This window comes from Butyrivibrio sp. INlla14, assembly GCF_900102515.1.
Taxonomy (GTDB): Bacteria; Bacillota; Clostridia; order Lachnospirales; family Lachnospiraceae; genus Butyrivibrio.
This window is the reverse complement of the sequence record NZ_FMVS01000026.1, coordinates 1-57,671: the sequence shown is the minus strand read 5'-3', so window position 1 is coordinate 57,671 and position 57,671 is coordinate 1. Positions and strand designations below refer to the sequence as shown.

The 57,671-nt window shown below is 41.8% G+C and carries 41 protein-coding genes and 1 pseudogene (1 of these 42 running past the window's edge); 10 read left to right on the top strand and 32 right to left on the bottom strand.

Annotated elements, in window-relative coordinates; translation table 11 throughout:
* The 19 genes from BLO53_RS15155 to BLO53_RS15065 form a co-directional block, all read right to left on the bottom strand.
* Window positions 1-488: the 5' portion of a vWA domain-containing protein gene (locus tag BLO53_RS15155; RefSeq protein WP_176757309.1), read on the bottom strand. Its footprint begins 475 nt before the window's first position; the window shows 488 of its 963 coding nt (coding positions 1-488); it begins with the start codon at window positions 486-488; the stop codon falls past the left edge of the window.
* Window positions 485-1,603, bottom strand: a complete 1,119-nt coding sequence (locus BLO53_RS15150) for a hypothetical protein (protein ID WP_092063379.1) — start codon at window positions 1,601-1,603, stop codon at window positions 485-487. Before BLO53_RS15150 ends, BLO53_RS15155 begins: the two co-directional genes overlap by 4 nt.
* Window positions 1,594-2,088: a hypothetical protein gene (locus BLO53_RS15145; RefSeq protein ID WP_092063376.1), complete on the bottom strand. Its 495-nt coding sequence runs from the start codon at window positions 2,086-2,088 to the stop codon at window positions 1,594-1,596. Before BLO53_RS15145 ends, BLO53_RS15150 begins: the two co-directional genes overlap by 10 nt.
* A complete protein-coding gene (locus BLO53_RS15140; protein ID WP_092063373.1) occupies window positions 2,054-2,953 on the bottom strand; it encodes a DUF58 domain-containing protein in 900 nt (299 codons plus the stop codon). The genes BLO53_RS15145 and BLO53_RS15140 overlap by 35 nt, the downstream gene beginning before the upstream one ends.
* Before the next feature lie 196 nt (window positions 2,954-3,149).
* Window positions 3,150-4,184 (bottom strand): AAA family ATPase, encoded by a 1,035-nt coding sequence (locus BLO53_RS15135; RefSeq protein WP_092063370.1) that lies wholly within the window; start codon window positions 4,182-4,184, stop codon window positions 3,150-3,152.
* Window positions 4,185-4,343: 159 nt separating this feature from the next.
* Complete coding sequence (gene metF / locus BLO53_RS15130; protein WP_092063367.1) at window positions 4,344-5,207, bottom strand: methylenetetrahydrofolate reductase [NAD(P)H]; 864 nt, start codon at window positions 5,205-5,207, stop codon at window positions 4,344-4,346.
* 444 nt (window positions 5,208-5,651) lie between these two features.
* On the bottom strand, window positions 5,652-7,085 hold the full coding sequence (gene purB / locus BLO53_RS15125; RefSeq protein WP_092063364.1) for an adenylosuccinate lyase: 1,434 nt from the start codon (window positions 7,083-7,085) through the stop codon (window positions 5,652-5,654).
* A 149-nt stretch (window positions 7,086-7,234) separates the two neighbouring features.
* The gene (purF, locus tag BLO53_RS15120) at window positions 7,235-8,677 is read right to left on the bottom strand and encodes an amidophosphoribosyltransferase (protein WP_092063361.1); all 1,443 of its coding nucleotides are present in this window, start codon (window positions 8,675-8,677) and stop codon (window positions 7,235-7,237) included.
* A gap of 172 nt (window positions 8,678-8,849) precedes the next feature.
* The gene (locus BLO53_RS15115; RefSeq protein ID WP_092063358.1) at window positions 8,850-9,512 is read right to left on the bottom strand and encodes a methionine ABC transporter permease; all 663 of its coding nucleotides are present in this window, start codon (window positions 9,510-9,512) and stop codon (window positions 8,850-8,852) included.
* Window positions 9,512-10,483, bottom strand: a complete 972-nt coding sequence (locus tag BLO53_RS15110) for a methionine ABC transporter ATP-binding protein (protein ID WP_092063355.1) — start codon at window positions 10,481-10,483, stop codon at window positions 9,512-9,514. Before BLO53_RS15110 ends, BLO53_RS15115 begins: the two co-directional genes overlap by 1 nt.
* A 136-nt stretch (window positions 10,484-10,619) precedes the next feature.
* Entirely contained in the window at window positions 10,620-11,543 is a 924-nt protein-coding gene (locus BLO53_RS15105) for a MetQ/NlpA family ABC transporter substrate-binding protein (RefSeq protein WP_092063351.1), read from the bottom strand.
* A 147-nt stretch (window positions 11,544-11,690) separates the two neighbouring features.
* Entirely contained in the window at window positions 11,691-12,884 is a 1,194-nt protein-coding gene (locus tag BLO53_RS15100; RefSeq protein ID WP_092063348.1) for a hypothetical protein, read from the bottom strand.
* 45 nt (window positions 12,885-12,929) lie between these two features.
* Window positions 12,930-13,778: a hypothetical protein gene (locus BLO53_RS15095; protein WP_092063346.1), complete on the bottom strand. Its 849-nt coding sequence runs from the start codon at window positions 13,776-13,778 to the stop codon at window positions 12,930-12,932.
* Between the two features lie 60 nt (window positions 13,779-13,838).
* Entirely contained in the window at window positions 13,839-15,140 is a 1,302-nt protein-coding gene (locus BLO53_RS15090; protein WP_092063344.1) for a DUF5716 family protein, read from the bottom strand.
* An 8-nt stretch (window positions 15,141-15,148) separates the two neighbouring features.
* A complete protein-coding gene (locus BLO53_RS15085; protein ID WP_092063342.1) occupies window positions 15,149-18,736 on the bottom strand; it encodes a DUF5717 family protein in 3,588 nt (1,195 codons plus the stop codon).
* Between the two features lie 717 nt (window positions 18,737-19,453).
* The gene (locus tag BLO53_RS15080) at window positions 19,454-20,662 is read right to left on the bottom strand and encodes an ABC transporter permease (protein WP_092063339.1); all 1,209 of its coding nucleotides are present in this window, start codon (window positions 20,660-20,662) and stop codon (window positions 19,454-19,456) included.
* Window positions 20,663-20,735: 73 nt separating this feature from the next.
* On the bottom strand, window positions 20,736-21,944 hold the full coding sequence (locus BLO53_RS15075) for an ABC transporter permease (RefSeq protein WP_176757308.1): 1,209 nt from the start codon (window positions 21,942-21,944) through the stop codon (window positions 20,736-20,738).
* Window positions 21,945-21,955: 11 nt separating this feature from the next.
* Window positions 21,956-23,527 (bottom strand): efflux RND transporter periplasmic adaptor subunit, encoded by a 1,572-nt coding sequence (locus BLO53_RS15070; RefSeq protein ID WP_092063333.1) that lies wholly within the window; start codon window positions 23,525-23,527, stop codon window positions 21,956-21,958.
* A gap of 12 nt (window positions 23,528-23,539) precedes the next feature.
* Window positions 23,540-24,238, bottom strand: coding sequence for an ABC transporter ATP-binding protein (locus BLO53_RS15065; RefSeq protein WP_092063330.1), 699 nt, complete (start codon window positions 24,236-24,238; stop codon window positions 23,540-23,542).
* Between the two features lie 383 nt (window positions 24,239-24,621).
* On the opposite strand from BLO53_RS15065, the gene BLO53_RS15060 reads away from it, so the two are divergent.
* The 3 genes from BLO53_RS15060 to BLO53_RS15050 all read left to right on the top strand — a co-directional run bounded on the left by BLO53_RS15060 (window position 24,622) and on the right by BLO53_RS15050 (window position 29,363).
* The gene (locus BLO53_RS15060) at window positions 24,622-25,404 is read left to right on the top strand and encodes a formate/nitrite transporter family protein (RefSeq protein ID WP_092063327.1); all 783 of its coding nucleotides are present in this window, start codon (window positions 24,622-24,624) and stop codon (window positions 25,402-25,404) included.
* 205 nt (window positions 25,405-25,609) lie between these two features.
* Window positions 25,610-28,549, top strand: a complete 2,940-nt coding sequence (locus tag BLO53_RS15055; RefSeq protein ID WP_092063324.1) for a response regulator — start codon at window positions 25,610-25,612, stop codon at window positions 28,547-28,549.
* Window positions 28,550-28,595: 46 nt separating this feature from the next.
* Window positions 28,596-29,363 carry a response regulator gene (locus BLO53_RS15050; RefSeq protein ID WP_092063321.1) on the top strand — a complete coding sequence of 256 codons (768 nt, stop codon included), beginning with the start codon at window positions 28,596-28,598 and terminating at the stop codon, window positions 29,361-29,363.
* A 123-nt stretch (window positions 29,364-29,486) separates the two neighbouring features.
* On the opposite strand, the gene BLO53_RS15045 is transcribed toward BLO53_RS15050, so the two are convergent.
* From BLO53_RS15045 to BLO53_RS15025, 5 genes are all read right to left on the bottom strand, one after another.
* Complete coding sequence (locus tag BLO53_RS15045; protein WP_176757307.1) at window positions 29,487-31,931, bottom strand: ABC transporter permease; 2,445 nt, start codon at window positions 31,929-31,931, stop codon at window positions 29,487-29,489.
* 196 nt (window positions 31,932-32,127) lie between these two features.
* Window positions 32,128-32,808: an ABC transporter ATP-binding protein gene (locus BLO53_RS15040; protein WP_092063315.1), complete on the bottom strand. Its 681-nt coding sequence runs from the start codon at window positions 32,806-32,808 to the stop codon at window positions 32,128-32,130.
* 130 nt (window positions 32,809-32,938) lie between these two features.
* Entirely contained in the window at window positions 32,939-33,838 is a 900-nt protein-coding gene (locus BLO53_RS15035) for a sensor histidine kinase (RefSeq protein WP_092063312.1), read from the bottom strand.
* Window positions 33,831-34,517, bottom strand: coding sequence for a response regulator transcription factor (locus BLO53_RS15030; protein WP_092063309.1), 687 nt, complete (start codon window positions 34,515-34,517; stop codon window positions 33,831-33,833). The genes BLO53_RS15035 and BLO53_RS15030 overlap by 8 nt, the downstream gene beginning before the upstream one ends.
* Before the next feature lie 46 nt (window positions 34,518-34,563).
* Complete coding sequence (locus BLO53_RS15025) at window positions 34,564-35,922, bottom strand: RNA-binding domain-containing protein (RefSeq protein WP_092063306.1); 1,359 nt, start codon at window positions 35,920-35,922, stop codon at window positions 34,564-34,566.
* A 306-nt stretch (window positions 35,923-36,228) separates the two neighbouring features.
* On the opposite strand from BLO53_RS15025, the gene BLO53_RS15020 reads away from it, so the two are divergent.
* From BLO53_RS15020 to BLO53_RS14995, 6 genes are all read left to right on the top strand, one after another.
* A complete protein-coding gene (locus BLO53_RS15020; RefSeq protein WP_092063303.1) occupies window positions 36,229-37,191 on the top strand; it encodes a hypothetical protein in 963 nt (320 codons plus the stop codon).
* A 95-nt stretch (window positions 37,192-37,286) separates the two neighbouring features.
* Window positions 37,287-37,496, top strand: a complete 210-nt coding sequence (locus BLO53_RS15015) for a helix-turn-helix domain-containing protein (RefSeq protein WP_092063300.1) — start codon at window positions 37,287-37,289, stop codon at window positions 37,494-37,496.
* A 141-nt stretch (window positions 37,497-37,637) separates the two neighbouring features.
* Window positions 37,638-38,036, top strand: coding sequence for a plasmid mobilization protein (locus tag BLO53_RS15010; RefSeq protein ID WP_092063297.1), 399 nt, complete (start codon window positions 37,638-37,640; stop codon window positions 38,034-38,036).
* Entirely contained in the window at window positions 38,008-39,558 is a 1,551-nt protein-coding gene (locus BLO53_RS15005) for a relaxase/mobilization nuclease domain-containing protein (protein ID WP_092063294.1), read from the top strand. The genes BLO53_RS15010 and BLO53_RS15005 overlap by 29 nt, the downstream gene beginning before the upstream one ends.
* 39 nt (window positions 39,559-39,597) lie before the next feature.
* Window positions 39,598-40,035, top strand: coding sequence for a hypothetical protein (locus BLO53_RS15000; RefSeq protein ID WP_092063292.1), 438 nt, complete (start codon window positions 39,598-39,600; stop codon window positions 40,033-40,035).
* The gene (locus tag BLO53_RS14995) at window positions 40,013-41,734 is read left to right on the top strand and encodes a recombinase family protein (RefSeq protein ID WP_242875392.1); all 1,722 of its coding nucleotides are present in this window, start codon (window positions 40,013-40,015) and stop codon (window positions 41,732-41,734) included. Before BLO53_RS15000 ends, BLO53_RS14995 begins: the two co-directional genes overlap by 23 nt.
* A gap of 81 nt (window positions 41,735-41,815) precedes the next feature.
* Here the strand turns inward: BLO53_RS14995 and htpG are convergent, their stop codons facing one another.
* The 6 genes from htpG to BLO53_RS14965 all read right to left on the bottom strand — a co-directional run bounded on the left by htpG (window position 41,816) and on the right by BLO53_RS14965 (window position 52,518).
* On the bottom strand, window positions 41,816-43,945 hold the full coding sequence (gene htpG, locus BLO53_RS14990; protein WP_092063289.1) for a molecular chaperone HtpG: 2,130 nt from the start codon (window positions 43,943-43,945) through the stop codon (window positions 41,816-41,818).
* Window positions 43,946-44,188: 243 nt separating this feature from the next.
* Complete coding sequence (locus BLO53_RS14985) at window positions 44,189-45,217, bottom strand: peptidylprolyl isomerase (protein ID WP_242875391.1); 1,029 nt, start codon at window positions 45,215-45,217, stop codon at window positions 44,189-44,191.
* Between the two features lie 166 nt (window positions 45,218-45,383).
* Window positions 45,384-46,784, bottom strand: coding sequence for an NAD(P)/FAD-dependent oxidoreductase (locus BLO53_RS14980; RefSeq protein ID WP_092063283.1), 1,401 nt, complete (start codon window positions 46,782-46,784; stop codon window positions 45,384-45,386).
* 356 nt (window positions 46,785-47,140) lie between these two features.
* A complete protein-coding gene (locus tag BLO53_RS14975) occupies window positions 47,141-49,615 on the bottom strand; it encodes an N-acetylmuramoyl-L-alanine amidase family protein (protein ID WP_092063279.1) in 2,475 nt (824 codons plus the stop codon).
* Between the two features lie 189 nt (window positions 49,616-49,804).
* Window positions 49,805-51,796 (bottom strand): 2-isopropylmalate synthase, encoded by a 1,992-nt coding sequence (locus BLO53_RS14970; protein WP_092063276.1) that lies wholly within the window; start codon window positions 51,794-51,796, stop codon window positions 49,805-49,807.
* 317 nt (window positions 51,797-52,113) lie between these two features.
* Entirely contained in the window at window positions 52,114-52,518 is a 405-nt protein-coding gene (locus tag BLO53_RS14965; protein ID WP_026490440.1) for an amino acid-binding protein, read from the bottom strand.
* A 439-nt stretch (window positions 52,519-52,957) separates the two neighbouring features.
* Here BLO53_RS14965 and BLO53_RS14960 point away from each other — a divergent pair, with 439 nt between their 5' ends.
* Complete coding sequence (locus BLO53_RS14960; RefSeq protein ID WP_092063272.1) at window positions 52,958-54,709, top strand: glycoside hydrolase family 43 protein; 1,752 nt, start codon at window positions 52,958-52,960, stop codon at window positions 54,707-54,709.
* A gap of 445 nt (window positions 54,710-55,154) precedes the next feature.
* Here the strand turns inward: BLO53_RS14960 and BLO53_RS14955 are convergent, their stop codons facing one another.
* Together BLO53_RS14955 and BLO53_RS19490 are read right to left on the bottom strand one after the other, a co-directional pair.
* On the bottom strand, window positions 55,155-57,125 hold the full coding sequence (locus BLO53_RS14955) for a glycoside hydrolase family 31 protein (protein ID WP_092063269.1): 1,971 nt from the start codon (window positions 57,123-57,125) through the stop codon (window positions 55,155-55,157).
* A gap of 238 nt (window positions 57,126-57,363) precedes the next feature.
* Window positions 57,364-57,671, bottom strand: a pseudogene (locus BLO53_RS19490) (hypothetical protein); the annotation flags it as partial.

The window sequence follows — 57,671 nt, the reverse complement described above, 5'->3', positions numbered from 1 at the left end:
TCTCTATAAGGAATACCCATGTTACTTCCTGTTGAGTAGTAACTGTCAGGAGTGATCATAACGTCGAGGAGATTCTCAATATACTGCATATCCTGTGTAAATGGTGAAAGAACTCTTGCGCTGTCGTCAAAGCTCACCAGAGCAAAGTTAGATCCAGCAAGTTCATTCATTATATAGTTGATATCTGCCTTAACGCCGTCCATACGAGGGTTCTTACCATTATAATCAAGAGCCCACATACTGATTGTGTTATCCACAACAAAGAGAACATCAAGGTTCTTGGTCATGAACTCATAGTTGGTATCAACCTTTACAGGTCGCAGGCCTATGACAAATACCAGAATGTAGATAATTGTCATCCTGCAAAGAGATGCAATTTTTTCAAGTGTCTTTACCTTATTTCTTATAATCACAAAGGCTGTGGCACCAAAGAATAAGGCAAATACAATTATCATAAATCCAATTGGAAAAATAGGTTGTATCTTCATTTCTGTAACACCAATCCTGCCGCGCAGGTAAATGCGAGACATATAATAAGGGCTATAAATGGCGGTCTTGGCACATCCTGTGTTTCTCTGGACATGACCATATTGGCCGTGATAACCTCTTTTTTCGTGATATCTTTTACTATAGCTGAAACCGGCAGATCGTCTGTTCTTACGTAAAGCGTGCCACCAGTTGTTGCCATTGCATTTGCAAGTTCCTGTTTGCAAGCGGAATAGCTATACTCCTCCGGATCGTAGAAATCCTCTTCATCAGGGAAAATTCCGTACACAGTAACATCATTGCTCTGGCAGTACTTGGCCGCCGTGTTCACATCCATGATCTGCTTGTATCCCCAGCTCTCATTAAGTTCATTATCAGTACTGAGGATGATAAATCTTGTCCTATCCTTTTCCCCAAGATAAGGAAAAGTATAAAGAGCTGTTCCCAGGCCTTCTCCAATAAGAGATGATCCCTTACTTGAGTTGTGGTGCAGAGTTCCGGCATCGTAGTACTCAAGTTTCTCTCTAAGCGCCATGTATTTCTCATACACATCGTCCGGATAATCTGAGAGGTATGTGCCGTATACATCATAATATTCCTCATACAGCTCTTTTTGCATAACGAAGTAATTGGATAGCTCACCCAGCTTCATTTCTACGTAATCGTAGTCATCCGTCATTGGAACATAAGTAACTGTAGAAGTATTAAAAATGTTAACGCCAATCCTGTCTCCCGCAAGTCCATGAACTACGCCCTTTAGGTAATCCACAAGCTCCATATTAAGGTCATAAAGCGAATAGGAAACATCCATGCAGATGATGATATCTCTTTTCTTGACCCCTGTGTAAACGTCCTGAGTCTTATAGGGCCTTGCCACCAGGAAAAGAGATGACAAAATGCTTCCGACCATTCCAATGGCCAGTGCTGCCCTTAGTACGTTGTACTGCTTGTTCAGCGATTTATAAACCTTAGAAGATTTGATGAGGGAAGTGTTAGAAGCCTTAACTCCGTGTGTGTATTTCTCTTTTCCCTCATATTTGATAAAAAAGGCCAATGCTGCCACTATTGCTGTGATTATAAGTCCCACAACAATGGCCCATACATTCATTAACTCCATGTTCTGATCACTCCTAATGCAATATTACAGGAGTTTACGAAATCCCTGCCACTTGCTCTTTCTTCCTCAGCAAATTCAGGAACATAATACTCCTCCATCAGGTTATCAAGATGCCTGATACCAAAGGCTTTAATCTCGGCCTTGGTGTAGTTTTCCACATTTATGCCTGTGGCCTCCTTGACAAAGCCTCTTATTAGAAGGCTAAGACGCTGGTAGGCAGTTCTTTTGTCCATGGATCTGCTGCCATAGGCAAGGGACAGCTGCTGAAGCTGGCCAATGTAGTCTTCCTTGATCTGATACAGCAATTTGGCAGGCGGCGTCTTTATCTGTGACTTGGGCTTGCTAAAAAGCTTAGAGAAAATGTGGAAATATTTGTTCAGCACATAAAGAACTATCGCTATTGCAGCTGCTGCCAAGATAGCTGCTATTAAGATAACCCACCAGTAATATTCAAAGGGTGGTTGTAATGTAACCGTAGTAACCATGTCTATACCTTTCCAACAAATCTATTGTCGCATCAATAATCTGGCTCTCAGTGCTGATGCTGGTGAGGCCAACCTTGTTCTGCTTGCACAAAAAAGATGCGGCGTTTAGTATTTCTCCGTGAATTCTGACCTCTTCCTCGTGGAGCTTCTTGTTATGGGAAAAGAAAAGCTTCTCATAGAGGCTTACATCTGTATCATAGACGATATCTCCAGTAAGCATGGCATCCTCGATGTTGATGATCATGAGGTCATGATCTGTGGTGATTCCCCTTAGCATGTTTCCGTCAAGATTCTTGAGTCCCTCCATATCTGTGATAAGGAAAATGATCATCTTTTTGTGGACGGTACTCATCACCTCTTTTATAACCTCATTGACACTGATTTCCTGGTCCTGATCCATATTTTTTTCCAGGTCATATATGAGCTTTTCCATGTGCTCAGGACCTGAGCGGAAAAGAGATACCATAGCCTTGTTGCCATTTGGATAAGCCAGAGCATAATCCGCCCCGTTCCTACCTGTGATGTAGGCGATAGTTCCAAAGGTCATAAGAGCCAGTTCCTTCTTGGCATCTCCTCCCGGAGTGTCGCCTCGCATCTTGCGACCGCAGTCGCAGACAAACATTACATTGTGTCTTCTGTCTGTCATGTACCTGCGGACCAGTATATCTCCCATTCTGGAAGAAGATTTCCAGTCAATATCGTGAACATCGTCGCCAAAGCTGTATTCCTTGAGGTCGTCAAATTCCATGCTGCGGCCGCGATGTATAGAGTGGAAGTCACCATCAAGAATGTTGGAGGTTTTCCTATTTGTATAAAGAGCTACTGCTCTTCGTATCCTCGATAAGTATTCATAATCTAGTTTCATTTTTTGTTACCTGAAATGTCAGTCGTGAATATATTATGTTGCTCATAGTTCTAGACATTACGACAAGCCAAATCATTGGATTTGTCTTGTCTCCATAGAACTAAAATCGCTCCATATATATATATATTCACTCCTGACACTATGTATTCAAATATACTAATATATAAATTCATCTAGCTTTTTGAGGGTAGACGCGTTATGGTGTCTTTACTGAGTTTACGATTCCGTCGATAACCTGCTCAACTGAAATATTATCAGCAACTGCTGAGTAGTTAAGACCAATTCTATGACGGAGAACCTGGTGGCTAACAGCCTTAACATCATCAGGAGTAACGTAGGTTCTGCCCTGCATAAGAGCTGCAGCCCTTGCCATCTTAAGGAATGCAATAGAAGCACGAGGCGAGCAGCCAATTCTTACATACTTGCCAACTTCGCAGCCAGGAATCTGGTTTGCTCTTCTAGAAGCAACTACGATTGATGAAATGTACCACTTAACTGACTCATCAACATATACCTTGTCGCAGATATCCTGAACACGGTCAACGTCCTGAATTGTAAGAACAGGAGGTGTTGTCTGTGAAATTGATCCATTCTCAATTCTATTAAGGATCTCAACTTCCTCAGAAGCAAGAGGATATGTGATAACCTCCTTGATGAGGAATCTATCAGTCTGAGCCTCAGAAAGAGGATATGTACCTTCCTGCTCGATAGGGTTCTGTGTAGCAATTACGGTAAAGATATCCTGAGGCATCTTGTAGGTTGTGCCACCAATAGTTACCTGCTTCTCCTGCATGGCTTCCAGCATGGCTGACTGTGTCTTGGCACTTGAACGGTTTACCTCATCCAAAAGTACAAAGTTTGCAAATACAGGTCCAAGGATTGTCTCAAACTTGCCATTAGCCTGATTGTAAATCTGTGTACCAATGATATCTCCAGGAAGAAGGTCTGGTGTGCACTGGATACGTGCGAACTTACCATCTACGGCATCTGAAATAGCCTTGGCTGCTGTTGTCTTAGCAAGTCCAGGAACTGACTCAATAAGGATATGACCATCAGCAATGATAGCTCCAATAAGTGAGAACTTGAGCTGCTGCTGTCCTACAACCTTGGCATCATAGTAATCTGAAAGTCTCTTTATTACTTCCTGCGCGTAGTTGTATTCCTCTTCTGTAATCTTGATATTAGACCCTGGCTGCCCAGGATTCTGATTATTCATGTTCTGCTCGTTCATTTTGTAAACCTCTGTTTCTGCGTTTTATATGTTTTTGCGGAGGGCTTCGCAACTATCTTGTAACCGCGGCCTTCCGCATTTTTAGCACCTTTATATTATATGTACAACTACAACCACCTAATTGTTGCTTGTTAGCAAACTTGCTTGCACCAATCCTATTTATCTAATGATAGTAGCAAGGTTTCTCATGATGCCTGCTGCGATGTCAGGCTTGTTCATTGAGTACACGTGGATGTGGCTGACACCATTGGAAATCAGGTCGATGATCTGGTCGCTGGCATAGATTATTCCTGCTTCCTTCATCTTCTGAGGATCATCTGCAAATCTATCCACCATGATCTTCATCTTCTGGGGAATGGTTGAGCCTGACAGAGCAACGCTTCTTGCAACCTGTCTTGCATTTGTAATAGGCATGATTCCTGGGACTACAGGAACATCAATTCCTTTTTCCCTGATTCTATAGAGAAACTGGTACAAAGTTGAATTATCAAAAAACATCTGTGTAGTCAAAAAGTCACAGCCTGCCTCAACTTTTTCTTTTAAATGCTCTATATCCTCTGACTGACGAGCGCACTCAACATGTCCCTCCGGGTAGCAGGCTCCACCTATGCAGAAAGAGTCATCCTGACTCTTGATATCATAGATGAGCTGAGTTGCATGGTCGTAGTCGTAGCAGATTCTTCCTTCCTTGGGGATATCTCCGCGAAGAGCCATGATGTTCTCGATGCCCTTTTCCTTGTAGACTGTGATCATGTCCTTAACAAATTCTCTTGTGGAGGACACACAGGTAAGATGCGCCAGAACTGGCGTATTGTACTTGTTCTGAAGGTCAGCTGCTATATTAGCTGTATTCTTGCTGGTTCCACCGCCAGCGCCATAGGTAACACTCATGAAGTCAGGCCTTAGTGCTGCAATTTCTGCTGCCGCCTTCTCCACTGCTTCGTACCCATCGTCAGTCTTGGGCGGAAACACTTCAAATGAGAGTGTTACTTCTTTATTCTGAAAGATTTCTTTTATGGTCATATACTTCCCCCTTTTTCCTAATTTGCGGCAGACTATTTTTGCCTGTTATACCTGCCGAAATCTCACTTTTTCCAATTTTCGGCAGTTCCATTTGGCCGATATCGTCTGCCTAATTTCAGTTTTCATAATTTGCGGCAGACTATTTTTGCCCGTTGTATCTGCCGAAATTTCACTTTTTCTGATTTCCGGCAGTTCCATTTGGCCGATATCGTCTGCCTGAATTTCAGTTTTCCTAATTTGCGACAGACTTTTTTTGCCTGTTGTATCTGCCGAAATTTCATTCTATGCAAAAGTAGCAGTATTATTCTTTCAAATCCTACTGCTACTTTCTCCAATTCTGCCAAAAGTAGCAGAACAATTGTAACGCCTATATAATACGCCTATATGATATACGAATTGCTCCGTTTCTTCGAAACTCTCGCAATTCTATATCATAGCATTTTATCACACATTGATTTCAGCTGTAACCCCAAGAAGTGCTGCATTTTCATCAAGGATTGGCTGGACAACTTCAGAAAGGAACTTCTCAACCTGATGAACGCTGCAGCCTACATACTTCTGAGGATCCATAGATGCCTTGAGGTCTTCAAGTGACATATGGAAAGCAGGATCGGCAGCGATAAGTTCGAGAAGGTTGTTCTCCTTGCCCTCTACCTTAACATTCTTGCCAGCCTCCATGGAAAGCTCACGAATTCTCTCGTGAAGTTCCTGTCTGTCTCCACCTGCCTTAACAGCATCCATCATGATATTCTCAGTTGCCATGAATGGAAGCTCAGACATAAGGCGCTTCTCAATAACCTTAGGATAAACAACAAGACCGTCTACTACATTGAGGCACAGATCAAGGACGCCATCTGTAGCAAGGAAGCCTTCTGGAATAGAAAGTCTCTTATTGGCAGAATCATCAAGGGTTCTCTCAAACCACTGTGAAACCTCAGTTATAGCAGGGTTAAGTGTATCCACGATCACATATCTTGAGAGTGAGCAGATTCTCTCACTTCTCATAGGATTTCTCTTATAAGCCATAGCTGAAGATCCGATCTGGCTCTTTTCAAATGGCTCTTCAACCTCTTTAAGGTGCTGAAGAAGTCTGATATCCTGAGCCATCTTGGTTGCTGATGAACAGATTCCTGCAAGTACATTAACAACTTTCATGTCAATCTTACGGCTATAGGTCTGGCCTGAAACTGCCATGCATCCCTTAAAGCCCATCTTCTCAGCAAGCATTGGATCAAGCTTGTCAACCTTGGAAAGATCGCCGTCAAAGAGTTCCAGGAAAGAAGCCTGTGTTCCTGTTGTTCCCTTTGAACCAAGAAGTTTCATATTATCAAGGACATAGTCAAGGTCCTCAAGGTCAATTGTGAAATCCTGAAGCCAGAGGCAAGCTCTTTTACCAACTGTTGTAGGCTGAGCAGGCTGGAAATGTGTAAAGCCAAGAGTTGCCTGAGCCTTGTATTTATCAGCAAATTTTGAGAGTTCTGCAATTACGTTAACAAGTTTCTTACGAACAAGCTTAAGGGCTTCTGTCATTACGATAATGTCTGTGTTATCGCCAACGTAGCAGCTTGTAGCACCCAGATGGATGATTCCCTTAGCCTTGGGGCACTGCTGGCCATAGGCATATACATGGCTCATTACGTCGTGGCGAACTTCCTTCTCACGGGCAATGGCTACTTCGTAGTTAATGTCGTCCTTGTGAGCCTTGAGTTCATCTATCTGCTCCTGTGTGATATTAAGGCCTAACTCGTGTTCTATCTCAGCAAGGGCAATCCAAAGTCTCCTCCAGGTTCTGAACTTCATATCCTGGGAAAAGATATACTGCATTTCCTTACTTGCATAACGCTCTGATAATGAGCTTGTGTAACGATCTGTACTCATAATTGCTCCTCCGGCTAAAAAATTGTTTTCTATAATTCTACTACATACTACTACGCGATAGTTCGTATTTCTTTTTTACTCATGTCCGTTGCATCTTCGAATTCCAGCAAAAATATTTGCAAGCAAATTTTGCTGGAACTCTCATCTGCTTATCGCTCAAAATCTCCTCTGATGTCCTCCTTTGGTGGGTCTACGGGGTAGTTGCCTGTAAAGCAGCCCTTGCAGATTCCAAGGTTTCCGCCAACCATTTCCTCAAGTCTTTCTATATTAAGATATGCAAGGGAGTCTGCTCCGATTATCTTGCATATGTCATCAACATTTCTGTTGTAGGCAATAAGCTGATCTCTTGCTGGTACGTCAGTTCCAAAGTAGCAAGGCCATAAAAATGGCGGTGAGCTGACTCTCATGTGAACTTCCTTGGCGCCAGCATCACGGAGCATCCTAACAATACGGTCTGAGGTAGTTCCTCTTACGATAGAGTCATCTATCATGATGATCCTCTTACCCTCAACAGCGCTTTTTAAAGCGTTGAGCTTGACCTGTACGCTGGATTCTCTATTCTTTTGCTTGGGCTTAATAAAGGTTCTGCCTATGTATGAATTCTTGACAAAGGCCTGTCCATAAGGAATTCCAGATTCAAGTGAATATCCAAGGGCTGCAACATTGCCGGACTCAGGAACGCCAACTACCATGTCGGCTTCTACTGGTGAATCCTTGGCTAAAAATCTTCCTGCAGCAATCCTGGCGTCGTATACACTGATGCCATCAATGTTACTGTCTGGTCTGGAAAAATAGATATATTCAAATATACAACGAGCGTGCTTCTCTTTAGGAATGCACATAGATTTATCTGAACGGATACCGTATTCAGGGGAAATAGTGACAATTTCTCCCGGCTCAACATCTCTTATAAAGGTAGCTCCAATAGTATCAAGAGCGCAGGTCTCGGAAGCCAGAACATAGCAATTCTCTCTTCTTCCTATTACAAGGGGCTTAAAGCCGTAAGGATCTCTTGCACCGATGAGCTTTCTAGGTGACATGATAACAAGAGAATAAGCGCCCTTTATCTTGGTCATAGCCTTGCCAACGGCCTCCTCAACAGAGTTTGTCACAAGCCTCTCTCTAGCAATATGGTATGCAATTACTTCTGAATCAATTGTAGTCTGGAAAATCGCACCTGTATAAGCAAGCTCCTGACGAAGCTCCGGTGCATTGACAAGGTTACCGTTATGGGCCAGAGCCAGGGTACCCTTTACATAATTAAGAACCAGCGGCTGCGCATTTTCTCTTGTGCTGCTCCCCGCTGTAGAATAGCGCACATGTCCAACACCGATATCTCCCTTTAATTTATCAAGGATTTCCGGCGTAAATGCCTCATTGACAAGGCCCATATCCTTGTAACTAAGGACCTTTCCCTTAGGGCCAGCAGTCTCGCTTACAGCTATGCCGCAGCTCTCCTGTCCCCTGTGCTGAAGCGACACAAGACCATAATAAATGGACTCTGCCACATCTCCACCATCAAAATCGTACATGCCAAAAACGCCGCATTCCTCTCCCAGGCGCTTATAGCTCTCTAATCTGCTTTCGGTCATACTCTCTCCCAATTAGATATCAAAAAACTTTTGACACTTCTATCATAGAGATGAAATAATCATCCCTTGGCACAACACCAAAAATATATCATCTGCCAACCTTATTTTCAACATACTTTTTGCATAAAAAAACTACCGCAATCATCAAAAAAAATTGCGGCAGTAAACATCCTTAAGACATCTTTTTATACATATAGTTACCAATCATCTGTATAACCTGAACAAAGATGATCAGTATGATAGAGCAATAGAATAAAATCTCATAATTGCGGGCCTGATAACCGTATCTGATGGCAATATCGCCGACACCGCCTCCTCCAACTGTTCCAGCCATAGCTGAATAGCCGATAAGAGAGATGATAAGAAGGACTATTCCATTAAGCATCCTTGGAATAGACTCTTTTACATATACATGAATAAGAATCTGAAGGTTGGATGCGCCAAAAGATCTGGCAGCTTCTACAACTCCAGGGTTAGTGCCACGAAGGCTAGTTTCAAACACTCTTGCAATAAAAGGAATTGCAGAAATAGTAAGTGGAACGATCATAGCTGTTGTTCCAATGGAAGTTCCCACAATAACTCTTGTAAAAGGAATCAGGATTACAAGAAGTATGATAAACGGAAAGCTTCTAAACACGTTAATTATAAAGCTAAGAACCTCATATATGATCTTGTTTGGCTTAAGTCCGTCAGGAGCTGTGAGAGTAAGCACAATTCCCGGGATAAAGCCTAAGATTACGGAAAATATTGTGGACATAAAAGTCATATATAAAGTTTCTTTAAAAGCTTTTAAAAGTATTTCTGAATAACCTGCAGTAGATAATATTCCTGGCATTAGCGAACTACCTCCCATGTAACATTCTTGGAATCAAGGAAAGCACAGGCCCTCTCAAGATCTTTTTCCTCCATATTAAGGACAAGGCTACCATAAACGTCCTCACGGAAGTCCTCGAGCTTGGCCCAGCAGATGTTAAAGTCTGTATGGAGTTCCTGAGCCATCTGTGTAACTATAGGCCTCTGATTGCCCTCTCCAAAGAAAAAGAGCTTAAGATTGACTCCATTTGTAGGAAGCTTATCACTTTCCTCTCTGAGGAAGTCTCTGATTTCTCTCTCCTCAGGCCAGATAAAGAGTTTCTCAGGTCTTCCAACTGCAAGAACTCTTCCGCCAGATAAAAAGGCCACTCTCTGACAGATCTGCTTAACAACCTCCATCTGATGAGTAACAACCACGATGGTAATTCCAAGTTCTTTATTAATCTTCTGCAAAAGAGCTAGTATTTCCCTTGTAATCTCTGGATCAAGGGCACTTGTTGCCTCATCGCATAGCAAAAATTCAGGATCAAGGACCAGCGCTCTTGCAATAGCTACACGCTGCTTCTGTCCGCCTGATAACTCTCTTGGCTTGGCATGAACCTTATTCTCAAGGCCTACAAGCTTAAGGAGTTTTAATATCTTTTCCTTAGATTCCGCAGACCTAGGATTGATACCCCAGAATTTCATAGGAAGAGCTACGTTCTGATATACGTCAAGTCTCTCTAACAGGTTAAATCCCTGGAAGATCATGCCCATTCTCTTCTGCAGGAGTCTAAGGCTCTGTTTGTCCTTGATATCCACTTTCTGTCCCTCTACAAGGATCTGTCCATCATCATAGGACTCAAGGCCATTTACGCAGCGAAGAAGGGTAGATTTACCTGCTCCTGACTGACCGATAATTCCAAAGATCTCACCTTTTTCAATTTCAATAGAGATATCCTTAAGAACCTCTGTATTCTTGAAGGACTTTTTAACATTTTTAATCTGTATCATATTCTTGTCTTTCTATATAATGTTTCACACTGTCCGAAAAAGTATATCATAAGAAAAGATGCGCCGCAAACTCGCAGCGCACCTCTTCATTGGTAGGATGATTTTTATGACTTACTCGGCTAATTTTATTACTATTTTACTGTGCATCAATAAATGATGTGATAACAGCTCCCTTGTAGGTATCATCGATATACTTCTGAACTTTCTCAGACTGAAGCGCCTTTACAAGAGCCTTTGTCTTTTCTGAATCTTCTGATCCCTGCTTAACAACAAGGAAGTTTGTTCTCTTAACTGTTGTCTCATCGTCAAATGTCTCAATCTCAATAGCTGGATACTGGGCTGGAAGACCTGCCTCAAGAGCATAGTTACCATTTATTGCAGCAGCATCAAGATCAGGAAGTGCAAGTGTAAGCTGTGCAGCCTCAAGTGGAGTGATAACATATCCATGAGGGTTTGCCTCTGTATCTTTTGTCAGAGAGTCCTCTGTGTAGCCCTCTTCTGTGCCATATCCGCCCTTAGAAGCAAGAAGTCCCTTTGAAACAAGAAGATCAATTCCTCTCTCTGCGTTATCAGGATCATTAGGGATACCAATCTTGGCTCCATCAGGAATATCTGAAAGTACTGTGTACTTCTGAGAATAGATGCCCATTGGCTCAATGTGAACGCCTGCAACTGCTGCAAGGTGAAGACCTGCATCTGAGTTCTGCTGGTTCATGTAACCAAGTGTCTGGAAGTAGTTGGCATCAAGCTCGCCCTGTTCAAGGGATGTATTTGGAAGTACATAATCTGTAAATACTACAGTCTCAAGTGTCCAGCCATCCTCTGCAAGAACTTCCTTGACAACGTTATCAAGAATCTCTGCGTGCGGAACTGCAGTTGCGCCTACTCTGATTGTCTTGTCTGCAGAATCCTGCGCTGGAGCTGCCTCTGTATTAGCAGTCTCTGTAGCGTTATTCTCTGTAGCTGTTGTGCTCTCTGGTGCAGAAGCGCCGCAACCTGTAAGAGCTGATACAGCAAGTGTTGCTGCAAGTACTAAAGATGCGAATGATTTCTTTTTCATAAACTTTTCCTCCTCGAATCGCTGAAACAATCCTACCTGCATATCTGAATTGCTCTGCGTTATCTTTAACATGTTCATATAATAGAACAAAAAAGACATCTTGTGAATACACCTATACTTTTATCAACCTATAAGCTTTAGTTATCGTCACATCTCCGGATACTTCTCCTCATAGCGGGATACCATGTCAAGAATTTCCTGAGTATACTCGGGATACTGTCTTGCCATGTCCTCAATTTCTGACTTGGCATTACCTGCAACGATATCCCTGTTGTATTCCATGCGCTTTCTAAGGGACTGCCTCCTGACATTCAGACTGTGCCTTATCTCAACTTCTTCATTGTGATCAAGAAGAGCTTCTGGCTGGTGAATCCAGATTTCAGGATCTCTGACCCTAAAATGCCTTAATATATAGATAAGGTCCTTCTGATTGGTATCAAGACTCTTTTGGGAATCCTCAAACTCTGCTCTCTCCTTGGCCTCCTGAACATAGCGGTCGTACATGCTGATAAGTTCCTTGGCATTTGAAACCCTGTATTTAAGGCATAGATAATCTATCAGATTTGTGTTATTGACATAGCGGATCTTTACCTGATTCTGCAGCATGATAAGCCTTGAGATTGACTTGCGAACAGTCTTAAGCTCAACCACAGAATTGGTACTATTGAAATATAGAAGAGTCACAGATACTGCTGCAAGCAAAACAGCAATCATGTAGCCGTAGACCACGTTAAGCTCTAATGCAAACTGCAAAAACAAAAGAAAAATAATGCAAAGCCCCAATGTAACGGCCACAGTTATAATGAGTTTCTTACAGTTATCCACAGTATTAATTAGTTCTTCTTCTCTGTATAGATACGCCTCATGCTCACCATCGAGGCGTTTTAGATCATTTTTTATCTTCTTTTGATAATTCTCGGCATCCGCAAGCTTTTTGGCACCTTCTCTCGCTTCCGAAGCAAGCCTCTCCATGTGCTCAAACTCTTCATCAGTCATCTTGCTCTTGCGGCGTGAGAATTTATCCTGCTGCTGTTGGGAATCAAGGAGCTTTTGGGCTATCTCATTGACTTCAAGCCGCTGCTCAGGCGGAAGTGCATTTATCTCATCGATATCCCTTAAGTGGCTGGTAACATCATTGTATTCAAACTCAAGAGAATCAAGTTCCCTTGCAGCCTCCTCCATCTGCTGAAGACAGCTTCCTATATACTCTCTTCGCTGAACAGGATCATCCATATCCAGCTCTTTTCTCGAGTAAACAATGTCATTCCAGTTTTCAAGCTCTGACTGAATCTGCCTCTCATCGATTTTTCTTTTACCGAAAATATCCTCAAGAAATCCCATATCATCCCCCATGTATGACTATTTCTCAATACTCATATTCGCAGTTTATTTACTTCCAATCTTATCCTTTATCAGGTTCCTGTACTCTATCTTAAGGCCCTGAGTTGTTTCCCCAATCTTTTCATAATACTCATGCATTTTGCCCTCAGCCTTGTAAACAGCAATTGTTCCCAGAGCATGTTTCTCATCGCTTGCGCTGTAATGATCCTCAGCTTCGTTCATGCGCTTTTCAAGTTCAAGAGAAGCCTCATAGGCATCCTCATTGTCGGCTATAAATGCCACATAGTCCTTGCTGCTCAGCCTCATTCTGACAGCAGCCAGATACTGGATATAGGACTCGTGGTCTCTACCATGCTCGTAGGCCTGCATGAACATCTTCTCAGCTCTCTCAAACAAAAAGAGCCTTGCATACATAACTCCCTCATTGTGCTCTATACGGGCACGGAGCTTTTTATCTATATCCTGATCATTGTTCAAAAGATATTCATATTCCTTAAAAGCCATGCTATAGCGGCCATTTCTCATCAGAAAGTCTGCCCTTGAAAGGCGCTTTTGATAATCGTCCATTCCCGCATTTTCCCTAAGGATTGCCTCTACCTTGTCTATCTCTGCCTTGGTGTTATAGCCCACATAATCAAGAAGTGTTCCTGCAAGAGCAGCCACAGAGCACTTCCTGGCCCGCATCTTCCTAAGGTCATCTGCAAGTCTGTCGAGGCTGCACTCAGTGGCAATCCAATCAAAAAGCTCATCGCCAAAGCTCTCCTCATCCAAAAGAAAAGCGTTCTGGACAAAAAGATAACACAGCTCCTCGATGCAATACACATTGCGGCCAAGTTTATCAATATGATATGGATTTTTACCGTAGGTTCCTACGCATAGAATCGGTCTACCCATACAAACTCCTGTTACTAAAATATTGAAAAAATTGCACAATAACCTGGCAATTTAGCAATTCTACAAATCTATAACCTGCTCCCAGACCTGATTGGTGGCTGGGAAGATTTCCCCAAAACCAAGGTCCTGAACTCTTATATAAACTTCATCCACTGCATTCATAGTCATATTAACCTGAAGCCTTGTGGTTCCCCGAGGTCTCTTTTCCAGGTCCTCAAGATATAGCTGGATTGTCCTGGGCTTGCCCCCTGTAAGTGGTGTTATCTGAAAATCCAGGACTCCCGTCTGGTCAACATAAATATCAAGCTGGGCCTGAGCCTCATACCAGTTGATGCCCGCATCCAAAATGGCATGGTAGGCCTCTTTCCCACACTTTAAAAGATTAATGCCAATATTTGACTTTAATTTATCCTCTCCGAGAAATACATATTTCTGTGCATCCTCACTGGGACGGATTCTCTCCCTTGCTGCGATTGTGGCCCCTTTACTAAAGAGGTTATTACCCTGAAAGACTCTCCTGGTCCTGCAGAGAAACTCAAGAGATCTCTTTGGCCATTTTTCCTTGAAGCCATCCCCCAAAAGGAATACCGTAGATACAATCTTTTCCCCACATATCTTTTGCATTATATTAAGGAACTCATCGTCAAGCCTCTCGCAGGTCTTGTGGAAAAGAGCTGCATCCTTGGGAAATCCATCGCTCCCAACCCTGAGCGCATCGTAGCTTGAAGGAGTAATAGTGGCCACAATAGGCGTAGTGTTGGGATTCAAATTCATATCATACACATGCAAAGTCTCAAGATCATAGTCGCAAGCGATGATCTCATGGTGCATCAGCTCTTCAGGCTGATAGAGCATGTAATTGTAAAAGCTCTCCTCGTGGCTCTGGTAAAAGATATTCGTGGTCTTAAGCTCCAGAGAAGCCGTAACTGCATTGAGCACCTGAACCATTCTGTGGTCCAGACTCTTTGTGGTAAACATAATAGCTTCCACCTTTTCAAGGGCAAGCTCCATCGATAGAAGAGATAAACTTCTTTTTACAAATAAGGTCAAAAGAGCTATGGGATCATACTCAGAATCCCCAACCATCACAGCCTTCCCTTCCCTTGCAGCAGAAACCAGGTTGCAGACAGCATCAGCCTTCCCTTCATCAATCTGACGAAGAGCCTCCTTGCCGTAATACCACTGGTTTGCATCCTTTCTTTTGCAAAGGACTGTTGGAATATTATAAAGTTCAGCTCCCGCCAGTACTGAGAGTGTCTCGGGCATATCCGCATCAGAAGCTAAAAAGCTTATCTGTGACACTTTATCTCCCAGGTCATAGCCCAGTACAAAGCGTTTTTCATCTGAGTTACCAAAAAGCATCTTATTCCTTATCCTTCTGTGTTGTTCTCATAACCTGTAAAAATCATGTTACAGATGTTCTTTTTGTGATAGTACTCCGAAAGGAGCCTGTCAACTGTTTCGTAGTCCTGAAGCGTCTCTCCGATCATGATATCGTTTATCATTCCATATCTGCCACCGGCAATATTCTTGACTATATCGCTCTTTGAAATTGTTCCGCTTCCAGTGGCTGTCTCAGTGCCATCTTTGCCCTCTTCAGTAATGTAGTACTGAAGCTTTTCACCAAAGAAAAGCACAAAGCTTATAACATATATTCCATCAAACATCTCTCGCATAGAGCGGGTCTGATACTCAGTCTCTGAATCTGAATCAATCCTATAGTGGATAACGCAGTGAGTGCCGGGCCTTGTTCTGTGCTCTAGCATTGTCTTGTCGTTAAATTGCACCATGTCAGGGCAAAGGTCTTCAAACTCCTTGTAGAAGGGGAAATGAATATCCTTTTCCATGAGGTACCTGAGGAACTCCCTGGCAACATCTTCATTTATCTCCTCATCCGTGCTCTTTTCTGTAGCATAGTATCTAAGATATGCAAGCTTGCACACATCCTGAAGAGGTACATGGTCAAGAGCTAACTTCTCAATTTCCTCAAAGATAAATCTGTCAGCTATCTTGCCATGGACAAAGCTGTCATAGGCGCTCTGAGTAAGGAAAGCCACCTCAATATCAGTGTTGGCTCCGCTCTTTACATACTGTCTGAAGATTTCTATCTTTTCCCCTACATAAGAGCCAGTATAGAGCATCTGTATCAACATTCTCTCGCAGAGAACGTAGGTATCAAGGCCAAAAGACTCCGCTGCCTTCCACACATTTCTCTGCTCCTTGAGAGTTCCCTCGAAATATTTGACAAGGTATCCCAAAAGCTGCTCATCATATTTGCCATTTGAAAAAGCAAAGTAGGCTATCTCAATTTCCATGGGCGCAGCCTGATACTGCTGCCTGTCTATCATCCTGCCGCAGAGGCGCAGGATTGTCTTTGGATCAACTCCAAAAGTTCCATAGGTCTTTACCCAGTCAAGGGCCTTATCGTAAAGCCCTGCCATTACAACAAGCTCTAGTATCTCAGCTCTCTCTTTTCTAGAAAGTCTGGCTGGATCCACGTCCATAAGGTACTCTGTTAGCTGCCTTGTAAAATCATTGTCATAATAAAATCTGATCAGATTATTTCTGATTTCGTTTCTACACTTCTCCCTTACAAGTTCAGAAGACGCCAGGTCTCTGTATCTGCCAACATTATCCATGGTGATACTATAGGCATTCTTGCCAAGGTCGCACAGGAAAAGATCCAGATTCTCCTTGCCCTTTTGAATGTAAGGAATCGCATAGGCCGCAAGTTTTCCCGGAAGCATCATCTTAATGTTACTGTAAGGAACAGAAGTAGCATATCTGTTGTCGTCCCTATCTGCCAAAAATACGCAGTAATCGCTGCCATAAAGTGGCACGTAAGCGCATCCGTCTGTAAGCGGATACTTCATTTCTCTTTCACACTTGTCATAAACTACAACTACTGTGCAGACTCTTTTGTCTGTGGTCCTGATCTCTGAAGTGTACAGCACGCTAAGAACCTTGGACGCGTTGGCCGCATCCACCATCTGCTTGGTCAAAAGATTCTTGTATAGGTAGCCAAGATCCCTATTTATCCTGCCCTTATCAAGCTGAGCCATGAGATACTTCTCAATCTGGGGCTTGTAGGAATCGTAGAGTTCAGGATACTCTTCCCTGTTCTCATGGATGTATCTGTAGAGAATAGCATTCTTGTCATAGTCAAGGTCACTCTGGTAGGAGAAGTACATAAGTACCATCCTGTTGATCTCGCAGGGAAGAAGGCCGTTCTCATCAGTATAAATGGACATCATGTAGTACTCATAGAGTCTTGTTATACGAAGCTGACTCTCTACGCCCTTGGCATACCACTCAAAGGCTCCCTTGTCGGTACGACCGCCCTTTATCAAAAGAGCTACAATTGCCTCTAAAATCTCATCCCCGCCCTTTATCATGTAGCAGACCTTTAGGATCTTAAAGAGCTTGTCGTTGTAATTTCTGACTCTCACTGCCTGATAAATGATCTGGTCAATAAGATTAAGGCTGATCACTTCCTTTTTAGCTCCGTACTCTAAAATGTAGAGTTCAAACTCATCAAGGCGAGTCAGGATAGATGGAGACTCGTTTAAAAGATTGACCGCCTCCAGGTACAGGATTGGGCTCCTGCAGCCATAGGAAAACTGCTCTTCCAGCATCATCCATTTCCTGGGGCTTGAAGCGCTGTATTCATCAGAAACATACTGTATAAGCCAGGCAATGCGCCAGTTATCAGGATTTCTCCTAAAGATACCCTCAAGTCTCTCTGATATGTCGTTGACAAAGCTGTCCTCTCTACTGCATAGAGTAGAAAGATACAGATAATAGCTATAAAGTGTATCTCCAGGCGCTTCCTCAACTTCTCTTGCCGCCTGATCCAATATCCACTTGCCTTCGTTGACTCTTCCGGCAGTTATATAGTAATGGGCTGTGTACAACCTAAATTCAAGATCTTTTTCATCAAGGGCATTCATCTTGGTAATGACCTTGCCAGTCTCTGAGAGCCAGGCCCTTGGATTTATCTTTTTGCAGCTAAAGCTCTCGTAGGCCTTAACAAGTTCAACCAAAAGCTTTTTCTTTTCCTGGTAACTGGTAGTTGGAAGTCTGTCGTCTACGTTAACAGAAACAGTAACCGGGAGGGAAACCTTGGTGAAGGCGTTCTCATAGGTTACCATGGCAAAATTATTACCTCTGTGGAGTTTATCCACTTTGAGCTTTAACTTGGTGTGACAAATTGAGCCGGTAAAGTCGTCATCTTTAAGTTTTTCTTTTTCCGGGACGATGAAGTCTCCGTCGATATTGACTGAAAGCTCAGAATAGCCCCATCCGCTTCTCGTGATAGAAACTGGTATTTCACGTAAGGTACTGGTATATTCAAGTGTCTCTTCCTTCTCATCCAGGATAAAGGACATGGGCTGTTTCTTGTTGATGGCAATAAGAAATTCCTCGACGTTCTGCTCATTGCCGGGAATTGCGCTAAGGCCCCTGTAAAGGCTCTCGTAGCTATCGTCATTGCCGCTGAATATAGAAATAAACTCACCAGAATAAAAGAGGTCTACAGCCTCTCTCCAGTCAGTCTTGGCCAGATTTGCAAAATGAAACAAATTCTTGATGTCACCAAGACTTGATGCGATATGATCAAGCTTGACAGTGACTACGAAGGGGAGAAAGTATTCTCCCTGATTTGAAATAATGCGGAAGTCCCCCTGGAGAACGTCGCCCTTACCAAGGCCTTCTGCATTGAATCTATAAGATACTTCATATGGTGTTCCAGAGAAATCCCTAGTGATGACCTGCATTCTCATGTCAGTGGAGGAGACTTCCCCTACAAGGAGTCTGTCCTCAGGGCCAAAAATAGTGAATGACCCTTCCACAACTTCCCCTGCGCTAAGTGAAATTTCCACACGGGAAGTAGAGAAATCAAGATTTCTCTCGTAGTAGCTATTTTTCCCTTTAAGCAGCTGATCAACTATCTCTCTCACAATACACCCCAAAGCAAAACATATATACTAGATATTATAGCACAAAAGAGCCCTCAGTGCGCACGCATTCTCAATGTTCCTCCATCCGCTCCATCGCCTGTCACCCTCCACTACATCTCATCCTCCCTCCGCTCCTGGCCACAAGCGCGAGCGATATTCATAGAAATCTTTTTCGCCTGTGTAGGGAGGGATTATTCACAACAAATTAAGAGTTTATCGCTGCTTTTCCTGCTAAAGGCATTTTGAGCAGCGTCTTGAGTGGGGAAAAACACGCAAATCTATGCTTTCGGAAGAATCGCATGTACTTTGTAAAAGAGGAATGTGATGATGAACACGCACAACAGAATATGATGTCAATGCGCATGTAGAAGTTAGTTATAGAGGAGTTCTGAGGAACATGTGTCGAGATACCAAAAGAGTTTTTGCATGTACGGCCATAATTCCGAGGGCATGCAAATACCACAAGAGTAGTAATTTGCGTGTACGATTACAATTCTGAGAACATGCAAATACCACAGGACTAGTAAATTGCGTGTATAACCTCTTGCAAGCGTACACGCCGATCAAAGCTTCCCTTGCGCATACGTGTAACTGGTCCTTTGCACCCAGTAATATGCACATGTGGTCTCAAATGCGCAAAACCAAGCATCAAAAAGAGCAAATATATCATATCCCGATACCGCGGGAGTCTCGTGGCTAGGAGCGGAGGTGCGGCGGTTACTCGGTGCGGAGGGCTTCGATTGGGTCGAGGGCTGCAGCTCTTTTGGCGGGGTAGATACCAAAGAAGAGGCCAATAGCAGTTGAGATCAGGACTACGATGACTACCAGGACCGGATTGACTATGAAAGCAAAGTCAATGATTCTGCAAATAAGGTAGGATATGGCAAGGCCTAGAAGGAGGCCTATAAGACCACCTGTGAAGGTGAGGATTGAAGCCTCTGCCAGGAACTGGGTCAGGATTGAAGAAGTTCTGGCTCCAAGGGACTTTCTGATGCCGATTTCTCTTGTCCTTTCTGTAACTGAAACCGTCATGATGTTCATAACACCAATGCCGCCTACAAGAAGTGAAATAGCAGCAATAATAGCTACTACTGAAGTTATGATATTAAGGATTGTATTTGTGGTTTCGTCAAAGCCATAGCCAGAAGAAATTTTTACAGCATTTTCTCCCCTAAGTCCCATGACGTTTTCCACAACAGACCTTGTTTTTGAAAGGACCTGATCCTTGTACTCACTATCTGTGTAAATTGTAAAGCCATGGACATAGCTCTCCATGTCGATCATATAAAGATCAAGCATAGAGGTATAAGGCATGGTCACAATAAAGGAAGGCTCCTCAAAAAAGCTAGCATAAGCTGTATCAAGGGTATTATCCTTGCGGACTCCCACAACCACATACTCGTCAGTTGCTCCATAGGCACTTACTTCCAGGAAATTACCCACAACGTTCTCATAGCCAAAAAGCTTTGTAGCAGCTGTTTGGCTAATGACAACCACTTTCTTGGCTTCATCCACATCGGATTTAATAAGGAATCTTCCGTGGATCATCTCAACCTGGCCTGACATACCGGAAGCCGGGGTCTCACCATTAACCATTGCATCAAAGGCCTTATCTCCCATCATAAGCTGGCCTCCAAACTGAAGTCCGGGAGATACTCCATCAATATCACTTATATTGTTTTCGATAAGGTCGAGCTGTTCCTTGGTAAAGCCTTTATCTGTTTTGGTGTCGTCAAGGGTTACGGAAATGGTGGTGGCTCCAATAGAGTCCATTTCGCCATTTACGGTGGCCTTCATGCCATCACCAATAATGAGCACAGTAAGTACGGCAGCTATTCCTATGATGATTCCTAGCATCGTAAGGAATGACCTGCCCTTATTACTCTTTATGCTGGATATTGCGCTTTTTACATACTCTAGATACATTTATGCTCCTGTTTTTATACAAGTATCATTCTTCGTGATCATGATCTGTCCCTTGTAGTGCTGATATCTTGCTTTATAGTCTCAATGCATCGATTGGTTTCATCTTGGCAGCTTTTCGTGCTGGATATAGTCCAAAGAAAAGTCCTATAAGTACTGAGAAAAGAGCTGCTCCAATTACGGAAGTTGGTGTGATGATCACATCAAATCCAATAAGGGTGCAGATCACGTAAGCCATGACAATGCCTAGAAGTATCCCCACTATTCCGCCAAGGAGTGTCAGTATTGCGGCCTCGGCAAGGAACTGGGTCATGATGGCTCCAGTCTTGGCTCCAATGGACTTACGTATACCGATTTCTCTGGTTCTTTCTGTTACAGATACCAGCATGATATTCATCACGCCAATACCGCCAACCACAAGAGATATGACAGACACCAAAAGAAGGAACTTGGTAGCATAGCCAAGGATGCTGTCGAGCTGCTCAGAAATATCAGCCATGCTGTAGGCGTTTATAGCCTTTGTTCCATGAAGTCCGTGAGTGTTTGTAAGTATTTCTTTTGCCGTATCTATTCTCTCAGTAAGGATAGACTGATCTGCAAAAAGAACCATTGAATAAAAGTCATCTACATAAATATCAAAATCTGCGCCAAGGGATGTGTATGGAACTTCGATAGTTGCGCTATAATCCTGACCTTCCATGATAAAAGAGTACATTCTGTTCATGTTCTCACGAAGGCCCACAACTGTGTAGGTTGCTGTTTTACCCCATATAGTAATGTCTATATTTAGTCCTACTGCATCTTCTGTTCCGAAGATCTTCTTGGCATCATCAAGGAGCATAACGCATACTCTCTGATTGCTATCAACCTGCTGCCTTGTAAAATATCTGCCCTTAACTATGCCATTGCTGTAGGCATACTCAAGGCTTTCGGTACCGGCAGTTACATAGGCTGAATAGGTCTCTCTCCTTCCTGTGACCTTTCCAGAAACTGAAAAGTCAGGAGAAACGCCCTTTATATCAGGCATAGCTTCTTCCAAAAGATCCATGTCATCCCTGGTAAAGGCTTCTGAAGTCTTGGAGGAATCAATGCTGATAGTTCCGTAGTTACCTGCAATATCATTGAGCTGGCTGGTAACAAAATGGCTCATACCATTTCCAAGGGAAACAACAGCTATGACAGCTGCGATACCGATGACTATTCCCAGCATGGTCATGGCTGTCCTATAGCCATTACTTATTATCTGTTTAATTGCGCTTTTAAAATATTCGCCGAATTTTCCCATAATCCCGATCATTACTGAGGCATAACTGCCACTGCCATTCCATCTGTAAGAGTGTCGTAATTTCCTGTGATAACCATATCTCCAGCATTAAGTCCCTCTACAATCTGAGCCTGGGTACTGGATGCGATACCAATAGTAACGTCCTTGCGGGCAACTACTCCGTTGTCATATACATATACGAAATCGCCCTGGGCATCAGTCTGAACATACTCATAAGGAAGAACCAGTGTGTTTTCTGCCTTCTGGGCATGGATCTTATTGTTAGCCTCTACCCCAAGGATAATGTCAGAGTCAGGATTTTTAACCTTGATAGTTGTAGCTACAACCGCAACTCCGTTGTTATTCTTGGTAGCAGCTCCTGCTATCTTCTCAATCTCACCATTGTATGCCTTGCCGTTTATTGTGATATCTACCTGCTGACCTACTGCTATCTTAGGAAGATCACTCTTTGAAATCTGTACCATAACCTCAACGTCATCAAGGTTTTCAAGAGTAAGGAGCTGAGCCCCATTTGCAGCAGTTGCACCTTCTACAATTGCAACGTTTGTTACTACGCCATTAAAGTCGGCCTTAATTCCCTCTTTTGCCTCGGAAATCTTTTCCTTGCTATCGCCCTGAGCCAGCACTGTAGAATCCTTGGAAGCCTTGGAAGATGTAGCCTGACCAGGGTTTATGTATGCACCCTTGGCAGCATTAAGATTTGTCTGCTCAAGAGTAAGTGCTGCGATCTGATTATTCCAGCTTATGATCTCTGGGTCATTTGTAAGGGCATACTGGATCTCAGCAAGAGAGTTCTGAGTCTGAAGGTACATTTCATTACCATCTTCGTCCTTTCTCTCCATTGGATCATAGCCCTCTTCCTTGTCGGAAATGCCATTTTCATTGTAGTCGTTAAGGAGCTTGTTAAGCTCTGTCTGTGTGCGCTGAAGCCTTGTTGTCTTTTCACTGATCTTGTTCTTAAGATCCTGGATTTCAAGAGTGATGTGATTTAATCTGTCCTGGATCTGATGAAGTGACATGCCCTGTGCATACTCTCTGTCATAAGCATTGGCTGTTGTGTACATGCTGTTGTAAGAGCCTTCAGCCTGAGTGATTGCAAGGTCTGCAGTCTGCTCTGCAAGATTAAGTGCAGATTCATCATAGGAAAGAAGTACATCTCCTGCTGCCACCTTGTCGCCAACCTTGACATTTACGCTTGATACAGGCGCTGTTACCTCGGAAAAATAAGTCTTGGACTCTGCACTCTGCACTGTTCCTGAAATAGAAAGCACGTTCTCGATTGTTCCAAGGCTCGCTTCCTCAACCGGAACATATACAACCATGTTCTTGGCTGCATTTAGGCTGGATACTACATAGAATACGATCAAAAGAGCTACAACTCCCAAAACTATGAATCTTTTCTTGATCCTCTTCTTGGGCTTTTTAGCTATTTCTGTAGTCTCATATTCTTCGTAAACAGGTGCTTCACTAGTATCCGCGCTTTTGCTTACTTCAGCCTTTTCGTTATCTGCATTTACCACTGTCTGAGCCGCAGTATCTGCTGTATCTTTTGTCTTTACCTCAAGTTCCTTATCCTGTGCCATATTGCCTCCCTATCAATCCTTGTAATCTTTGTTCATGATATCTGAAACTATCTGTCCATCAGATATAGTTATTATCCTCTTGGCCTGTGCGGCTATTCCAGGGTCATGAGTGATTATGATCACTGTTCGACCCTCTTTATATAATTTCTTGATGATGCTGATGATTTCCTTACTAGAGCCAGAATCCAGGTTACCAGTTGGCTCATCCGCAAGAAGAATTGGCGGTGCCTGAGCTATTGCCCTTGCAATTGCAACTCTCTGCTGCTGACCACCTGACATTTCATTGGGCCTGTGAGTCATTCGGTTTCCAAGTCCCACGTGATGAAGCGCATCCATGGAGAGCTTGGCTCTTTCCTTCTTGCCCACTCCTCTATATATAAGAGGCAGCTCAACATTCTCAAGTGCTGTCAGAGATGGTATAAGGTTAAATCCCTGGAAGATAAAGCCAATCTCCCTGTTTCTGACATCTGACTGTTCATCATCTGTCATATGGGATACATCCTGTCCATGCAAAAAATATTTGCCGCTGGTTGGCGTATCAAGACACCCCAGCATATTCATAAGAGTGGATTTTCCTGAGCCAGACTGGCCTATGATTGCTACAAACTCACCCTCACCTATTATCAGGTTGACGTGATTAAGAGCTTTTACTTCGTTGACCCCGGGATTGTATATCTTAGATACATCCCTTATTTCTACAAGTTTTTTCATAACTAACCTCTATTGTCATTTCCCATTATCTGCATAAAAATATAGTTTCCGTTGTGTAAAATTTAATCAACATATTTTAGATTATGCTTTTAGATGATATTTGTAAACATAAAGCAACAAAAATACACAGAATCTACACGATTTTTAATGTCTTTTAATCGTTTTCGCTTTTAATTATCCCTTATTTTTGCGAAGAATTCTTGCAAAGATTCTAAATTTTTTATAAAATCATTTAGTTTGCTGCAAAATAATTGCTGCCTTCAAAAAGGCGCCCACAACATATTGTGTTTTTGCATGCAATAATATACTATATTAAGTATATAAAACAATCATAAATCACTCTTATCACATATGAGTAGTTAAGTATTCAGGAGGAACAATCAATGAAATCACCTGCAGAAATCGCAGTAAAATATGAAACAGTAGGAAAGGGCAAGACAGAAACCGGCATATTAAAGACATTCCTACTTAGTATCCTGGCTGGCGCCTTTATAGCTCTTGGAGGTCTTGGAAGCCAGATTGCAAGCTGCTGCGCAGCTGACCCTTCAAGTGCCCGCATGATCAGTAGTGTTGTCTTCCCAATAGGTCTTTTTATGGTCCTTATTGGTGGAGCTGAGCTCTTTACCGGAAACTGCCTTATCTTTATCCCTGTATTATCAGGTAAGGCCAAGGTTTCTGGCATGCTAAAGAACTGGATCATCGTTTATTTTGGAAATATGGTTGGTGGTTTTCTTATCGCCCTTACAGCTACCTATTCTCACATTTATTCCTTTGCCAATAACGCTCTTGCTGAAAATGTAGTAGCAACTGCTGTTACCAAGGCCAATATTTCTTTTAGCGACGGGCTTCTTCGCGGAATTTTGTGTAACGTACTTGTCTGCATGGCTGTATGGTGCTCTTTTTCAGCAGATGAAATTGCAGGTAAGGTCCTTGCTCTCTGGCTCCCTGTTATGCTCTTTATAATCTGTGGTTTTGAGCACTGTGTAGCTAACATGTACTTTATCCCAGCCGGAATGCTTGCAAGCGCAGAATATGGTATCGCAGCCCAGGGCCTTTCACTATTTGGCTTCTTTGTTACTAACCTTATTCCTGTAACAATTGGAAATATCATCGGTGGTGCTGTATGCGTGGGTGCTATGTACTATGCAATCTATCTTAAAAAATAATATGCCTGAAAACTCTGATTTATCCGTAAGTGCCGAGTGTTATAATTGAATGGCCTGATTTTATCATCGTTATATCGTATTTTTGGTTGCAGAATTTTGTATGAAATTCTGCAACTTTTTTGTATAATTATTATAATATAGAAACAAAGCAATTCGTATATCATATATGCACCGCCGTCCATTCTGTTCAAGAGGAAACTGCTCTATGAAAAAAGATAAAGCTAAGATGTTGCAGACAGTTTTGGCATTTGTTATAAATATAGCCGTGTTCCTACTGCTTTCTTTTTATTGTGGTTTTGCCGGGCTCAACGAAGATAACATGAGAATAGCAACAAAAGGCTCCACATATTTTACTTACTTTCTATCACCCTTTCTTTTAATAGGCGGTCTATATGGCTACTTTATTGCTCTCTTTTCCTTTGTATTTTCCTTTATCCTTGCCCTATTATTCAACACTGTCCATGCCTATAACATGGTTGTCCTTCTCATGGCAATGCTGATGTTTTCAGCTTTTTCTCAATATTACTATTTTAAGACCATAAAGAAGACCCTTATAAGCGCAGCTGTAACACTTATAGTCACCTCTTTTTTTGAGCTAGCCTGCTTTTCTCTTATTCCAAACAACGATTTCAGGCTCAATAAATTTCTTGACTATACAACTTATATTAACAGGGATGCTCTTGTAATTTTCGCGACAGCATTTTTTTTCTATCTATACTACACAAAGTGCCCTGATTTCCTAAAGTATCCTTTCCCTCTATCTATCCGCTATACCAAAGAGTTCAGCGGCGAGCATGATTATCTTATAAATCATCGAAAGACCAAGATAAGCATAAAGATCACAGCTATAATCGTGGCCGTAGAAATTATCCTTGGGTTATCTGTTGCTATTTTTATGGGAGTTCTTTTTCCTGATATCAAAAGAATATTCTCTGACTCAGTTAATTCAAGCTTTTTCTTCTCACAACTAGGAACAACCTACCAAAACGATATGCTTGATGAGCTGCAGAATCTCTCCTTTACCTTTGACACAACTGTCCTTGGATATGACCTTAAGATGCTGCTTCTGATGCTGTGCATCGGCATCCCTATGGCCGGCTTTACTAATTTCTATGTAAAGACCTGTATAGGTGTTCCCCTTGGTAACATGTCAGATTTTATGGATAAATATTCAAAGGCTGACGACGAGAAAAAACTTGAAGTCGGAAGGACTGTGGATAATCTGAACGTGAGATCACATGATGAGATCAGGATTGTCAATGATTCCATAAAGGAAACTGTCCACGCTGTTGAGGCCTATATAAACCGCCTGCAGGAGGAACAGGAACTGGAAAAAGAGCTTGAGGTTGCAACAAGAGCTTCCGAAGCCAAATCCTCTTTTCTCTCGAGTATGTCCCATGAGATCAGGACTCCAATAAACGCAGTTCTAGGCCTCAACGAGATGATAATAAGGGAAAGCAGCCAGGAATCAATTGTCGAATATGCAAACAGTATTAAGAGCGCCGGAAACTCCCTTCTTAATATTGTCAATGATATCCTGGATTTTTCAAAGATTGAAGCGGGCAAAATGGATATTATTCCAATGCCATATCATTTGGGCTCAACTATAAATGACCTTATAAATCTGATATCAGCAAGAGCCAATGATAAAGGCCTTGCCCTTGAGCTTAACATTGATCCTACTCTTCCAAGCGGCCTTATAGGTGATGAGATCAGGATAAAGCAATGCGTCAGCAACATTCTCACAAATGCCGTCAAATACACTGAGGAAGGCTCTGTAACATTAAACATTAGCTACAGAAAAAAAGATGAAAGCAGTATTTACTTGAACTTCCAGGTAATTGACACTGGAATTGGCATAAAGGATGAAGACCTCAAAAAGCTCTACTCTCCTTTTGAAAGGATTGAAGAGAGCCGAAACCGCACTATTGAAGGCACAGGTCTTGGTATGAGTATTGTGCAAAAGTTACTAGCTCTTATGGATTCAAGCCTCAAGGTTTCCAGTATTTATGGTGAGGGTTCCTCTTTTTCTTTTGAAATTGTTCAAAATGTTGCTTCCTGGGATGAGCTTGGTGATTTTAAAGAAAAGTATAAAGAATTTGTGCGGTCTCAAGGGAAGTATCATGAGAAGTTCAGAGCTCCCGAGGCTGAAATTCTGGTAGTGGATGATACTCCAATCAATCTCACGGTAGTAAAGGGTCTTTTAAAGGCAACTCAGATCAGGATTGACACCGCAGAAAGTGGAATGGAAACCCTTGAAAAGGTTCAGAAAAAGAAATACGATGTCATCTTTATCGATCACAGAATGCCGGAAATGGACGGAATCGAGACTTTAAAAGCTATGAAGGAGCTTTCCGGAAATCTCTGCAAAGGTGTTCCCTGTATTGCTCTTACAGCCAATGCAGGAGTTGGCGCCAAGGAAGAATACATGGCAGCGGGATTTGATGACTATCTGTCAAAACCTATTGATGCAGCTCTTTTAGAAGATATGTTAAAGAGCTACCTTCCAAAAGAAAAGCTGATAGATGTTTCAAAAGATTCTAAAGACAATGAAAAGACTGATTCTTCAAAAGATGAAGATGTTCTGTCTATGCTAGAGGGAATAGATTTAAGTGAAGCTATCAAAAACTGCGGAAGCCGGGACCTTCTTACAGATGTGGTAAAAGAGTTTTTGACAACCATAGATTCCAAGGCTGATAACATAGAAAACTTTGCAAATAGCGATGACTACAGGAATTATACAATTAGTGTGCATGCTCTAAAGAGCTCTGCAAGGCTTATTGGTGCTATGAAGTTATCAGAAATGGCAGCCTATCTGGAGGATTGCGGCAATAAAGAAGACGCTCCTGAGATAAAAAATAAAACTCCTGAGCTACTTTCTCTTTATAGAAGCTACAAGGACAAGCTGTCAAAGATAAATGGCGATGAATCTGATAAGGAACTGCCCCCTATTGACGAGGAGGCCTTGGAACGGGCCTTTAAAGATATGAGAGAGCTCCTTGAAGCCTATGACTATGATACAGCAGATGGCATCATGAAGATGCTCGCAGAGTACAGTATTCCTGACAAGTATCAGGATAAATATAGTAAGGTAAAGATTCTTTTGTCCAATGTGGACAGAGATGAGCTTTTAAAGCTGTTATAGACATGTGTTAATATCCATCTAAATTCAGATCGTATGAGGATCGATTATGGAAAAAAGAGTGATTTTAGTAGGTGATAAAAAAAGCTTTATGGTGACCTCCATTGCAGGCGAGCTTAAAAACCAAGGGTTTGAAGTCCTGCAGGTGCCTCCTGACGTGACGACAATTGAACATCTAGAGAATAAACCAAATGTCTACCTTGTCTATGTGGATGATATTGAGGAGATGATGGAGTTCTTTGTATATCTACGGGACAAGGCCATAGAAAACACGCTTTCTATAAGCGTAATAGGCTCTCCTGATGAAATAGAAAAAATCTACACAGCAACCACCAAAGATAAGATTGCAGCTGCATTTGTCAGACCTGTCAATGTAAAAGAGCTTGGGGCTAAGATGCTGGAAATAGTTGCCGCGGAAGAAGTAAGACTTCAAAAGAAAAAGATTCTTGTTATCGATGATGATGGAACGATGCTGCGAACCATAAAGAGCTGGCTTTCGGAAAAGTACCAGGTATTCATGGTTAATTCCGGAATGGCAGCCATCACTTTCCTGGCCAAAAACACTGTTGATCTTATCCTCCTTGACTATGAGATGCCTATCGCAAATGGGCCAAAGGTCCTTGAAATGCTAAGAAGCGAAACCACCACCAGCGATATCCCTGTCATGTTCCTGACTGTAAAGGGTGACAAAGAAAGTGTCATGAATGTAGTAGCACTTAAACCCGAAAAATACCTCTTAAAAACCATGCCACCAGCAGAGCTTATTGCAAATATCGATGAATTCTTTGAGAAGCAGAAAGCGAAACTATACAATTAGAAAATAAGCCCGCTCCAAAGGGCAGTGTTCATAAAACAGTAACACAAAATGAGCACTGTCGCGGGCGGATTGGCGCAAAAGACTCCTGACCATAACATAAACTATGGTCAGGAGTCTTCTTATTTATCCGATTTCACGAATTCTTTCCACAACACTTTCCTTAGAGAGTCCCTTGTATGAGATCAGTGGAACCAATATGCCGAGTAATGTCATAATCGGTATAAAAATCAGTACCGGCGTGATAGAAAAATGATTAGAATAAAACCAAAAGATACTGTTCGCTATTCCATTTACTACCGGTATAAAAATCAGAGAAAGAATGAGCGCTAAAAGGCCTGATCCAACCGTATATATCATGCCCTCGATTATAAGCATCTCTTTAACCTGTTTTCCGGTCATTCCTATTGCTTGCAGAACTGCGATTTCATTCTTTCGTGCTATAATACCGGCCATAACAGTATTAAAGAAGTTCAAGACTCCAACAAATCCAATAATCAGGCAAAGCACTCCACCTAAAAGTGTAAACATTTTCTTAAAGTCCTCAAACTCAGCGCGTTTAACTGCTTTACTTTCATAAGTGATGCTGGAATCTTCTTCACTGAATCTATGCAAATAACTTTCTGCCTTTTCTTCTGCATCATGCGATTCTGTATCAAAGGCATAGAATACAGGTACAACATTTTCACCAAAATCTTTTTTCAGATTATCTGTGTTGGCAATAACATTATATCCTAATGAAGCTTTCCTAAGACTGATATCATACGGAACATTAACATAAGCACATACGGTGTATTCATACTCGGTCAACCCGGAATATGTTCCTGCCAAGAACTCCGGGTGTTCATATGTAGAATCTGACGCCATCTCACCGGTTCTTGTATCAAGATACTCTACAGAAGCTGCCTCTGCAATTGAAATCTTATCACCGATTTTCGGTAAGTTTTCATCAAGAGAGTATTCTCCATTTTCACCCTTGTATGCTATCAATGCGATGTATCGGTTGCTTGGATCTTTAAGAAGCGAAGCGTCTCCTTCATATACATCCAGCTTATCTATAAGGTAATCATCCATTCCCTCCATAAAACAATCCATATAAAACATTCCATCTTCGCTACCAACATAAGAAATCGCCCCGGCTTGAGTATCCTGGTATGTTCTATAGCTTTCTTCACTTACTTTCATAAGCGGAATACCATTTACTTCATATGCTATTCCGCCTTTATCAGAATCGGTGTTTTCTTTTATGAGATAGATTTCATCTTCACTAATTGAATTTTGACCGACTCCCTGAAATTTAAAGTACGGATACTTGCCAACAACAAAATCTATAGACATTGATTTTTCAAGCCATTTTTCAGAATCAAAACCTCCTACAAACATATTAACAATATTTAAAATAACTAACGAAAGAGCCAAGGAAGTAAACACAAGTATAGTTTTCTTGCGGTTTCTTTCTGTATTGGCAAAGGCCATCTGCGCAACACGTGCACCTCTTGTATTCTTTTTGAATTTCCTACCATCCATGCCATCATTAAATCTTAATGCCTCTATTGGAGATACTTTTCCAGCCATACTCCCCGGCTTACTTACAGACATTAAGACAGTAATTATTTCGAATAATGCTGCCACAATAAAAATAATTGGGGATGAACTGATTGAAAGCGAATTTTCTGATATGGTCGTAGTTCCCATAACAGTAGGAACAAGTACTGATCCAAGCAAAAATCCCAGAAGCAAGCCTATAGGAATTCCCACAATGCATAGCGCTAATGCTTGTAATCTTATAATTCTCTTAACCTGCTTTTGTGTGGTTCCTATGGTTTTAAGTAATCCATAGAAGCGAATGTCATTAGCCACGGAGATTTGGAAAACATTGTATATTATCAAATAACCCGTAAAAATAACAAGAAGCAAAAATGCACCCAACGGAATTGCTGTTTCCAGTATTTCATCGCCATCCATACTTACCCCAGTATATCCAGGATTTACACCTATTCTTATGCTATCTTCAGAACTTTCTTCTCCATAAGTGAATCCACTGTCTTCAACAGCCTTAATCATCTTATTCCATGCGTTAACAGAAGATGAGAGCATTACATCTAAGTCAGTACTGATGGGTTTAAAACCCATTTTTTCAATAATTTGCGAAAACTCTACGGCATATTCTTTAGATACATTAATATAATGAGCCGGACTAAGGGTATCAAAATCCCAGAAGCCTACTAAGGTAAATGTATCGGTATATTTACTGTCTTCATCTGTATTTCCGATTATATCAAAGGTGAGTTCTATGTTCTCACCTATCACCGGCTTATATCCAAGAAGCCTAAGAGCTTCTTGGTCCATCACCACTTCATTTTTTTTAGTAGGCATATGACCTTCTTCAAGCTCAATGAATGACCACTTGGCTGTGTTGTCATCCATGAAACTGATCTCTGCAGATTGATTTCGAAAAGAATCGTCTGCAATCATACCAAGAACCATTCGTTCGCCATATGCTTTAACATTTTTATGCTTAATCAGTTTTTCTTCCTGGGTAGCTGTGACATCTTTGAAGGTTCCATGCATATATCCCCCAAGCTGTCTAAACCTACTGTTCTCATACGAAGCATTGATTGATAGCATGATAGTAAACAATGAAGTAAACAACACTGCTGTAAGTACAATAGCAAATATTGTTATCAGATTTCTTCGTCTGTTAGAGAAAAGAAGTCTGCTTGCCATTCTGAATATACATTTTCTATTATTGACCTTCATAGACACATCATCTCCTTTCAGATGCAGACACTATATGCCCATCTTCAATTCTGATGATGCGGTCAGCAAGTTGAGCAATTTCGTCATTATGTGTGATCATAACAATAGTTTGCCCATACTTATCCGCAGAAACTTTCAAGAGACTTAATACATCCTGTCCAGTTTTGGAATCAAGATTACCGGTTGGCTCATCAGCAAGTATAATTGATGGTCTAAATGCAAGTGCTCTGGCAATAGCAACGCGCTGTTGCTGTCCACCAGAAAGTTGATTGGGTAATACTTCCTTTTTTGATGACAGCATCAAGGTATCAATTATTTCTTCAACATACTCTTTATCAACCTTTTCGCCATCAAGTTCCAACGGAAGTACAATATTCTCATACACATTTAGCACCGGAACAAGATTGAATGCCTGAAAAACAAAGCCAATTTTTCTTCTTCGGAATATTGTCAATTCATCATCTTTAAGGTTAAAAATAGGAATATTATCTACAATTACCTCCCCAGATGTTGGTCTATCCAAGCCGCCGAGCATATGAAGGAGAGTGGATTTACCACTACCGGATGTCCCAACAATCGCTATAAATTCGCCTTTTTCTACTTCAAGATTTACTCCTGCAAGAGCATGGACACCGTTTTCTCCTTGCCCATATACTTTTACCAAGTCTTTTGCTGCTAAAATACTCATACTTTATCCTCGCCTATAATAAAAAAGTGTGTAGACTTTTCCCTTCTACACACTGATTATCTCACTCAAATCTTTCCAGATTCTTTCATGATTCCGATGAATTCTTACAGTTTTGAAAGATTTGGTTTTCCTATCGTTTCAGGTAAACAAGGAATTCCGATCCTTCACCGGGTGTTGACTTAACTTTAATGTAGCCACCCTCTTTAGAAATAATCTCCCGGACCAAATACAAACCTATGCCAACACCTTCTTTTTCCCGAGAAGACTGGAGCCGTCCAAACCGTGCGAAAATCTTTGGAATATCCTCCTCTGCGATGCCGATACCGGTATCCTTAATACTGATACATGCAAACATTTCTGTAGGTTTGAGCGTTATAGATATGCTGCCTTTCTCAGTATATTTTATGGCATTGTCAACAATATTACTCAGAGCTTCTAACGTCCATTTATAATCAAAAGAGGCAACTACATCCTTTTCGGTAACCACAAAAGATAGTCCCTTTGCCTCTGCCTTCTTGCGCATAGAAGAATCCACTTCCATAATAAGTCTTCTGACATTATCGTTTTTAGCTTCAACAGTTAGGATCCCATTTTCGAGCCTTGAAAGCTTCACAAGTGCATCTATTAGAAATCGAAGTTTTTCCGCTTCGTTACCAATCACTTCTAAGCTTTCCCTCTGATCATCCGATAATTCTGTTTCTCGCAAAAGTTCGCTATGGAGAAGAAGGTTTGTAATCGGTGTTTTCGTCTGATGCGATATGTCTGCGATGAGGGTCTTTATCTTATCCCTGTCTTTACGAACATTTTCTGCAGAAAGAACAGAGGACTGAAGATAATCTGCTAATTTTGATTCTATTTTAGACTCCCTATCTTCTGAAAACTGCTCTTCATGGAATTTTCCCTTGACAGCATCTGCCAGCATTTTTTCGATGTGATCCAAGACTTTTTTATTCTTATGGCTGTTATAAACTGAAAATGCTATAGCAATTACCGTAACGAGACCGGCAAGTGTCAGCAATGATTCATTCATTATTCTTTACCCACATATATCCAAGTCCATAGACTGTTTTGATATAATCCTTAGCATGTAGTTTATCACGAAGCCGCTTTATCGCTACAGAGAGCGCGTTTTCATCAACAAATTCAGCCCCATCCGTCCAAAGTCTATCTATAAGATCATCCCTCGAAAGCGTGACACCCTGATTATATATGAGTAATTTTAAAAGACGTTGTTCTGTCTTGCTCAAAGAGATTTCTTCTCCATTAACCATAAAAATCATACGCTCAAAGTCAAAAGAAAAATCCCCGATGGTAACTTCGTTCTCACCTGAGAGTAGCTCTCTTTTTCGTAGCTGAGTATTAACGCGTGCCCTTAATACGCTTAATGAAAAAGGCTTTGTAACATAATCATCCGCTCCCAATTCAAGCCCCTTTACTACATCAGCATCCGTGTCATTAGCAGATAAGAGGATTATAGGATATGATAACCGCTTATCTCGAATCTCTTTGACAAGATCTAATCCATTTCCGTCCGGGAGATTGATATCCAGCAATATCAACGCCGGACTCGTTAAAAATATCTGTTCCCTGGCACCCTTTAAGTTTTCGCAAGAAACAATGCTTCTAGATTCATCTTTTAATGCCTTGCATAATCCGGCACAAAGATCTTTGTCATCCTCGACAATAACTATTTGAGAATTCTTTTGCATAAAAACATCCTTACATTATTTTTTATAAGCTATAGCTCAACTAATATCATTTTAGGATTTTCCAGCTTCCGGTTTTATCGCTGCCTATTCTCTCAATGTATCCCTTATCACGTAAAGAGTTTAACGTTCTTTGAACTGTCCTTACGGTTTTTGATGTTTTATCAGCGAGTTCATCCCTAGTAAATCCGGGATTGATTGACAGTAACTGGTATACAAGCTTTTCCATTTTATTTAGAGTGACATTTTCCGTGACATTTACAGTGACAGCATCTGCTGTTTGAACCGGCGTTGTTACCTTTTTCCTGTGAACAATAAAAGTGAACCCTGACTCATCAGTCTCATAGCTGAATTTGATTTTGGCATCTTTGCAAAGGCTGTTGATTCTTTTAAATCCACTTCCAAACTGTTCAATAGATTTGCTCAAAAATAACAGCTTGGCTATTTTTTCATTTCGGATAGAAGATTGTAAATTCTTCTTAATGTACTCTTCGGGTTTATGGGAGCTTGCATATGTTCCCGGACTATATATGGTAACCTTGCTTGGATAGATGCAAATCTCATGGTAGGTGGAGCCATTATAAATCGAATGAGCAAAGCTGTTAGCTAAAGCTTCTCGTATTACAGCTACAGGAATCTCCGGTATATCATCGCGATCAAAATCTGTTATTTCTCCTGCCCAATGTATGTTTTTCAGAATATATTGCTCGCCTATATCCAACAGGTTGATGATATTATCCTCAAACATCTGCATATCGATAAAAGTAAGTTTTTCATCAGTTGCGAATATAGCTGCCTTCAAGGTTACTGGATTCTTTTTTCCAAATAAAACATTCCCAGCGTTGGTTAAGTAATCCCCAGATGTCAGCCCAAATTTATCAAGAATTGCCGCCGCTGTATACTTACCGTCAGATAATCGACCAGCAGCAATAGCCTTCTCACAGAACTTTTTTACGGCTGACTTATCCACATCCTTTTTCAAAACTTCTGATTTAGTCTTTTCCCACTTTTCTTTATATTCATTTGCGACAAAGAATTTTTTTAATTCTGCCGGTGAGACTTCTCTGTCTTCGTCAGCAGTTCTGAGATAATAACGTCCATACGCTGAATAAGGTACTTCACTACCTTCAAATTCAACTTTGATTACGTGTCTGTCATCCAGTATTTCTTCAGTTATTACCGGGTATATCTGAGGGCGGATTGATTCATAAACAGCTCTTGATACATCTCTGAGAGACGATTCGGACACATCCTGTCCTGTGGCATCCCCATTAGGTTTTACACCAAAATATAAGGTTCCAACCTTATGCTTGTTTAAGATTGATGATATTGAAACCATTCCTTCTTTGATTTCGCCTGTAGTCTTTTTGAATTCTAATGTTTCTGTTTCTTTTCCGAGATTCTGCATATCTGCCTCCGTTTCTGAAGATAATTATAGCACGTGTCACTCTAAATGTCACTCTAAATGTCACTGTAAATGTCACCCTAAATGTCACCCTAAATATCACTCGAAATATGTAATCATTGCAGCTGGGATAAATCAAAATGTTCTGTCGGTTAGTGATATTTATAGTAGCAAAACGATTGTATATATTGGTAAAATATTAAACGGGAAAAATTTTTTGAGATTTTTTGGAACACATGGAACATTTGACCCTATTTCATGCATATATAAATAGAGGGATGACATTTCAACCGGAAGGAGGTGTGAAGGATGGCAGATGAAACAAAGCCTTTTAATCAAAACGGATATCTTATGCTTAATGGTCCGGATGATACTCTCTGGATACCAAGGTCGTCAAACAAATCATGGCTTACGCTTTTCTATGCACTTCCAAGAGAAATGGTTGAAAAGCAAAAGGAATATCTTTTGTTACCCCGCTGCCCGTATGAAGTACTGCGAACAGAAAAGTATGATGAACTGATAAATAATGATCTCTTCCTTCAGCTTGTCTGGGACTGTTACGCCTGGATGATTTTTCAGCGGATTCCTATTCCATTAAAAGACGGTACATATCGTTTCATCCCCGGTGCAGATCTTCATTACTCCGGCAACTTCCCGTTGTGGCGGATATCCTACTACATGGTCGGTATCATGCGCGATATGTTTGAACAGTTCGGAACAAGCTTTCAGGCTTTATTCAAAGTTAGAAAGGGAGATGAAATCCCATACATCCCTTATGAAAAGTGGGCTGTCTTTATCGGAGACATGACCACCGCTATCATTGTTAAAAGAAACATGCAGCCGATGATCGATAACATTTGGAATACCAGAACCCCGGAAGACTACTCCGAATACTACAGCAGGATCAAAGCAAACTTCGAATCCCAGTGGTTTCATGAACGGACAAATGTTGGAAAGAGAATGCGTTCCATTGAAGAGATGATGGAAGCTTCCGATGAAAACGGAATCCGGTTTGATGTTCCTGATAAAAAAGATTACACCGAAGAAGTAATAAACCGTATGGCATGGGAACGATTCACTTCCACACTTTCTAAGCGTGATAGGGAGATACTTGATCTAAAAGCCAAAGGCTTTACCGATAAAGAAATAGCCGAAAAGGTCGGTTATAAAACTCACAGCGCTGTTGTAAAACGCATTCAGAAGATTGCTTCTCTGCTTGAAGATTTCTCCCGGGACGATTACCGGGAATACCAAAAAACATTCAAAGAATAACATTATCAACATCCCATCTGCTTAAAGCAGCTCTCAGAAATGAGGGCTGTTTTTATTATGCTCAAAAAACAAAAAACACAAAGGAGGAACGAAACATGAGCAAAGAACTATTTCAAAATCTGCCGGATATCATCGATGCAAAGATCCTGGCAGAAGCACTTTCCATCTCAAAGTCAGGAGCCTATGCACTGATGAATGAGAAGGATTTCCCCACACTGCATATTGGCGGTCGCAAGCTTGTAGCCAAACCCGATCTCATCGAATGGATTGCCCGCCACACTGGAAGGGAGCGTGAGAAACCATGATTTTGCCTTTAGCGACAACCCTTGTTTTTAAAGAGCAAGTATCGACCATGGTACCAAATTTCGCATTCGCTCATTTGTCCCATGGTCTGCTACTTGTTGGGGAGTGCCTTCCCCAAACCCTGCGAAAGGAGGTAAAACCCTATGACTAAGAGATATAACACACCTCATCGGACGCATCCCATAAAGGCGATGCTTACCGAGGAAGAATACGCCGGCTTTAGCGAAAGGTGTAAGATTTATGGCTTAAGTCAAGCTGAAATGATCAGGCAGTCCCTCGAGAAAGTTGCAATTCATCCTATCATCAAAGTATCGGTTGTTGACGACAAGCTTCTTTCTGAAATAGGTGGGATGACCGCCGAGTTTGGAAAGGCCGGCAGCAACCTTAATCAGATTGCAAAAGTTTTAAATGAGTTCCATGCTCCGTATCCGGAACTGGCGGATGATGTCAAAACTGCTGTTTCTGATCTTGCAAATCTTAAGTACGAAGTCCTTAAGAAAGTAGGTGATGTGATTGGCAACGATAAAACATATAAGCTCTAAAAATGCCAATTATGGTGACGCCGAAAAGTATCTGACTTACCAGCATGATGAATTTACTAATAAACCGATCCTTGATGAGAAAGGTCGCATGATCCTCAGAGATGATTATCGTATTGAAACCATTCTTTGCGATAACGATGATTTTGCCATTGCCTGCATGAGGACAAATCTTAAATACGGGAAGAACAATCTTAAGGGCGATGTAAAGAGTCACCATTACATTATCAGCTTTGATCCGAGAGACGGAACCGATAACGGTCTTACGGTAGACAGAGCGCAAGAGCTTGGAATGAATTTCTGTAAGGAACACTTTCCCGGTCATCAGGCACTTGTATGTACCCACCCCGATGGGCATAACCACAGCGGCAACATCCATGTTCATATCGTGATCAACAGCATACGGATCGAAGATGTTCCATTCCTGCCTTACATGGACAGGCCATGTGATACGAAAGCCGGGATGAAGCATCGTTGCACTTCTGCAACTCTTCGATATCTTCGTAGTGAAGTGATGGAGATGTGTCACAAAGAAAATCTTTATCAGATTGATCTCTTAAATGGAAGCAAGGAACGCATCACCGATCGTGAGTACCATGCAAAAAGGCGCGGACAATATGAGACCGATAAAGAAATCCTTCGCAAACAAATTCGGGCGGCTCTTCAAAAAGCAAAATCATTTGAAGAGTTTAAAAAGCTTCTTTTGGAAGAAGGCATATCTGTAAAAGAAAGCCGTGGACGCTTCAGCTACATGACAGCAGACAGGACAAAACCTATCACATCAAGAAAGCTTGGGGATGATTTTTCCAAAGAAGCGGTTCTTGCCCAGATAGGACTTAATGCTAAGGATGAACCTGTTACAAATGATATTAATATCTTTGACACAAATGAAGTACCTGCTCCTAAAATCCCTATACAGTATGTTATCAAACATGATGGGCTTGAGAGAATTGTGGATATGGATTATGCAAGGAGCAAAGGCGTCGGATATGTTAACTGGGCCAAAATACACAATGTTAAGACCATATCGTCTACGCTCATAGATTTACATTCTGAAGGAATCAAGGATTACGCGGATTTAAAGAAGATGTTGGATTCAGCTCATGCCGAAACTTCGTCGGCGCGCAAGGAAGTAATAGCTGTTGAGAAAGTTATTGATGATAAGAAGGAACTGCTCCGACGTGTACAGACCATTCGTAGAACCAAATCTATTGTTGATGAATACAAAAGCATTAAGTCGAAATCCAAGCAGCAAGCCTTCTACGCTGAACATGAAGCCGACTTCCGATTGAGAAGTGCTGCATTTGAATACTTAAAGAGTCATGGCATAACGAAATTCCCTTCAGCAAAGCTATTAAACGAAGAGATCCAGAACCTGATTTCCGAAAAGAACGCGCGCTACAACACTTATTATGCCGCGAAGAAAAAAGAAAAGAAGTTACAGAACATGAAAGACAACATCGACAAATTCCTAAATCCCGTGCAGCGTGAACAGCCCAAACGATCTTATCAGATTGAACGTTAATTATTTTAAGCTCTGCAAAGAGCGGAAAGGAAAAACTTTATGAAAAACAAAACACCAAAAGTGATCATCGATATTGATCTGGCTACTGGAAGCCCTATCGCCGAATATGCGGAATATCTATGGAATAGGTATCTGAGTGAAGATAATGACCCATATTCCGAGCAGTATTTTGACGAAAAGAATCTACCACCTGAATACTCCGAGACAGAACCGGATCCATATTTCAAGTTGCCGGGGAAGCATAAGGATACCAAGCGAAATATACGCTTTGATGAAGAAGGAAGTCTTCATGTCAAAAACATCTCTGCCTGGTGGATTCCTCATTTATCCATAACAAGAGAAATAGGCGGCACTGTTTATTCGGTGACCGGGAGCTATGACGGCGAAGAAGATTTCTTAAGAAAGCTTGAGAGAATCTCATTCAAAAAACATGACGAAACGGAGGTGAATTTAAATGACACAGATGATTCCAAGTGATAAAATATCATCAGCCAATCCTGCAAAGGCAGTTGCTCCTTACAAGGAGGTTAATACAGATATGACAGGAGCAACAGATAAAATTACGGCTTTATATTGCAGGCTTTCTCAGGAAGATGAGCGTTCCGGTGAGTCTTTGTCCATTGAAAACCAAAAAGAGATACTCATGCAGTATGCAAGGGAACATCATTTCACGAATCCGGTCTTCTTTGTGGATGACGGTTATTCAGGCACCAACTTTGACCGTCCGGGCTTTCAGCAGATGATATCCGAAATGGAAGCAGGTCATGTGAATGTGGCTCTTACTAAAGACTTATCCAGATTGGGAAGAAATTCTTCTTTGGTAGGTCTTTACACCAGCATGACATTCCCTAAATACGGAGTCCGTTACATTGCCATAAATGACAATTATGATTCCGATGATCCCAACAGCATCAACAATGATTTTGCCGGTATCAAGAACTGGTTTAACGAGTTTTATGCCAGAGATACAAGCCGCAAGATCAGAGCTGTACAAAGGGCAAAGGGTGAAAAGGGCGCACCGCTTACAACCAATGTCCCCTACGGATATGTGAAAGATCCTAACGATCCTAAACACTGGGTTGTCGATTCTGAAGCTGCTGAAGTAGTAAAACAGATATTCAACATGTGCATGGAAGGAAGAGGCCCGAGCCAGATAGCCAATATCCTTCGTGAGAATAAGGTTCTTACGCCAACAGCTTATCAAAAGAGCCACGGACGTAATGTGCCTAACCCAGATCCTGAGGATCCTTACAGATGGAACAGTAGCACTGTTGTTCATGTCCTCGAACGTCGTGAGTATACAGGTTGTATTGTAAACTTCAAGACATATACCAACTCCATTTGGGACAAGAAGCAGCGAGACAATCCTATTGAGAATCAGGCAATCTTCCCCGACTCCCATGAGCGCATCATTGAAGATGATGTGTTTGAAAAGGTACAGAAGATACGTGAACAGCGTCATCGTAAAACTAAAACTGGAAGAACCAGCATGTTTTCGGGCCTTGTGTTCTGCTCTGACTGCGGAGAAAGGCTTTACTACGGTGCTACCAATAACTATCGGACAGAAGGAGCGTTCTTCGACTGTTCCGTTCATTGGAAGCATAAGGACAAGTGTGGTACTCACTATATCCGCGAAAAAGTGCTTTATGAACTGGTTTTACAGCATGTGCAGCTTGTAACCGGCTACATCTATCGGCACGAAGAACATTTCCGCAGGGTTATGGAAGAACAGCTTCATGCAGAAAGTGCAAATCAGATCGCGGCAAATCGTAAAGCACTAGATCGAAGCAGAAAACGCTTATCAGAACTCGATAGGCTGTTCATCAAAATCTATGAGGATAACGCTAATGGGAAGTTAAGTGATGAGCGCTTTGATATGCTGAGCCGCACCTATGAAGCCGAACAGAAAGAACTTGAAGCGGATGTAATCCGCATTGAGAAAGAAATCGAAGTACAGGAAAGACAAATTAAAAACATTGAATCATTCATTCAGAAATCCAGTCAGTATGTAGGAATTGAGGAGCTCACTCCTTACGCCCTTCATGAACTGGTAAAGGCGATATATGTGGATGTCCCGGACAAATCCTCCGGCAAGCGCACACAGCATATCCACATCCAGTATGACGGATTGGGCTTCATCCCTCTGAATGAACTCTTAGCAAGTGAAAAGGCGTGACCGAAGCCACGCCTTCACATTCTTTTAATTCTAACAGTATTTACTGTCTTATGACGCCCCGCCTAAGGAGCGGGCTTAAGATTATTTGGTAAGTGTCAGCATGATCTCATTACTACGAGCGATGAACTTAGTCATAGCCTCGCCCTCAAGTGGTGCATTCTGGATGCGTGCAAGGTCATAGAGCTGTTCACAGATCATCTTTGTATTGTCAGCATCTTCATGCTCGAGTACATACTGTACAAGAGGATGGTTGGCATTTAAGATAAGTGTCTGGCCTTCTGCGCCAAAGTCTCCCATGCTCATTCCGTTCATGGCATACATCTTCATCATGTCAGCCATACGTCTGGATTCCTCAGAAACAGTAAGCATAGAAGAAAGCTTCTTGTCCTTGAGCTTTTCAAGCTTAACATTGAGCTTGTCGTTCTTAAGAGCTTTCTTAACTTTCTCGGCAAGAGTCTTCTCTTTTTCTGCAAGCTCTTCTGCTGCCTTCTTGGAAGTCTTGGACTTAAAGGTATCTGTAAGGTCTGCATCGATTCTCTTAAAGGAAATACCCTCGTTCTTGGCCTCAAGCTGCTGCATGAAAGGAACATCAATTGAATGGTTCATTATGAAGGCTTCCATCTTCTGAGCCTTGAACATGTTGATGTACTGGCTCTGCTGCTGCTCATCTGTAACATAGTAGATTGTGCGAGGCTCTTTCTCTTTTTCCTCGTCCTTCTTGTCATCAGCTGTCTGATCCTTGGAAGCGTCTGCGCCATCTGCAACTGGCTTGCCCTCAGAATCTACAACCTCTGCCTGAACCTTCTCACCATTCTCACCAGTAGCCTCTTCCTTGGCAGCTGCTTCCTCAGCCTCTTTGTTGATCTGAAGAGCCTCTGGAGTTGTAAGATACTTGCCATCAAGGTTCTTGAACAGGATATAATCTGTCATCTTCTGGCAGAACTTGTCGTCACGAAGGCAACCATATTTGATGAATGGGCTGATATCATCCCAATATTTGTCATAGCTTTCTTTGTCAGTCTTGCAAAGACCAGCAAGCTTCTCAGCAACCTTCTTGCTGATATACTCTGAAATCTTCTTAACAAAGCCGTCATTCTGAAGAGCTGATCTTGATACGTTAAGAGGAAGATCAGGACAGTCAATAACACCCTTAAGGAGCATAAGGTATTCAGGAATTACCTCTTTGATGTTATCAGCAATGAATACCTGGTTGTTGTAAAGCTTTATAGTTCCCTCAATTGACTCAAACTCCATGTTGATCTTAGGGAAGTAGAGGATACCCTTTAAGTTGAATGGGTAATCCATGTTGAGGTGGATCCAGAATAAAGGCTCCTTGTAGTCGCGGAATACCTTTCTGTAGAACTCCTTGTACTCCTCGTCTGTGCAGTCCTTAGGAGTCTTAGCCCAAAGAGGATGTGTATCATTAAGAAGCTGAGGACGTCTCTTTATCTTGAGCTTTCTCTCCTCTTCCTGAGGCTTCTCGCCCTCTTTAGCCTCTTTCTTCTCAGGCTCGATGGTCTCTATAACTACATCGTCATCGCGCTTTTCAGATTCCTTGATGGTTTCTGTGCCGTCCTCGTTCTCCTTGGACAGGTAGATCTCATAAGGCATGAATGAGCAGTATTTCTCGATAACTTCTCTAGCCTTGTACTCGTTACAGAACTCAAGGCAGTCCTCTGAGAGGTGAAGTGTGATTGTTGTACCAACCTCAGTCTTCTGACCGTCGCTCATCTCAAAGTCTGAGCCGCCATCGCAGGTCCAGTGTACAGACTCAGCATCTGACTTGTAAGAACGTGTGTCGATGTCTACATAATCAGAAACCATGAAGGTTGAATAGAAGCCAAGACCAAAGTGACCAATGATCTGATCTGCGTTAGCCTTGTCCTTGTACTTGTTAAGGAAATCTGTAGCGCCAGAAAAAGCTACCTGGTTGATATATTCCTCAACCTCTTCTGCTGTCATACCGATACCATTATCAGTGATCTTGATAGTCTTCTCTTTGTCATTTAAAACTACATCTACACGAGGTTTATATCCCTCTGGAAGTGTGTACTCACCCATCATATCCATCTTGCGGATCTTGGTGATAGCATCACATGCATTTGAAATTACTTCTCTGTAAAAAATATCATGATCCGAATACAACCATTTCTTGATGATTGGGAACATGTTCTCGCTGTTGATTGAAAGATTACCTTTTTTTGAAGCCATAATTCTCACTCCCTTTTTTAATAATTCTGTTCATATTGATAGTCTGATAAATCTGTCGCTTACACAATTTATCAGAATAAATGTGGGCGTATCTTGCCCACCAAGTTCTAGTTTAAGACCCCAAAATACAAAAGTCAACAAAAAATTAGCACTCACAATATGCGAGTGCTAACAATGCTGTTAATCAAGTCTTTATCATTAAATTTGTGCATTATCAATTGATAGACATATTTACTGGTTCAATCACTTGAAATACACGTCGTACACCTTCCAAAGATCCGAGGTGGTTACCGCCTCATTAGACGTTACTTCGATGGAATCCCACAGTTCTTCATTGAGCTCTTTTGTGAGAGTATCAACAAAGGCATCATACTTCTCCCCGAAGACTTCTCTTTTCCTCTCAGCGACAATTCTGACCTTGTTATATTCAGTCTGCTCCCTGTTGAAGGTTGATATGCATTTGATGATAACGTATCCATCAGAAGTTTCCACAATGCCGCTTACTTCATCGGTTCCAAGGTTAAAGGCTGCCTGTTCATAGGCTTCATCCATCTCTCCCTTACCAAAGGAAATTGTGGATTCCTCGGCCTCGTTATAATTGGTCATCAGTTCTTCAAAGGTGCTGCCCTCTATAAGCTGATTCTTGATGCTGGTAGCCTTTAGATAAGTAGTGTTCTTCTCCGATTCATTGAAGGGGACCTTCTCGCCTGCTGCATTAAGGCTGTAGGTCTTTAAAAAGATCTGCTCAACTGTGATAGTTCTAGCCTCATCATCACTAATCTCAGGATTGATGTCCCTTATGATGTAGTCATAGACCTTGTCTGCCAGGGCGTATTCAGAGTACACCTGGAAGATTGTATCCTCTGTTGCCCCATACATGGCATCAACATCTGACTGATTTAGGGTATCGTAGTAGGCAGCTGCTGCCTCTTTGGCGTTTTGAAGTTCCGATTCATCAAGTGTTATTCCCATATCCGCAGCCAGCAGGTTCATAGCCTTTATCTGTGCAAGCTTGGCAAGAACTGACTCTTTTAACTGGGTAGATACTGTACCCTGATCAGTCTGAGCTTCCCATATCTGCGAGCCAAAGGTGCTCTCATAGCCATTCTGCGTGTTGATGAGGTAAACCATAACTTCCTGAATACTGCAGACACTGTCCTCTATCCTGAATACCTCATTATTAGAAAAGCCCGTGGTAAACACCACCTTGGCGGTCCCTTCAGAAAGGCCGCATCCAGATAACCCAAACAAGCTTGTTATAAGTAAAGCCATGCATAGGCTACGCTGGAATATATGAACTTTGTGTTTTGATTTCGATTTCGCTGCTATTATCATCACTTGTTCTGCTTCTTATGTTTCTTATGCTTCATGCCTTGTTCTAGCTAGGCCAGGGTGTGCTGTGCCTGCGCTAAACTCGCGTTTATTCAAGCTACTTATCTCAGCCAAGGCTCTTTATGATGCTGCGGGCAACGCTAAGGCCGTTGGCACTTGCCTGCTGAAGGCCACGTGTAACGCCGGCTCCATCGCCAATTGCGCGAAGGCCCTTAATGCTGGTCTCGAAGTCCTTGTTGACAATTACCTTATTAGAATAGAATTTAACCTCAACACCGTACAGAAGTGTCTCGTCAGAAGCAATACCAGGTGTAACCTTATCAAGAGCCTGGATCATCTCATCAAGATCAACCATGATTCTGTGAGGGAAAACAAGTGAAAGATCTCCAGGTACCGCATCCTTAAGAGTAGGAATCAGGTTGTTTCTGCAGAGTCTCTCCTCTGTTGTTCTTCTGCCACGTCTGAAGTCTCCATAAGTCTGAACAAGAATCTTGCCGCCACAGAGCATGTTTGAAAGTTCTGCAATCTTCTTACCATATTCGATAGGAGTCTTGAAAGGCTTAGTAAAGTTCTTGGATACAAGAAGAGCAAAGTTTGTGTTGTTGGTCTTTAGCTCTTTTCCCTTATAAGCATGTCCGTTAACTACTGCAAGTCCGCCATCGTAGTACTCTGTAGCGACCTCGCCTGATGGATTTGTACAGAAGGTACGAACCTTATCATCAAAGGTTGGTGTGTGGTAGATAAGTTTGGCCTCATAGAGGTTCTCGTTGAGGAACTGCATAACTTCATCTCTTACCTCGACACGAACGCCCACGTCAACGGTTCCAGGCTTAGTCTCGATGCCGATTTCCTCGCACTTATCCTTAAACCAGTCTGCGCCTTCACGTCCAACGGCTGAAACTACTTCTCTTGCGTAGATTTCCTCGCCCTTGTCAGTCTTTACTCCCTTACATACACCATCTTCAACGATGATCTCTGTAACCATTGTATTAAACTCAATCTCAACGCCCTTAGAAAGGATATGCTCCTGAAGCTTACTATAAATCTTGTAGCCTTCCTCTGTTCCAAGGTGTCTGATAGGGCACTCAACAAGCTTAAGGTTAGCGTTGATGGCCTTTCTACGGATCTCACGAAGCTCAACTTCCTTGTCGATTCCGTATACACTCTTGTCTGCGCCAAACTTAAGATAGATTTCATCTGACTCATGGATAAGCTTGGTAGCCTCATCATAGCCAAGGATATCAGGAAGTGTTCCACCTACATCTGGTGAAAGAGAAAGCTTTCCATCAGAAAAAGCACCAGCTCCTGCAAAGCCTGTTGTAATTGAGCAAGGCTTACAGCCTGCGCAGGTCTTAGTTACACGCTTGGGGCAGTTTCTCTTTTCTATAGAACGTCCCTTTTCTATCATGAGGACCTTAAGATCAGGTCTTTTCTCCATCAGCTCATAGGCGCAGAAAATTCCGCCAGGGCCAGCTCCAATAATAACAACATCTACATTTTTAGCCATAAAAATCCTCCATATAAAAAGCTAAATGTGTATAAAACATATTATGATATACGAATTGCTCCATGACTTCGTCATTTTCGCAATTCTACAAACATTCGGAAACCGCTAATTTACTTTGTAAATTGCTTTTTCCTCATATTTGTTCAGGCCATGAATTCATAATGATTATCATGTAAACATATAATCATTATGAATTATGGCGCTTATATCATAATAAAAAATACATTGCCTACAAGAAACAAAAAACTTGTAAGCAATGTATTATAACATATTTTATTAAGTTGTCACAGCTTATGAGCAATTATACATGATAATGCGCATTTTGGGGCTGAACAGTAACAGGGCCAGCACTTGCTTCAATTGATCAGAACACCTCTATCATCAAATGTGTACTTCTTGCCCCATTTGAGGATGGTTTCTGACTTAGCAAGGTGTCCGTCAGCCTTTGAATAGTACTTGTCACTGCCTACTGTGATCCAGGTGCTGACAGTCATTCTGCCATCAGCCTTGAAGTAATAGGTCTTATCTTCAATATCTGTAAATCCAGTCTGGATCACGCCTTCGTCATCTGCATAATAAGTTGCACTCCACTTCTTAAACCAGCCTGTAATCAGCTTTCCTTCTGAACCGAAATAGAACTTCTTACCCTCAGACTCATAGAATACATTCTTCTGAAGGGTTCCGTTCTTGCTAAAGAGATAAGTCTGCGTGCCAATCTTCTGCATGCCGGTAGCTTTTTTACCATCTGGGAATTCGTAGTAAACTGCGCCATACTTACTTTCCCAATGGCCCTCATCTTCAATAACAGGAGGCTCTTCCCCAGCGACCACGATTTCTGGTGATTCGAACAATGCAGTCACCAAATATCCATCTGTATCGCCTATGAAATTGACAAATATCCATTCTGTTCCATCAACTATCAGCCTGACATCTTCAGAAAACGCATTTTTCAAAGGCGTATCCGTTTTCACAGCCAAAACAACACTGCATTTATATATTCCCGCAGTTACTTCTCCATAAAGATTTATTGGTCTGACTTTTTGTCCAATAACCTCCACAGCATCGTATTGTGATACAGAAACCCTGTCATCAGACGGAGTATACGTAGGATATCTAAACTCACCGTTTAATACAAATATGTCCGCTATGTCACTTGTTGCTGTTACCTCAGTGATCAGATTCATCTCTGCCGGCTTCTCAAGCGTAAAGGTTTCTGAAGTAAATACTGGGTCTGAATTTCCTCCGCCAAATGAAATAGCTTTTTCCCATGTTTGTCCAGCTACTTCAAGCTGAAAATCAGGGCTTAACTCGTAAGAGGATGCATATTTTTCGATTACACTTACAAATCCTTCAAAGCGCCAATTTCCAGGTGTGAATGTACCTGAAGTATAATCTTGCCAAGAGCCATCTGACTCCTCTTTATACCACGTGCCTATAAATAATAATGGGGTGCCCTCTTCAAACTCAATATAGGGTTGCTGTATTTGCGCATCAACCTTAGGAATACTCTTATAGTTACTATTTGCCTTGGCTGATTCGATCACAGTTATCTCGGAAGCAGGTTTGAATGTATACTCAGGAGATTCAAACTTAATTGAACTTACTTCGCCAGAATTCTCTTTCTTAATAGCTATTGGTGTAAACTTCTTGCCATCCACTGTAAGCTCAAAATTGGGATCCAAACAATATGTACCACTGCTAAGCGGAGCCACCTTAACTGTTACGTTATATTTATAGGATTTATCCTGGAATCTGGCACTAGTCGAAATATAATGCCAATCATCGCCGGATTTTTCGCGCCATCCATTAAACTCATATATTATGCCAGGATTATTCAGCTTAAAAGACACCTGCGTAGCAGGCGCGCCTAATACAAATATTTGGTCAGCATCACTGGCTGTATTCACACTTGTAAGTGGAGTTTTGTTACTTCCACCTTGATAGAAATATTTAAGTTCAGTAACTGCAGAAAGACTCTCATCACCAGCATTAAAATCTACAGCTTCTAATGTCACTGTAACTTCTCCGGGACTCACATTAAGATAAGCGCACTGATCAATAAGATTTACTGGAGGGGCAGCAAAATAATCACCCTGTCCATTTGTGGTTACTACATATAATACCTGTTGTCCAGGTTTTGCCACTATAGGATCCCAATATAATTTGTCACCCTCTATATACACATTCTGTAATGCAGGTAATGTTTCTTGGGTAATCACAATTTCTGGTGACCTAAAAATCGCAGACATCAAAAATCCATCAGCTAGAACGCCCGCTCGCTCATACGTCCATTCTTCCCCATCAACTATAAGCTTGACATTATTTGAAAGTGCATATTCCCTGGACATCTGGTTCTTCATATCCACAGATGCAAATACTCTGTATTTTCCTTCAGTCACCTCTCCAGAGTCATTAATATTGGTGAATTCTCCATTTTTCTCTTTTTGAATCTTATAATGCGATACTGAAACCATCTCATTATCACAATTGAATGTAACAGGTTTAAGCCCACCGTTTAATACAAATATGCCCGCAATATCACTTGTAGTTGTTACTTCAGTGATCAGCTCTCTATCCTGGTTTGTATCGCTAATATTAGAGACATCACTCTCGTTAATGTTATCAACCGCACTGGTCACAACTTCAGGCACAGCTTTAGTCAGCTCCGGCTGCTCAATTGTAGCCTCTTCACTTGGCAATTCTCCCACATTTTCTACCGGGTCAGTAATATCCCCTTCGCCTTGTTCAGTAGCGTATACAGCAACAGGCTGCAAAACAAGTGCTGCGCTCATTACAAAAGCTAGTAATCTTGCAAAGTTTTTCTTTTTCATCCTATCCCACCTTTCTCATTAATAAGAAACCTTCTCTGGTAGCTCTTTTAATTGGGGCCACCATTTAAAATTTTAAAATGAAATAAAATGAAAAAACATTAACCTTTGGTTAGTATTTTTATAAAATTTTCTATTAAATCAAAATGCATTGCCTACAGAATTTAATCTGCAAGCAATGCATTTAAATTTTTATCTACTACTTCTGTACTGTACCGGAGTCATTCCGTATTTCTTTTTAAAGAGTCTGTTGAAATGCTCTACATTTTGGTAGCCTGCTGCCTCAGCCACCTTCTCGACCTTCATGTTGCCATTTCTAAGAAGGGTGCTGGCCTTGTTGAGTCTGATTCTCTTTACATTCTCGCCAAAGGTCATACCAGATTTTTCCTTTATATACTTGGAAAGATATGGCTTTGAAAGGTAGAACTGGCTTGAAAGATCATCAAGCGTAACTGTCAGATAGTTCTCCTGTATGTAGTTTATGATGGAATTTATCCTCTCATCCTTGCTATTCTTGATATCTCTTACTTCATCCACCTGATTAACTGCGATAACAAGGGCATTTATGGAAGAGCGGATAATATCTTCGTCAATGCCTACGCCCCAATACTTCTTGCCATTGTGGGTAATTCCAACGTAGGTGCAGGCCTTTGAAGATGAGCCTCTTGAAAGAGCGTGCTCCTCGTAGGTTGAAAGCTCGTAGCTGACATTAAAGTACTGTTTGATGGCATTGCTGACAGCATCGAGACGACCATTACCATTAGCTTCGATAACATGCTCCTTGTCTGCATGGGAAATTGTTACCTCTGCAAGGATTCCGTCTATCTGCTTGAAATGGCAGGCAGTGATCTTGAATATATTGTCATTGTGAACGTATTTATCCTCAAATATCTGATAAATTCTGGCTGGTGAAAGCTCAGCATGCTCTCTGTCGGAAATATCTTTGATAGTGTAGCTGACATCTGCCTGCATTTCCTTAGGAACCATCATGCCATAGTTGTTCTTTAAGATGTAGCTTACGCCGCCCTTTCCAGACTGGCTGTTGATCCTGATAACATCGCCGTCGTACTCTCTTCCAAGATCCTTGGGATCCACAGGAAGGTAAGGAACTGACCAGATGCCTCTGTCTTTTTTCTGCTCATGCCAGGTAAAGCCCTTGGAGATGGCATCCTGATGGGATCCGGAAAAAGCAGTAAACACAAGCTGTCCAGCATAGGGCTGTCTCTCGTAGATATGCATTCTTGTAAGTCTCTCGTAGGTTTCGCCAACTTCCATAATGTGGCTAAAATCAAGTCCAGGGTCAATACCATGAGAGAACATGTTGATTGCAAGAGTCACAATGTCCACATTGCCAGTTCTCTCGCCGTTTCCAAATAATGTACCCTCGATTCTGTCTGCACCAGCAAGGCATCCAAGCTCAGCGTCGCTGACGCCTGTGCCTCTGTCATTATGTGGATGAAGTGAAAGAACTACCGCATCCCTATACTTGAGATTCTTGCTGATATATTCGACCTGAGTTGCGAACACATGTGGCATTGCTATCTCTACTGTTGTAGGGATGTTTATGACTACCTTGTTCTTCTTGGTTGGCTTCCAAACGTCAAGGACGGCATTGCAGACTTCCACCGCGTAGTCCACTTCTGTTCCAGGGAAACTTTCCGGTGAGTATTCAAAAGAGAAATTGCCAGTAGTCTCTTTTGCCAGCTTATCAAGAAGTTTTGCGCCATCAATGGCTATCTGCTTGACTTCTTCCTTGCTCTTTTTGAAAACCTGCTCGCGCTGGGCTACAGAAGTTGAATTGTAAAGATGGATTATGGCTCTAGGAGCGCCTTTTACGGCTTCGAAAGTTCTTTTTATAATGTGCTCTCTTGCCTGGGTGAGAACCTGAACTGTCACATCGTCAGGAATCATATTCTTCTCAATAAGAGTCCTTGCAAACTCGAACTCTGTCTCAGAAGCTGCAGGGAACCCGATCTCAATCTCCTTAAAGCCAAGGTTTACCAGCATTGTAAAGAACTCTAGCTTCTCATCGAGGCTCATGGGCTCAATAAGGGCCTGATTGCCATCGCGAAGGTCAACACTGCACCAGATTGGTGGGTGGTCGATGTAGTCTTTCCTGACCCAGTCGTAGCTTGCCTTAGGTGGCATGAAATATTGACGCTGATACTTCTCGAAATTCTTCATAATGCTGCTCCCCTTTTCTTATGAGTCTATTCCTGACCCTTTTGTCACTATAATAATTTGTAATCCTGATGCTTATATTCTTCTGGCTTCAACTTGATGTTTTTTAACATTACAATATTAATATCGGTCAGTTTACTTGATAATATTTACCCCTATATTGAAAATTTCTGACGGATTTTTTGATTATTATTATGTTACCATAAATTTCTACAATTACATCATGGTGAAATTAATTAGTTTTCTTGATGTTTTTTATGATAAAAGTAAGAATATGAAAAGAGCGCCCTGAAGGCGCCCTTACTGCGATGCGGCTGCCATCAGTCGCACTGATATCCCTTGTTGACAAGGATGTTCTCAACTGCATTCACATCCTCTGTATGCATGACCATAATTGGGTTTCCAGTCTCTCTGTTAAAAGAAAGATAGGTGTAATCCACATTTATATGGCTATCCTTGAGGGTCTTTAAAATGTTATCCAAAGCTCCTACCTCATCCTTACACTCAACTGCAAGAACATTAGAAGTCTTGCACATGTAGCCCGCTCCCTGAAGAACCTCAATACACTTATCAGAGTCAGAAACTACCATTCTGATAATTCCGTATTCTGCTGAATCATTGGTAACTGAACCCAGGATATTTATCTCGTTCTCTCTTAAAAGCCCAGTAATATTCTGAAGGCATCCTTTCTTATTCTCTGCGTAAATTGAAACCTGCTTAAGCATCTCTTTCTTTTCCTCCAAACTCTTGTAAATGCAATAGCGCTATATCAAAATCTATACCGCTGAACATCATCTTATTATTGGTAATGTACTGTGACCTAGCCCTTTGACATTGCTCAGTGGCATTGTTCTATGATATCGCTCAGTGGCATTGCCCTATGACTTCACACTGTGATATTCTCCTTGCGTTTATGTGCTATCACTTAAAAGCGTTAAAGTACACTACTTTGACTACTATACCACAAGACCACTAAATAATTCAAGGAAATATGAGTGTTTTTATTATTTTAGGTTTCCTTAACTCCATCCGCAATAATAGCCTCAAATTTAGCAAGAATAAAGAATTAAGATGAATAGCTCTTGCTTTATAATGTTTGTAGTCCTTATAAACTTAATCTTGTGGACCTAGACAATATACTCAGCAGAAGGAGATTTCTTTTACATGATACAAAAAAACATAAACCCCATCACCAGGCTTGATTACCCGGATCCAGATATCATCCGCGTTGGCGACACCTATTACATGGTCAGCACCACAATGTACTTTATGCCGGGGTGCGAGATACTTCGCTCTTATGATCTTGTTCACTGGGAGCACGCTACTTTTGTCTACGACAGGCTTGATAGCACACCTGCCCAGCGCCTTGAGGGAAAAGATAACATTTACGGCCAGGGAATGTGGGCAGCCTCTCTGCGATATCATGAGGGGATATTCTATATCTGCTTTGTAGCCAACGACACCCACAAGACCTATATTTATCAGTCAAAAGATATAAATGGCCCTTGGGAGAAATACACTCTTGAGGGCTTTTATCACGACAATTCTATTTTGTTTGATGATGATGGAAGGGTGTTTATTGTCTCCGGAAATAAGGAGATTCATATAAAAGAGCTAAAGCTTGTTTCCAAGGATTTAAGCGGAATTACGAATAACGCTACTTCAAATATACCAACAGTTCTTACCGATAAAATTGATGGCGGTCTTGATATGACTATTGTACAAGACTCAAATGATGTATACCTTGGCTATGAAGGCGCTCACTTCTATAAAATAAACGGCAAGTACTATCTCTTTTTCATTCATATGCCTAAGTCAACGGGCAAGCGTACAGAGGCTGTGTTCGTAGCAGACAAGCCAGAAGGGCCCTACGTTGGCAGGGATGTTATGGATGATGACAGGGGATACAGAGGAAGCGGCGTAGCTCAAGGCGGAATTGTAGAGACTCCAAGCGGCAAGTGGTATAGCATTCTTTTTCAGGATAGCGGCGCCGTTGGAAGAATCCCTGTTCTGATGCCTGTAACCTGGGGTAAGGATGGCTTCCCTGTATTTGGCGATAAGGGCAAGATTCCTGAGGAATTTGAGATTGAAGATTTGCGTCCGGGGTATGAGTATACTCCTCTTGTCGGAAGTGATGATTTTAAAGATGAACTTCACGAAGATAATAGAGATTCAATTGTTAATGCTCCAGCTGATGATTCAAAAATGGCCGGAAGCTTTGGTTTTAAGCCCTGCTGGCAGTTTAATCACGAGCCTGATATGTCCCTTATAAAAAGAGATTTAGAAATGGGCACTGTAACCATTACTACAGACAAACTCTGCACAAACCTGGTTCAAGCCAAGAACACTCTCACCCAGAGAACTCTTTTTCCTGGTTGCTCATGCAGTGTAAAGTTAGATGGAAGTTTATTAAGAGATGGTGACTACGCAGGACTCTGCATCCTGGAAAGCAACTATGGGCTTGTTGGAATTACCCGCAAAGAAGGAGATTTTTTCCTTGTCATGGGCAAACGTGAGATAACCACAGGGGGCTTCTGGGGCGAAAGGCACGACGATGAGCCTTTTGAAGAGGTAGAGCGGATCAAGCTGAATTCTCCTGTTGTAACGCTGTCTGCATCTATATGCTATGACAAGGGTGCTGTCCTCGCTAAAGCTAAAGAAAAAGAAAGCAGCGAATATGCCATCCCCCAGAGCACAAGTATAGCAAAAGCAAATTTTGGCAAGCTTGCGCCCCTTCCAGAAGAAGACGACACAGCAGTATTCTACTATAACGAAGAGCAAATTGGCGAAGCTTTCAAGCTCAAATTCATGCTTGATCACTTCACCGGTGCCCGCTTCGGCCTTTTTGTATACAGCACCATGGAGGCCGGCGGCGGCGCCACTTTTTCAAATTTTGTGTATATTACAAAGAAATAATGTAAGTGACATAACAAAGACTTGTTTTATTTATATTTTGGGGCCTCTGTCATGCATAACAAGATATTTCTATGATTCTGCATCATTTCGCTGCCTTCTTGTCATGCATGGCAAGCTAAAATTCAAATCTTGCATCACTTGACGGGCCTGCTGTCATGCATGGCAAGCTAAAATTCAAATCTTGCATCACTTGACGGGCCTGCTGTCATGCACAACAAGTTTTTTTCTAGTTTCTGCATCACGGCACTGGCCTCTTGTCATGCATAACAAGCAAAAATTCAAATCTTGCATCACTTGACGGGCCTGCTATCATGCACAACAAGTTTTTTTCTACTTTCTGCATCACGGCACTGGCCTCTTGTCATGCATAACAAGCTAAAATTCAAATCTTGCATCACTTGACGGGCCTGCTATCATGCATAACAAGTTTTTTCTACTTTCTGCATCACTCCATGATTCTGCTAACTCCATCATCTGTATAGAGCTCATAGCCACTAGGATCAGCTTCATAGCAAATATAAGAAAGTCCAGCCGCAGCTGCATCGACACCGGTAGTTCTCTTGGAAGGCTTGGAAAGCGGCAACACGTGGCCCTTTCTCACAAATACAAGAACTTCTGAAAGGCCAGCCTTTACGTAGTGATCGCCAGCCTGCAGAATCTCTTCATCATAGTCGTCATAGGCTCTGAATCTGATCATCTTCATGTCTTCAGGAAGGTAGACATATCTTCCTGTGGCATTCTGCTTGTAGACAGGTGCCAGCATCAGGCTCTCACCCAGAAGAAGCTGGTCTTCGACTTCAAGGCTTCTAGCATCATCATATTCAAAGCTAAGTGGCTTGAACAGCATTTCATCATCGCGCACAGCCTTCATAAATTCAGAATACAGATATGGCAAAAGAGAGTAGCGAAGCTCAATAATTCTTCTAAATGAGTCAGTTTTCTCAAATCTATAAACTTCCTGCCTTCTGGTGCCCATAGCTGAGTGGTTTCTAAAAAGTGGCGTAAATATACCAAAGGCAGTCCATCTAAGAAGCAAATCTTCTGTAGTATCAGCGCCAAAGCCGCCAATGTCCGCACCGCTATACAAGAATCCGCACATATTAAGGGCTGGCATCTGCTGAATATTTAAAAGAAGATGTGACCACCAGGACATGTTATCTCCGCACCAAACGCCGCCATATCTGTGCATTCCAATAAAGGATGATCTTGAGAACATCAGAACACGCTTGTCAGGACATAGCCTCTCAAAGGCTTCACCTGCTGCCCTTGTCATGTTGTAGCCATATAGGTTGTGGACCTTGTCATGCCTTATCTTCTGTCCCATATAGTTGTGGTAAAAGCGCTTATAATCTTCGCTGTTATTGCTAATAGAACCCACAAGTCCCTTGAAATCAAAGAATGAATTGATATCAAGATTCTTGCCCTTGTAATTATCTATCTGATCAAATACTTCCTGCAAATGATCCTCAGTATAGAAAATAGCTGGTTCATTCATATCATTCCAGAAGCCATCAATTCCCTGATCCAACAAGAATTTATACTTGTTTCCAAACCACTCTCTCGCCTTTTCATCAAGAAAGTCAGGAAAATGCACCTTGCCTGGCCATACAGCAGCTACCAGGTTTTCGCCATTCTCTTTTTTGCAGAAATAATCTCCAGAAAGCCCCTCTTCGTATACATCATAGCCATCTTCAATCTTGACGCCGGCATCAATGATTGGTACAAGATGAATTCCCCTATTCTTCATCTCCTGAACAAACTCAGGGAAATCAGGAATAGACTTATCGTCAACAGTAAAATCCTTGTATCTCTCCATGTAATCGATATCAAGATAGATCATATCAAGTGGAATACCGGCTTCATCGTACTTGTCAGCAACCTCTCTGATTTCATCAGCGCTCATGTAGCTCCATCTGCACTGTCCAAAGCCAAAGGCCCACCTAGGCGGAACATAGCTTTTTCCTATGATCTTCCTAAACTGCCTTACTATCTCTTTTAAGCTATCACCCTCCACAAAATACAGGTCAGTGTCAAAGTCGTCAAAAGAAATCACAAGTTCAGACGACCTTGTGTAGCCCATATCAAAAGTGACTCTCTCAGGAGTATCCACATATATTCCAAATCTCCTGTCATCTCCGTCAACTATAAAGAAATTCTGAGACGCATAAAGAGACCTCTTATCCTCAGTGTGTACTGGATCATCCGCATTATTGCTGATGTAGATCCATCCTCTTTTATTCATACCTCTTGTGGTCTCGCCAAGCCCCCAGATTCTGTCACCTTCAGACATCTTTAGGAAAAGAGATTTCTTTTCCTCATCAGTTGTAAAAAAAGGAATGTTCCCTTCTGTAATTTCTATCTCTGTCACTACTGATTCAGTTGGAATTGGATTTCCTATCCTATACTTTCTTATCATATCCATTACCCCTTATCGAATTGTCAACACTATCCTCATTTTATAGCAATTTTCTTTGCAAAAGATCAAGTGCATTTATATCATATGGTAATCCATCTATCCTATAGACGTCTAGTAATACCAACAAGCTAATAAATCAAGTTTTATCATTACATGTCCGTAGTCATGTAATACCAGTAGGTCAATATATCAGGATATTAGTATTACAAGTTTAATAAAAGTTTCCCAATCTGCCGGACTATAGATTTCCGGCAGAAGGGTTAGCTTCCTTTCTTGGGCGACCACGTGGCCGCTTGGGTTTTATTTCAACTTGATCCTTTGGCTTCGGCTTTCGCCCGCGTTTCTTAGGCTCAGGCTTTGGAGCCGGCTTTGAAAGCCCAAGAGCTTCGAGCTCTTCCATTGCGGTTTGTATTGTGTGCACCCAAAACCCGTCAGCGGATGATGGCTCTGCAGGTGCATCCGCCCTACGCCATGCTGATGAAAGATCATCCATGAGTTCACCATAGGACATCTGTTTCAGAAGTCCAGCATTTTCGGCTTTGCGGA

Coding starts and splice junctions, on each gene's coding strand:
- BLO53_RS15150 (WP_092063379.1), bottom strand. CDS start 1,603: ATGGAGTTAATGAATGTATGGGCCATTGTTGTGGGACTTATAATCACA.
- BLO53_RS15145 (WP_092063376.1), bottom strand. CDS start 2,088: ATGGTTACTACGGTTACATTACAACCACCCTTTGAATATTACTGGTGG.
- BLO53_RS15140 (WP_092063373.1), bottom strand. CDS start 2,953: ATGAAACTAGATTATGAATACTTATCGAGGATACGAAGAGCAGTAGCT.
- BLO53_RS15135 (WP_092063370.1), bottom strand. CDS start 4,184: ATGAACGAGCAGAACATGAATAATCAGAATCCTGGGCAGCCAGGGTCT.
- metF (WP_092063367.1), bottom strand. CDS start 5,207: ATGACCATAAAAGAAATCTTTCAGAATAAAGAAGTAACACTCTCATTT.
- purB (WP_092063364.1), bottom strand. CDS start 7,085: ATGAGTACAGATCGTTACACAAGCTCATTATCAGAGCGTTATGCAAGT.
- purF (WP_092063361.1), bottom strand. CDS start 8,677: ATGACCGAAAGCAGATTAGAGAGCTATAAGCGCCTGGGAGAGGAATGC.
- BLO53_RS15115 (WP_092063358.1), bottom strand. CDS start 9,512: ATGCCAGGAATATTATCTACTGCAGGTTATTCAGAAATACTTTTAAAA.
- BLO53_RS15110 (WP_092063355.1), bottom strand. CDS start 10,483: ATGATACAGATTAAAAATGTTAAAAAGTCCTTCAAGAATACAGAGGTT.
- BLO53_RS15105 (WP_092063351.1), bottom strand. CDS start 11,543: ATGAAAAAGAAATCATTCGCATCTTTAGTACTTGCAGCAACACTTGCT.
- BLO53_RS15100 (WP_092063348.1), bottom strand. CDS start 12,884: ATGGGATTTCTTGAGGATATTTTCGGTAAAAGAAAAATCGATGAGAGG.
- BLO53_RS15095 (WP_092063346.1), bottom strand. CDS start 13,778: ATGGGTAGACCGATTCTATGCGTAGGAACCTACGGTAAAAATCCATAT.
- BLO53_RS15090 (WP_092063344.1), bottom strand. CDS start 15,140: ATGCTTTTTGGTAACTCAGATGAAAAACGCTTTGTACTGGGCTATGAC.
- BLO53_RS15080 (WP_092063339.1), bottom strand. CDS start 20,662: ATGTATCTAGAGTATGTAAAAAGCGCAATATCCAGCATAAAGAGTAAT.
- BLO53_RS15075 (WP_176757308.1), bottom strand. CDS start 21,944: ATGGGAAAATTCGGCGAATATTTTAAAAGCGCAATTAAACAGATAATA.
- BLO53_RS15070 (WP_092063333.1), bottom strand. CDS start 23,527: ATGGCACAGGATAAGGAACTTGAGGTAAAGACAAAAGATACAGCAGAT.
- BLO53_RS15065 (WP_092063330.1), bottom strand. CDS start 24,238: ATGAAAAAACTTGTAGAAATAAGGGATGTATCTAAGATATACAATCCC.
- BLO53_RS15060 (WP_092063327.1), top strand. CDS start 24,622: ATGAAATCACCTGCAGAAATCGCAGTAAAATATGAAACAGTAGGAAAG.
- BLO53_RS15055 (WP_092063324.1), top strand. CDS start 25,610: ATGAAAAAAGATAAAGCTAAGATGTTGCAGACAGTTTTGGCATTTGTT.
- BLO53_RS15050 (WP_092063321.1), top strand. CDS start 28,596: ATGGAAAAAAGAGTGATTTTAGTAGGTGATAAAAAAAGCTTTATGGTG.
- BLO53_RS15045 (WP_176757307.1), bottom strand. CDS start 31,931: ATGCATGGAACCTTCAAAGATGTCACAGCTACCCAGGAAGAAAAACTG.
- BLO53_RS15040 (WP_092063315.1), bottom strand. CDS start 32,808: ATGAGTATTTTAGCAGCAAAAGACTTGGTAAAAGTATATGGGCAAGGA.
- BLO53_RS15035 (WP_092063312.1), bottom strand. CDS start 33,838: ATGAATGAATCATTGCTGACACTTGCCGGTCTCGTTACGGTAATTGCT.
- BLO53_RS15030 (WP_092063309.1), bottom strand. CDS start 34,517: ATGCAAAAGAATTCTCAAATAGTTATTGTCGAGGATGACAAAGATCTT.
- BLO53_RS15025 (WP_092063306.1), bottom strand. CDS start 35,922: ATGCAGAATCTCGGAAAAGAAACAGAAACATTAGAATTCAAAAAGACT.
- BLO53_RS15020 (WP_092063303.1), top strand. CDS start 36,229: ATGGCAGATGAAACAAAGCCTTTTAATCAAAACGGATATCTTATGCTT.
- BLO53_RS15015 (WP_092063300.1), top strand. CDS start 37,287: ATGAGCAAAGAACTATTTCAAAATCTGCCGGATATCATCGATGCAAAG.
- BLO53_RS15010 (WP_092063297.1), top strand. CDS start 37,638: ATGACTAAGAGATATAACACACCTCATCGGACGCATCCCATAAAGGCG.
- BLO53_RS15000 (WP_092063292.1), top strand. CDS start 39,598: ATGAAAAACAAAACACCAAAAGTGATCATCGATATTGATCTGGCTACT.
- BLO53_RS14995 (WP_242875392.1), top strand. CDS start 40,013: ATGACACAGATGATTCCAAGTGATAAAATATCATCAGCCAATCCTGCA.
- htpG (WP_092063289.1), bottom strand. CDS start 43,945: ATGGCTTCAAAAAAAGGTAATCTTTCAATCAACAGCGAGAACATGTTC.
- BLO53_RS14985 (WP_242875391.1), bottom strand. CDS start 45,217: ATGGCTTTACTTATAACAAGCTTGTTTGGGTTATCTGGATGCGGCCTT.
- BLO53_RS14980 (WP_092063283.1), bottom strand. CDS start 46,784: ATGGCTAAAAATGTAGATGTTGTTATTATTGGAGCTGGCCCTGGCGGA.
- BLO53_RS14975 (WP_092063279.1), bottom strand. CDS start 49,615: ATGAAAAAGAAAAACTTTGCAAGATTACTAGCTTTTGTAATGAGCGCA.
- BLO53_RS14970 (WP_092063276.1), bottom strand. CDS start 51,796: ATGAAGAATTTCGAGAAGTATCAGCGTCAATATTTCATGCCACCTAAG.
- BLO53_RS14965 (WP_026490440.1), bottom strand. CDS start 52,518: ATGCTTAAGCAGGTTTCAATTTACGCAGAGAATAAGAAAGGATGCCTT.
- BLO53_RS14960 (WP_092063272.1), top strand. CDS start 52,958: ATGATACAAAAAAACATAAACCCCATCACCAGGCTTGATTACCCGGAT.
- BLO53_RS14955 (WP_092063269.1), bottom strand. CDS start 57,125: ATGATAAGAAAGTATAGGATAGGAAATCCAATTCCAACTGAATCAGTA.